The sequence below is a fragment of the Xanthomonas pisi DSM 18956 genome (assembly GCF_001010415.1).
GTDB lineage: Bacteria > Pseudomonadota > Gammaproteobacteria > Xanthomonadales > Xanthomonadaceae > Xanthomonas > Xanthomonas pisi.
In genome coordinates this window covers 1-56,444 of the sequence record NZ_JPLE01000062.1, presented here as the reverse complement: position 1 = coordinate 56,444, position 56,444 = coordinate 1, and the positions used below count along the sequence as shown (strand labels likewise).

Genomic DNA, 56,444 nt, shown 5'->3' with positions numbered 1-56,444 from the left:
CCCCGTTGATCAGACCATCCCTAGTGGGATTTGCTGATCGTGAAGCCGATGCCGAGGTCTACCTTATGATTCAGCGCGCCTTGGAGTTCGATGCGCAGGACGTGGAGCATGGTATGGACACTTACTACGTTGAGTGGTCTGGCCAGCAATGCGCTTGTTACGGTGGCATCTCCAAGTTTTCGCTCCAGTCGAACCATGCGGTTATCACGTTTGCTCCAGATGCAGCACAGGTGCTCGGTGGCATGGAAGCTCTCACCATCTCATTCCAGTTGACAGCGTCCAAGCATTTGGAGTTGCGGAAAGCGCTGGGGCGTGTCTTCGAAGGAAGTGGCTGCCTCGTTGTTGCCGATGCCTGAAATTTCATTCAAGCAGCTGCATTCCGATGCGCGATTCGAGCCTCACGCCTACATGGAACTCATGCCTCCGTGGAAATAGCGAGCACTCGCCGCTGTCTTTCAGGCAGTGCAGCGGGCAATAGCGCTTTACATGTAGGCGTCGCTCACCAAGTAACGACGCCCTGTTGTCGATGGAATCGTTTCTTTGTTGCCTCTACCCAACAAAATACGGATTTCATCCACACCGGTTGTGGATGAAAGTTGCACAAGCATGTGGATAACCCGTTGCAGCCCTTGCAGGACAAGGGCTGTGGTCTGGTAGGTCAAAAATTGACCAGGCAGGGCTCAGGGCGTGGAAAGTTGCAGCTCGCCGCCGTCGGTGATGAAGCGCTGGCCTTGCCGCTGCAGGTGGCGGCCATCGGGGAGCTCGTAACGCGGCGCCGGATGCGCGCCCGGGCCAGTTGACTGTTCGTCGCGGAATTCGATGATGACGTAGGGCTCGCCATCTGCGCCGATCGCGGGAAATTGCCGAAAAGACATATGCACCTCCGAAGGATTCCAAGGTTGCCGTGCGGACCACTGGCCCGCACCGCCAGCAGTCGGCTGGCACGCCGAGGATGCGCACGCAGATGTTATTCAGATGTCGTCGTGGGATGAGGGAGTGAGCGGGAATCGCGCGTTCGCCATGCGGTGTCGATTCGGAGGTGTCTTTGTCCGGTCCCAGCGCAGTAACGTGCAAGGTCGCGGCTGCTTGCAAGCGAGGCAGCATCGACGTCCGCAGCCCGGTGCCAGCCGAGGCGATGCCGGTCTGTACAGATCGCCCTGCGGTATCGTGACGGATGCAGCGTAAAACCTGTCAGGCACTGCATGCGCCGCAGCGCAGGATCCACGCGTGCAGGCGTGGACCAGCACGGACTCGACGCATCAACGACGCAACTGCAATGCATCGCGGTCCGCTGTGGCCGCTGCCAGCTCTGCGCGTGCCGACGCAATCCGCGCCTGGGCGTCGATCAGACGCACGCGTGCGTCGTTGGCGGTTTCTTCGCGCTGATTGACCAGGAAGAAATCGCCGGAGCCCAGCTCGAAGCGTCGCCGTTCGGCGGCGGCCAGGCGGTCGGCGAGGCCGCGTTCTTCATCGGCCATCTTGGCCAGTCGCTCTGCGGCGTTGAGCGAGATGACGATGGACTCCACCTCCACCGAGATCTGGTCGCGCAGGAAGCGGCTGCGCTGATCCAGTGCTTCGATCTCGGCGCGCGCTTCGGCAACGCGGCCTTTGGCGGAGCGGTTTTCCAGCGGCACGCTGAAACGAAATCCGATGATCGCATCGGTCGGCGAGCGGTTCGGCCCGCCCACGCCGGGTGGGCCCAGATCCTTGCTGACCTCGAAACTCACATCCAGCCGTGGCTTCAGATCGTTCTGCGCCAGCATCAGCCGGGCAGTGGCCTGGTCGATGCGGGTCAGCACGGCGCGGTAATCGGGCCGCTCCACCGGCGCGGTGATCTTGTTGGCACCGGCCAGACCTTCCAGCGCGGAGGTGTCGGGCGGCAGGCGCTCGCTGGAGACGATCAGCGGCATGCCGGCGTCGTCGCGCAGATATAGCGACAAGGCATTGGCCGCGTTGGCGAAGTCCTGTTCGGAGCGCACCACCAGTGCGCGCCGGCGCACCAGGTTCTGGTCGTTTTCGGTCAGCAGGATGGTCGGGCGCGCGCCAAGCGTCACCTGCCGCGAAATCGCATTGCGGCGTCGCTCCGCCAACGCCAGCAGGTCGTTGTACGCACGCAGCTTCAGGCCGGCCGCCACCCAGCTCTGGTAGGCGTCCACGGCGCGCCGCTGCACGCCGATCGCCACCATCTCCGCTTCGTACTTGGCCACATCGATATCGGTGCTGGCAATGCTGCGCTTGGTACGGCGCTCGTCCACCACGCGGTCGCGCAGCAGCGCGTACAAGGCACCGACCTTCACTTCGCCGCCGCGGTCGGTATACGACTTGTCTTCGTAGACCGGGAACGCACCACGCGAAGAGCGATAGCCGCCGTAGTAATAGCCGCCGTTGTTCTCGAACGGTCGCTTGACGCCGCTTTCGATGGTGCTGCCGTCGTAGTAGCCGGCCTCGCGCGAGCGGCCTTCGATGTCGAACACGGTATCGAACGCGCCGTCGGCCGATATGCCCTTACCTTCGGCCTGGCGGACTTTCGCCAACGCTTCGACGATCTGCGGCGCAGAGCGGGCCGAGGAGTGCAGCACTTCGTCCAGGGTCAGCGGCGCGGCCTGGGCGAAGGCCGCACCGGGGCAGAGTGCGATCAGCAGGACAAGCACATGCCGCATCATTTCTTGCCCGTCGTGTCGTCTTCGGACTTGTCGGCGGCGGGCTTGGCCTTGCCATCGTCCTGCGTGGCAGCGGAGGGGCGCCGGCCGAATTCCAACGGGAAATTGTTGAGCTGGCGCCACAGTTCGTAGCCCACCCGCACCGTCTCGCCCAGCACCCAGCCGCGCACCTTGCCGCCCTGGCGGGCGAATTCCTGCGCCGGCCATGCCGGTTTGCCCGGTTGCGGCTCGACCAGAATGCGGAACAGCCCATCCGGCGCGGCATTGGGGTCGATCGCGCGCACGCGGCCATCGAACATGCCGTGCGCCACCGACGGCCAGCCGCTGAACTGGATCGCCGGCCAGCCTTCGAACTCCAGCCGCACCGGTCGGCCGGGGCGAATTAACGGGACGTCGCGGCCATCGATGTATAGCTCCACTGCACGTTCCACGCGCTCGGGCGCGATCACCGCCAGCACCGTGCCGGGCGAGACCATGGCGCTGCCGCTGGCGGCGTTGAGCTGCTGCACGCGGCCATCGCGCGGCGCGCGGACCAGCTGCGCGGACTGGCGGTTCAACTGGATATCGATGCGGGTCAGTTTGGCGCGCGATTCGGCCAGCTTGGCGTCGGCCTCGGCCACCTTGATCTGGGTCAGCTCGTAATCGCGACGACCGGCCAGTCCTTCGGCAAGCAATTGCCGGCTGCGCTCGACGTCGATGCTGGCGACTGCGCGCGATTGCTGGATGGCGGCGATTTCCGCCGCGACCTGCGCGCGCTCGCTGGCAAGCCGGGTGAGCAGATCCGGGTCCAGGTCGCCGACGCGCGCGATCGGGTCGCCCTTGGAGACGTGCTGGCCGTCGTGCACATACCAACGTTCGACACGGCCAGGCACGAAGGCGGTGACCTGCTGCTGGCGATCGCCCGGATCGAGCGAAACCACCTGGCCCTTGCCGCTGGCGGTCTGCACCCACGGTGCGAACGCCAGGATCGCGCCTGCGATGGCGACGCCGATCAACAGCATCCACGCCAGCACCTTGGCGATGCTCGGTGGCCGCATCGAGGCCAGCGTGGGGAAGTGCGCGATCCGATCAGGGGCGTGCTGCATTGGTTGCCTCCTGGGTGGATGCGATCAATTCGGCGCGCGTGGCGTAGCGCTGCTGGCGCTCGGGCTCCAGGCGGAACCAGCCATCCAGTTCGATATCTTCCGGCCTGCCGGTGCACAGCAGCACGGTGGTGCCGGCCTCCTTCAGGCGCCCCAGCACGCGGGTCAGGCGTTCTGCCGGGAGCAGGTCGTAGAGCTGCGACAACATCAGCACGCGCGGGCGCACCAGCAAGGCGTTGGCCAGCTTCAATGCCATCACTTCGCCGATCCACAGCGGGAAGCCGGACGCGGCAAGACGCGTGTCCAGGCCCTGCGGCAGCGCGGCGATGCGTGCGCGCAGTCCCACCGTGTCGATGGCTTCCAGCATCGATTCGGAGCTCACGTCCGGCGAGGCCATGGCCAGATACTCGCGAATGGTCACCTCGACGATGGTCGGTCGATCGAGCACGGTGACTTCCGAGCGCAGCAGGTACATGTCGAAGGTGGCAAGGTCCGCGCCGCCCACCATCACCAGGCCACGCTCCGGCACCACATGACGCTTGAGCACCATGGCCAGCAGCCGTTCGGCGCCGCCATCGGCCAGCGTCACCAGGTGCTCGCCGGCTTCCAGGGTGAAATCGAAACGTGCACCCTCGATCACCACGCCATCCAGCCGCACCGCGCTGTTGCCGGGGATCTTGCCGGCCGCCGCCACGGGGCGTTCCTGCGGAATGGCATACAGCAGCGACAATTCTTCCGCGCTGGCGACCAGGTCGTAGAACGTGTCCAGATAGGCACCGAGCTGCGCGATGCCATAGAACACTGCGCTCAGGATCAGCTCGGCCGCCACCAACTGCCCAATCGACAGCTCGCCGCGCAGGATCAGGCTGCCGCCCAGCGCCAACAGCGCCGCGCTGGCGACCGCGTACAGCAGCAGAAACGCGACCGTCTGGGTGAAGCTGTAGCGGAAATGGCGCCGGTGCCGGTCGACGTAGGCCGCAGTGACCGCTTCGGAGCGATCCATCGCAAAGTTGAGATGGCGGCTGGATTTGTAGAAGCCGTTGGAACCGCCGACGCTTTCCAGCCAGTGCGCGGCATTGTGCTTGGCGTGGCTGAGCTCGACCGCCGTGCGGATCGAACCGCGCGACCAGATCATCCAGATTGCGAAGATGATCAGCAGCAGCAAGGCATTGAACCCGAGGAAAAACGGGTGGTAGAAGCTGGTGACGATCAGGCCGACCGCCGACTGCAGCACGATGGTGAAGGCGCCGATCGCCAGGCTGGGTACCGCTTTTTGCACCACTACCAGATCGAAGTAGCGATTGAACACATCGCCGCGGTTCTGGTCGGCGAAGAAGGGGTTCTGCGCATGCACTGCGCGCACCGTGATCTCGGCCACCACGCGCGCAAACAGGCGGCGTTCGAACAGCGCCATCATCCACACCCGCATCGCGCTCAGGCAGGCCACCAGCAGCAGCAGCCCCAGCAGCAGGCCCGACAAGGTCCACAGCGGCGTGGGCAGCGCGGTGTTGGCGACGCTGTTGATCAGCAACTGTACCGAAATGGGCGTGGCCAGCGACAGCAGGCTGATCGCCACGCCGTACACCAGGGCAAGACGCACATACGGCATGTCCGGCCCGACGATTTCCGCCAGCCAGCCCACCGCTTCCCGCCATCCGATCCGCTGTGACGCCATTGAACTTCCATTGATGAGTTCAGTGAAGCATTGACGAGTTGCCGCTATAGGACAAGGCCGGAGCGCTTATCCGTTGTATAGGATTTTCCTATGCGGCTGCCGCACGCAGCAAATCGGCGATCAAACCGAACGCCGGCGCACGCCCTGCGCCTTGCCGCCACAGCAGCCCGATGTCGCGGTAATAGCGGCCGCCCTTGATCGGGCGCACCACCACATCGTCGCCTTCGCGGATTTCCTGGCGCACGTACAGGTCCGGCAACAGCGCCAATCCCATGCCCATGCCGGCCATCTGCCGGATCGCATCCAGACTGGTTCCTTCGTAATCGCGCAGCACATGGGCGCCGACATCCATCGCGATGGCGGCGACCTGTTCGGCCAACCGGTACTCCGGCATCAAGGTGAGCAGGTTGGCACCGCGCAAGTCGGCAGGGGTGATGTAGCGTTTGGCGCGTAGCGGGTGATCGGCGGCCATGGTCACGTGCAGCGGTTCGCGGAACAGCCGCTCGCTATGCAGGCTGCGTCCGGCCACCGGCAATTGCGCCAGGATCAGGTCGTGCACGCCGTTGGCCAGGTCGCTGGCCAGCACGGTCGGCAGCCCCTCGCGCACATGCACGCGCAGTGCCGGGTGTTCGCGGTGCAATCGTGCGACCAGGCTGGGCATCAGGTAGGCGCCCAGCGTGGGCGAGACGCCGAGCCGGATGGTGCCGATCAACGTGTCGGCCGCAGTGGTGCGCACGTCTTCCAGATCGGTCACGTCGAGCAGGATGCTGCGCGCGCGATCGAGCAGGTCGCGCCCGAGCGGGGTCAGGATGGCCGGCACCCCGCGCTCGAACAGCGGCGCGCCGATGATGGTCTCCAGTGCGCGGATCTGCTGCGACAACGAGGGCTGCGATACGCCCATCTGTTCGGCGGCACGGGTGAAACTGCCGGTGTCGGCAAGTGCGACGAAGTAGCTCAGTTGACGAAGGGTGGTCTTGGGCCGGGGCATGGTCGCGTCGATACGTCGGGTCGCTCGGAGTCGCACTGCCGGCCAGGCCGGTGAGGGAGCGCGTGGCCCGCAGTGGGCATCAACCAGCGGTCATTGATCGATGAATTGCAGCCGCGCCAGCTCGGCGTACAGGCCGCCTTCGGCGATCAACTGCGCATGCGTGCCCTGCGCCACGATGCGGCCGGCATCCATCACCACGATGCGGTCGGCCTTGAGTACGGTTGCCAGGCGGTGCGCGATGACCACGGTGGTACGGCCCTGCATCAGCCGGTCCAGTGCCTGCTGCACGGCGCGCTCGCTCTGCGCGTCCAGTGCGCTGGTGGCTTCGTCCAGCAGCAGGATCGGCGCGTCCTTGAGCAGCGCACGCGCGATCGCCACGCGCTGCTGCTGGCCGCCGGACAGGCGCGTGCCGCGCTCGCCCAGTTCGCTGGCGTAGCCCTGGGGCAGGGCGCGAATGAACCCGTCGGCCTCTGCCGCCGCCGCCGCTGCTTCCACCCCGGCATCGCTGGCCTCCAGGCGGCCATAGCGGATGTTGTCGGCGGCGCTGGCGGCGAACAGGGTCGGTTGCTGCGGGACCAGCGCGATGTTCTCGCGCAAGCGCACCGGGTCGGTCTGGCGCAGGTCCACCCCGTCGATGCGGACGCTGCCGCTGGCCGGGTCGTGGAAGCGCAACAGCATCGCCAGCACCGTACTCTTGCCAGCGCCGGACGGGCCGACCAGGGCAACGGTCTCGCCCGGGCTGACATGCAGGTCGAAGCCGTCCAGCGCCGGTGCGTCGGGGCGCTGCGGATAATGGAACACCACCTGGTCGAAATGGATCGCTCCGCGCAGCGGCTGCGGCAACGGTGTCGGCGTGGCCGGTGCAACGATCGCCGAGTGTTCGTCGAGCAGTTCGCCGACCCGGCCCATACCGCCTGCGGCGCGCTGCAACTCGTTCCACACCTCGGCCAGTGCGCCCACCGAACCGCCGCCGATCAGCGCATACAGCACGAACTGGCCCAGCGTGCCGGGTGTCATGCGCCCGGACACCACGTCGTGCGCGCCCAGCCACAACACGCCCACGATGGCACCGAAGATCAGCATGATCGCGATGGCGGTCACGCCGGCCTGGGTGCGGATCCGCAGCCGCGCGGTATCGATCGCCGCAAACAAGGCCTGGCTGAAACGCTGGCTTTCATAACGCTCGCGCGCATGCGCCTGCACGGTGCGTACCGCACCAAGCGTTTCGGCCGCCAGCGTATTGGCATCGGCCACGCGGTCCTGGCTGGCGCGCGAAATCTTTTGCAACCGGCGCGCACCCAGCACGATCGGCAGCACCGCCAGCGGAATGCCGATCATCGTGAATCCGGCCAGACGCGGGCTGGTGACGAACAACATCACCATGCTGCCGATCACCGTCACCGAGCTGCGCAACGCCACCGACATGGTGGTGCCGATCAACCCGCGCAGCAGCTCGCTGTCGGCCGACAGCCGCGACACCAGCTCGCCGCTGCGGCTGCGATCATGAAAGCCGGCGTCCAGCCCGATCAGGTGCGCATACAGGCGGCCGCGCAGATCGGCGACGACCTTTTCGCCCAGCAGTGCCACGAAGTAAAAACGCGCTGCGGTCGCCAGGGCCAGCACCACTGCCACCACAAACAACAGCGCGAAGGCCTGGTTGATCTGCGCGCCGCCGGAGAAGCCATGATCGATCATGCGCTTGACCGCGGCCGGCAGGCTCAACGTGGCTGCCGAAGACACCGCAAGCGCGATCAGCCAGGCGGCGAACAGACCACGCTGACGTTGCACGAACGGCCACAAGGTGCGCAGGCTGCCAAGCTTCCGCAATGGGTTGGGCCTGGCGGCGGCTGGCTGATTCATGCGGCTTCCGGTGTTGAGAGATGGACACGATTGCGAGTGGCGTCGCACAGACGGCTTTTCAAGCCGGCAAGCTGATCTGCAGGCAGTTGCACGCGCAACGCTGCGCCTTGGGCGTTGAAGTGTTCGTCCAGCTTGTCGACATGGAATGCGGCAAGCGCCGCGTGCACCAGGCCCAGATCGTCGAACTGGCATTGCAGGTCGAGCAGGGCCAGCGCGACCAACGGTCGCCGCGTGGCCAGGCGCAGGCATTCGGCAGCGGTACCGCCGTAGGCGCGCACCAGCCCGCCGGCACCGAGCTTGATGCCGCCATACCAGCGCGTCACCACCACCACGACGCGATCGAAGCCTTGGCCATCGATGGCGGCCAGAATCGGCCGGCCGGCAGTGCCACTGGGCTCGCCATCGTCGCTGGAGCGATACTCCTGCCCGAACCGGTAGGCCCAGCAATTGTGCGTGGCATCCGGCACCGACACGCGCTGCACGATCTCCAGCGCCTGCGCGGAAGAATCGAGTGCAGCAGCATGGGCCAGAAAGCGACTGTGCTTGATGTCCAGGCTATGGTGCGCGTCAGCGGCGAGGGTATCGAGCATCGCCGCCATTCTATGCGAGGCAGCGATGCCGGTTGCGGCAGTCAGCGTGACTGCCGTTGCAAGCTGGCAGACCGGGGCAATCGGGACGAGGTGCGTCCTGGCGACGCACCGTTGCCGTGCGTCGGACGGTGGTCACCGACATCGCGCCTGGCGTGTGTTCGGGCGGATGCATCATGCGTCTGCCAGCGGCGTATGCGCGCGCTCGTAGGAAGCGGCGCGCCCGAGCCCGCGCGAGGCCGGGAGATCTTGATTACACCAGCGTGGAGCGGCGCTTCTCGTCGATCCACTTGGACGCCTGGGCCGGCGTGTAGTGCTGCATCCACTCCAGCATCTGCGCCATGTCGTCGCCGTACCACAGGTCGGCGCGTTGATCTGGATGCAGGAACCGCTCTTCCACCATGCGATCGATCATGCCGATCAGCGGTGCATAGAAGCCTGCAATATCCAGGAAGGCGCACGGCTTGTTGCCGATGCCCAGCTGGCGCCAGGTCAGCATCTCGAAGATCTCTTCCATGGTGCCGAAGCCGCCGGGCAGGGCGACGAAGGCATCGGACAGCTCGAACATGCGCATCTTGCGCTCATGCATCGAGCCGACGATTTCCAGCGTGGTCAGCCCGCGATGCGCCACTTCCCAATCGGCCAGCTGCTGCGGAATCACCCCGGTGACTTCGCCACCGGCGGCCAGCACCGCGTTGGCTACCGTCCCCATCAAGCCGACATTGCCGCCGCCATAGACCAGACGCAGGCCCTGCTTGGCGATGCGATCGCCCAGCGCCATCGCGCGCTCGACGTAGACGGGTTTGTTGCCGGCATTGGAGCCGCAGTAGACGCAGATGCTTTTCATGGGATTCGGGAGTTGGGATTGGGGATTGGGAAAGGCGAGGCGGCGCTGCGCTGATTGCACGTAAGGCCGTCGGCCCAGGGCGCGCTGATGCGTTTGAGTTTTTGTCGGGCTTGAAAAACATAACGCCGGGTTTTCACCCGGCGCCATGTCGTTGCCGGAGAGGGCCGGGACCGGAGTCGCAGTTGCGAATCCCCAATCCCGAATCCGCCAATCCCGGTCAGTTAGCCTTGTGAATCGCGCGCTTGCTCACCGCCATCGCGGCGTCGTGGATCGCTTCGGACAGGGTCGGATGCGCGTGGCAGATGCGTGCCAGGTCATCGGCCGAGCCGTTGAATTCCATCGTCAGCACGCCTTCGTGGACCAGCTCGGAGACGCCCACGCCCACCAGGTGCATGCCCAGCACGCGGTCGGTTTCGGCATCGGCGATCACCTTGACGAAGCCGGCCGGCTCGCCCATGGCCACCGCACGGCCGATCGCCGCAAACGGGAAGCTGCCGGCCTTGTATGCCACGCCCTCGGCCTTGAGCTGCTGCTCGGTCTTGCCGACCCAGGCAATTTCCGGCTCGGTATAGATGACCCACGGAATGGTGTCGAAGTTGACGTGACCCGGCAGGCCAGCGATCAGCTCGGCCACCGCGATGCCTTCCTCGAAACCCTTGTGCGCCAGCATCGGGCCGCGCACGCAGTCGCCGATGGCCCACACGCCGTCGACGCCGGTATGGCAATGGCCATCGACCTCGATCTGCCCGCGGTCGGTCACCTTGACGCCGGTGCCGTCGGCCAGCAGGTTCTTGGTCGCGGCCTTGCGGCCCACGGCCACCAGCAGCTTGTCCACGGTCAGGGTCTGCTCGCCGACGCTGTCGGTGTAGCTGAGCACCACCTGCTTGGCATCGCCGCTGCCGGTGATCTCGGTCTTGCTGACCTTGGCGCCCAGCTTGATGTCCAGGCCCTGCTTCTTGAATTCCTTCAGCGCGGTCTTGGCCACTTCGGCATCGGCCAGGGCCAGGAAATCCGGCAGCGCTTCGAGGATGGTGACCTCGGCGCCCAGACGCTTCCACACGCTGCCCAGCTCCAGGCCGATCACGCCGGCACCGATCACGGCCAGGCGCTTGGGCACGGCGGTGAAGTCCAGGCCGCCGACGTTGTCGACGATGGTGTCGCCGTCGAACTTGGCGAACGGCAGCTCGATCGATTCCGAGCCGGCCGCCAGGATCACGTTGGTGCCCTTGAGTTCGATCTCGCCGCCTTCGTGTTGTGCGACCTTGACGATGTTGCCCGGCAGCAGCTGGCCGAAGCCGTAGTACGGCGTGATCTTGTTGGCCTTGAACAGCATCGCGATGCCGCCGGTGAACTGCTTCACGATCTTGTCCTTGCGGCCGATCATGGTGGGCACGTCCATCTTGGCATCGTTGAAGCTGATGCCGTGGTCGCCGAACAGGTGGCCCATGTTCCAGAACTGGCGCGAGGAATCCAGCAGCGCCTTGGACGGGATGCAGCCGACGCGCAGGCAGGTACCACCCAGGGCCGGCTTGCCGTCCTTGCCGAGTGCGGCGTCGATACAGGCGACCTTCATGCCCAGCTGGGCCGCGCGGATGGCGGCGTGATAACCGGCCGGACCGGCACCGATGACGACGACGTCGAATTGTTCTTGTTCGCTCATTCTTCGCTCACGAGATTGGTGATTGGGGATTGGGGATTCGCAAGAGCAGGGCATTCGGGAGCAGGGCGCTTGCGCAAATCCCGACTCCCGAATCCCCAATCCCGGCTTTCATCACAGGCCGAACAACATCCGGCCCGGGTTTTCCAGCTGATTCTTGATGTCGACCAGGAACTGCACCGAGTCCTTGCCGTCGATGATGCGGTGGTCGTAGGACAGCGCCAGATACATCATCGGGGCGATCACGACCTGGCCGTTCTCGGCGATCGGACGCTCCTTGATCGCGTGCATGCCCAGGATCGCGCTCTGCGGCGGGTTGATGATCGGGGTGGACAGCAGCGAGCCGAAGGTGCCGCCGTTGGTGATGGTGAAGGTGCCACCCTGCAGATCGTCCAGGCCCAGCTTGCCGGCGCGCGCCTTGGCGGCGTAGTCGGCAATGCCCTGTTCGACGTCGGCGAACGACTGGCGTTCGACATTACGCAGCACCGGCGTGACCAGGCCCTTGTCGGTGGACACGGCGATCGAGATATCGCTGTAGCCGTGATAGATGATGTCGTCGCCGTCGATCGAGGCATTGACCAGCGGGAAGCGCTGCAGCGCGTTGGCGGCCGCCTTGACGAAGAAGCTCATGAAGCCGAGCTTGATGCCGTGCGCCTTCTGGAACTCGTCCTGCAGTTCCTTGCGCGCGGCCGACACCTTGGCCAGGTTCACTTCGTTGAAGGTGGTCAGCATCGCGGTGGAGTTCTTGGACTCCATCAGGCGCTTGGCGATGGTCTTGCGCACGCGGGTCATCGCCACGCGCTCTTCCGGACGGGCGCCAGACGCCTTGCCCACGCCGCCGGCCTTGGCGAAGTTGACGATGTCTTCCTTGGTCACCGCGCCACGACGGCCGGTGCCTTCGACCTGCGCCGGGTCCACGCCCTGGGTGATCGCGGAGAAACGCGCGCCCGGAGGCAGCGAATCGGCAGCGGACTTGGACGCAGGCGCCGGTGCAGCGGCGGCAGCCGGTGCCGGAGCGGCAGCCGGCGCGGCTGCGGCGGCGGCCGGTGCATCAGCCTTCTTCTCTTCGGCAGGAGCGGCGGCGGCAACGGCGCCTTCTTCGATGATCGCCAGGATCTGGTTGCTGGTGACGGTGCTGCCGGCTTCGAACTTGATTTCCTTCAGCACGCCGTCGACCGGCGAAGGAACTTCCAACACGACCTTGTCGGTTTCCAGGTCGACCAGATTCTCGTCGCGCTTGACCGCTTCACCGGCCTTCTTGTGCCAGCTGGCGATGGTGGCGTCGGAAACGGATTCGGGCAGTACCGGAACTTTGACTTCGGTGGCCATTCGGGGAGCGTCCTAGGGTTTTCGTTCTTTGGGGAAGGTGAGTTATTCAGCGACTTGGTCGTTGAACGGATTCAGTAGCGCATCGGCAACCAGCTTCTGCTGTTCGACGATGTGGTCGGCCATGTGGCCGGCGGCAGGCGAGGGCGAACGGGCACGGCCGGCGTAATGCAGGCTCTGACCGCTGGCCAGGCAGAAATTGAGGTGGTGGCGGATCTGGTACCACGCACCCTGGTTCTGCGGCTCTTCCTGACACCACACCACGTCGGTGGCATTGGCATAGGCCTTGAGCTCGGCGGCCAGCTGCGCACGCGGGAACGGATACAGCTGCTCCACGCGCAGGATGGCGACGTCGTCCTGGCCACGCTTGGTCTGGTCTTCGAGCAGGTCGTAATAGACCTTGCCCGAGCACAGCACCACGCGCTTGACCTTGCCGGCGTCGGCCTTGGCGTCGGGAATCAGGTGCTGGAACTCGCCCTCGGCCAGTTCTTCCAGGCTCGACACTGCCAGCTTGTGGCGCAGCAGCGACTTGGGCGTCATCACCACCAGCGGCTTGCGGGTGGTCATGCGCATCTGCCGGCGGATCATGTGGAAGCACTGCGCCGGCGTGGTCGGCACGCACACCAGCATGTTTTCCAGCGCGCACAGCTGCAGGAAGCGCTCCAGGCGTGCGGAGCTGTGCTCCGGGCCCTGGCCTTCGTAGCCGTGCGGCAGGAACAGCGACAGGCCCGCGATGCGGCCCCACTTGGCTTCGCCGGCGGCGATGAACTGATCGATCACCACCTGCGCGCCGTTGGCGAAGTCGCCGAACTGCGCTTCCCAGATGCACAGCGCGTTCGGGTCGGTGGTGGAGTAGCCGTACTCGAAGCCCATCACCGCTTCTTCGCTGAGCAGCGAATCGATGATGGTGGCGTCTTCCGGGTTTTCGACCAGCTGACGCAGCGGCAGGTAGTAGTTGTCGTTCTTCTGGTCATGCAGGATCGCGTGACGGTGGAAGAACGTGCCGCGACCGGCATCCTGGCCGACCAGCCGCAGCTTGTGGCCCTCGGCCAGCAGCGTGGCGTACGCCAGGTTCTCGGCAAAGCCCCAGTCGCCCAGCTGATCGCCGGCGGCCATCCTGACGCGGTCTTCGTAGATCTTGGCGACGCGGGCATGCAGCTCCACGCCCTCGGGAATGGTGGTGATCAGCTTGGCCAGACGGTCCAGCTGGTCGCGCTTGACGCGCGTGTCCACCGGATCGGCGGCGGTGCCGACCAGATACTTGGACCAATCGATCGCAAATTCATCCGGCTTGCGCTTGGCCAGTTCGGTGGTGTATTCGCCCGAATCCAGCTTGTTGCGGTAGCCGTCCACCAGCGCCTTGGCCTCGTCGGCGCTCAGCACGCCGTCGCTTTCCAGCTTGGCGGCATAGAGCTCGCGGGTGGTCTTGTGCTTGCGGATGGTCTGGTACATCACCGGCTGGGTCGCTGCCGGCTCGTCGGCCTCGTTATGGCCCCAACGGCGGTAGCAGACCAGGTCGATGACCACGTCCTTCTTGAACTGCTGGCGGAATTCATAGGCCAGCTTGGACACGAAGATCACCGCGTCCGGGTCGTCGCCATTCACGTGGAAGACCGGCGCGCCGATCATCTTGGCCACGTCGGTGCAGTACAGCGTGGAACGGGCATCGTCCCGCGTGCTGGTGGTGAAGCCGATCTGGTTGTTGACCACGATGTGCACGGTGCCGCCGACGGCGAAACCGCGCGCCTGCGACATCTGGAACAGCTCCATCACCACGCCCTGGCCGGCGAATGCGGCATCGCCGTGGATCAGGATCGGCAGCACGGTCTTGCGTTCGGCATCGCCGAAGCGTTCCTGGCGCGAGCGCACGCTGCCGACCACAACCGGGTCGACGATTTCCAGGTGCGAGGGGTTGAACGCCAACGCCAGATGCACCTGGTTGCTGTCGCCCACCGCGATATCGGCCGAGAAGCCCATGTGGTACTTGACGTCGCCGGTGTGTGCGCGGTCGTCATGGGCGTGCTCGAACTTGCCTTCGAATTCGTCGAACAGCTTGCGCGGGTTCTTGCCCAGCGTATTGACCAGCACGTTGAGGCGGCCGCGGTGGGCCATGCCGATCACGATGTCCTTGACCTGGTCCTTGCCGGACTGGTGGATGATCGCGTCCATCATCGGAATCAGCGCATCGCCGCCTTCCAGCGAGAAGCGCTTCTGGCCGACGTACTTGGTGTGCAGGTAGCGCTCCAGGCCTTCGGCAGCGGTGAGCCGCTCCAGCGTACGCTTGCGGCTGGCCGCATCGCCTGCGATCTTGCCGCCGGCATCTTCCAGGCGCTTGTAGATCCACTGGCGCTGGTCGAATTCCTGGATATGCATGAACTCTGCGCCGATGGTGCTGGCGTAGGTCGCCTTCAGGCGGGTCAGCAGATCCTTGAGTTTCATCCGCGGCTGGCCACCGACACCGCCGGTGCTGAACTCGCTGTCCATGTCGGCCTGCGACAGGCTGTGGAACGGCAGGTCCAGATCGGGCGGGTTGACCGGCGGGGTGAGCCCCAGTGGGTCGAGCTGCGCGCCGAGGTGGCCGCGTGCGCGGTAGGCGGTGATCAGGCGGCCGACATTGCGCTCGCGCTCGTCGCTGGCGCCTGCGCCGGTCCCTGCGTTGGCGGCCTGCTTGGACGCACTGAGGATGTGGGCGATGGCCGCCGAGTGCGGGACATCACCGGCATCGCGACCTTTGAAGCCGTCGAAGTACGTCTTCCACCTCGGATCGACACTGTCCGGGGCGACGAGGTACTGCTCGTACAGATCCTCGATGTAGGCGGCGTTGCCGCCGGCGAGCTGCGATGACTGCGCGAACTGCTTTAGGAGATTATCCACGATGGTAAGTCGGGTCTGCTGTGGGGATGATTGTGCGGAAGCGGCAGGGCGAGTTGCCCTATCGGTCGGTCTCAAATCTCGAAAAATTATACCCCCTTGCGCTTGTGAGGGGGCGTCTGCGAGCTGACCGGCGGGGTAGACCAATTGGCCGGGCGCCTACGCGCAGGGGGCGCTGCGGCGTCAGATGCCGAGCGCGCGCGGTTCGTTCCAGAGCGTGCTGCGCTCCCATATCTGCGCGAATTCGCGCTCCAGCTGGCGGCTGCGGGCCGCAGCTGACAACCAGGTTTCGCCATCGTCGTAGCGATGACCTGTTGGACGAAAGTAGTAGGCGTCGTCGCCGACGACGTAGGCCGCCGCATAGCTGGTATCGACCGGGTCGCTGACCGCGCGGAACCGGAACACACTGGGCAGGCGCTGGGCCAGGCGCAACATCGCGCTGCTGCTGGCAGCGGCGCTGGCGGTGTCCTGCACCAGCACCTGCACGCGCTTGTCGTGGCGTGCGGTGGCGAAGCGGCGCAGCGCATCGAGCACGGCGGGATTGTCGAACAACGGCGGGTCCAGTGCGCGGGTGTAGATCAGCACCTGCCGGCGCGCGCTGCTGAGCAGGCCGGTGGTGGCGGCCAGGGCCGCGGCGAAATCGTCCACCGCCATCGGGCCATCGAGACGGCGATGCACGGGCTTGCCGGGCGCAGCGCCGCTGTCGTCGCCAGGCTGGCGCAGGGAATGCGGGGGTGGCTCGGGCAAGAAGCCGAGGCGTGCGAACACCGCCTCGGCACTTGCGGTGACGCGGGCGTGCAGGCTGGGCCAGCCCCGCTGGGCCGCGGCATCCACCGCTGCGGCAAGCAGTTGGTCGGACAGGCCGCGACGCCGCCAGTCCGGCACCAGGCCGAGCCGGTCGATGCGGCGATCCGGCGTCACTCGCACCGAGGCGACCAGTTGGCCATCATCTGTGCGCGCGGCCAGTTGCAGGCTGAGCGGATCCAGCGCATCCCAATCGGCAGCGTGTGCGCTGCCCGCGCTGTCGGTCGTGCAGGCCTGCCGCAGCGCACGCAGGGCCGCGGCATCGGATGCCGGGTCCAGCGAGACGATCTGCGGCCTGCCGTGCGGGCTCATGCGCGCTCCGGGGTCTCGGCGTCGTTGCCGTCTTCGGCACTCTCCAAGGCCTCGGTGTCGTCATCCGAGTCCTGGCGGGTGTCGACGAGTTCGGCCGGGGTGTCTGCCTCGTCCGCCACCTCTTCGACATCGGCCTCGGCATCGATGGCCTCGTCCGCGTCCGCACGGTCGGCGTCGTCCTGATCGTCGTGGTCGTCGGCCGACACCGTGAGCGCGTGTGCCTGATCGTCGTCGATGTCTTCGTGCGCGTCGTCATGGGCGCGCTGGTAATGGCCCTGCGCCAGCAGCTCCAGCACCACCTCCCGGCCGCGTGCGCTCAGCTGCGCGTAAAGCCCGCCATCGATCTCTTCGGCCGCCGCCAGGCGCGCCGCGTCCTTGGCCGACAGCGCAAATTCCAGGCCGCTGCAGAACAGGGTGGCGCCGCGCTTGGCGCGCCGCCAGGCCAGACGCGACCAGGGGTGGCGGTACAGCACCACGCCTTCTTCCAGCGCCTGTTCGACCGCCTCGCGCGGGATTGGCTCGGGTGCCGGCACCACGTCGCCGGAGGCCCGGTAGGTGGTCATGAAGCGGCCGAACCAGTCGCCCAGGCGATCCGGGTCGTTCATGCGCAGCGCATTGAGCGCTTCGACCACGCGGTTCATCGCGGTGACGTCGATCTCGTATGGATCGGCCGGCACCTTGAGGTCTTCGTCGTGGTAGCGCACCGACTCGTCGGCATCGGCGATCAGGGTGTCCAGGTAATCGCCGATCAGCTCGGCCGAGGAGGGCGCGCGTGTGCCGATCGAGAAGGTCAGGCAGGCGTCTTCGGCCACGCCGTGGTGCGGTACCAGCGGCGGCAGATACAGCATGTCGCCCGGGCCCAGTACCCAGTCGTGGGTCGGCTTGAACTCGCGCAGCAGCTTGATGTCGACGTCGTCGCGGAACGTCTGCGGCGTGGGCTTGCGGCCTTGCGAGGCGCGTGCATCGACCTGCCAGCGGCGATGGCCCTGGCCCTGCAGCAGGAACACGTCGTAGTGATCGACATGCGCACCGACCGAGCCGCCAGTGGCGGCGAAGCTGATCATGATGTCGTCGATGCGCCAGCGCGGCAGGAAGCGGAACTGGTCCAGCAATGCGCGCACGTCGGCGTCCCATTTGTCCACGTCCTGCACCAGCAAGGTCCAGTCATGGTCGGGCAGGCCGGGGAAATCGGTTTCCTGGAACGGGCCGGTGCGCACGCTCCAGTCGTCGGTGGCACGGTCGTGGCTAATCAGCCGCGCCAGCACGCCGTCCTCGCAGGCCAGGCCAGCCAGATCTTCCGGCTGCAGCGGCGAGGCGAAATCCGGGAACGCGTTGCGGATCAGCAGCGGGTGCTTGTGCCAGTAATTGCGCAAAAAGCGCTCGACCGGCATGCCCAGTGGCTGCCCGGGACGGGCCTGGACTTCGATCGCAAGTGGGGTCGCTTTACGTACGGCCATGGGGATCCTTACAAGGTGAAGAAAAAAGTGTGGGGCGGGGCGTCGGCCGGCGCGGATGGCCTATTGTCGACTGCCTGGGCCGGATGTGCACCTGCGCTGGGCACACCGCGCGCGCTGTCGTTCGCCGCGACAGCACCTGGTCAGGGTGTCCGATGGCACATGAGCTGGCAGCGCATGCAATGAAACACTGCGGTATCGCAGCCGTGGTGTGCTGCTCCCTCGCTTTGGAAATCGCGTGCATGAATCGTCGGACGCTGATGGTGCTGTGGTTGACTGCGACACTGGCGGTACCCGGCGCCGCGCACGCCGCCGATGACAAAGGGTGGTTCGGCCTGGGTTTTGCGGTGGAAAGCGAGGGGTTTTCGTTCAATCCCACGCTGACCTCGGTCAAGATCGACTCGGTGAAGCCGGCCTCGCCCGCAGCGACAGCGGGGCTGCAGGTGGGCGATGCGATCGTGTCCGCACAAGGCATCCCGGTGGCGGGAAGCAAGGCCGACGTGCTCAAGCAGGCCGTCAACCGCAAGGTCGGAGAAATCCTGCGTTTGGTGATCGTGCGCGGTGCAGCCAAGCCGCGCGAGGTGACGCTGGTGGCTGCGCGGCGTCCCTGATGCTTGCGCCAGGCGCGGCCAACAGCGCGTAACGAACAGTCGTTTGTGCGAGTGAGGCCGGCGCAGGGGAAACAGGGCGTACGCGTGCTGCATGCGGATTCCGGGCCGCAGCCGCGCCCATCTGTCGATGAGCGCAGTCGCGTGCTTAGCCGCTCCAAATCAGTGCGGTCTGCAGATGCATCGCCTAGATGACCTTGCTGGCGCGCTGCGACGTGCATACGGCTGAGCGCGCGTGCGCACGCATGCCTCGGCAGGGAACACATTCGCACCGCTCACATCAGCTTGTTGCCGCTGCCACGGTCGTCCAGCGTCGGTTTGCTGGAGGGGTTGACGGTGTTGTCGTTGCCTGAGAAACGCACCTGTTTCACTTCGCGCGCAAGCACCAGGTTCTGGTTGCCCTGAATGTCCACGCTGTCGAGGTTGGTGAGGTTGAGCGTGTTGTTGTTGCCGATCACGCTCAGTGTGCCGACCTGCCGGTTGAGCACGGTGAAACTGCTGCCTTCCACGCGGATCGAGCGTGCTTTTTCCACATTCAGCGCGCCATGCGAGGCGGTGATGGTCACTGCGCCGCATTCGCCATTGATGATCATGTCGGCGTTGTCCTTGGTGATGCGCAGGTCCTTGCCGGCGCAATCGGCACCACTGGCCGGGTCGGTCAAGGTCGACGACACTGCCGACAGCGCCTGTGCGGCAGGGCCATCGCCGCCGCAGCCGCTCAGTGCAAAGACGCTTGCCAGCGTCAACAGGGACAGTGCTGTGTGAGTTGCGCGCATCGCCGACCTCCTGAAGGGTGAGGGCGGCACGATACCAGTCCGGCTCGGTCGCCGATGTGCAGGCCTTTGGCCGCTGGTCAGGCTGGGATCAACGCATGACGCGCGCTGCGACACGCCTGTCCTGGCATCGTCATCAACGATAGCGGCGGCAGTTCATCGGCATTGCAGTACTGCCGATGAACTGCCGGTGGCGGTCGTGGCTAAAGAGACCCGCTACGCAGACGCGCAAGGTCTCGTGGGCCTATCCGCTCAGATCGCGCGCGCCAGTTGCTCTGCCAGGCCGGTGTAGCCGCCCGGGGTGAGCGTACGCAGGCGCTGCTTGTCGTCTTCGGGCAGCTGCAGGCTTTCCACGAAGGCCTGCATCGAGGCGGCAGTGATGCCGTGGCCGCGCGTCAATGCCTTCAATTGTTCATACGGGTTGGGCAGGCCGTGGCGGCGCATCACCGTCTGCACGGCTTCGGCCAGCACTTCCCAGGCCGCGTCCAGGTCGGCATCCAGGCGCTGCGGATTGACGGTCAGCTTGCCCAGGCCCTTGGCCAGCGAATCCAGCGCCACCTGGGTGTGGCCGAAGGCGGTTCCCAGCGCCCGCAGCACGGTGGAATCGGTGAGGTCGCGCTGCCAGCGGCTGATCGGCAACTTGGCCGAAAAGTGCTCGAACAGCGCGTTGGCGATGCCGAAATTGCCTTCGGCATTTTCGAAGTCGATCGGGTTGACCTTGTGCGGCATCGTCGACGAGCCGACTTCGCCTTCCTTGAGCTTCTGCTTGAAGTAGCCCAGCGAGATGTAGCCCCAGATGTCGCGCGACAGGTCGATCAGGATGGTGTTGGCGCGGCGGCTGGCGTCGCCGATTTCGGCAACGTTGTCGTGCGGCTCGATCTGGGTGGTGTACGGGTTGAACACCAGGCCCAGGCTTTCGACGAAGCGCTGCGCGAATGCGGCCCAGTCCAGTTGCGGATACGACACCAGGTGCGCGTTGTAGTTGCCGACCGCGCCGTTGATCTTGCCGGTCAGTTCCACCGCCGCGATCTGCTTGCGCTGGCGCTCCAGGCGCGCGACCACGTTGGCGATTTCCTTGCCCAGCGTGGTGGGCGAGGCGGTCTGGCCATGCGTGCGCGACAGCATCGGTTGCGCCGCCTGCGCATGCGCCAGGCTGCGCAACGAGGCAACGATGCCGTCCAGCGTGGGCAGCAGCACTTCGCGGCGCGCCTGTTCCAGCATCAGTCCGTAGCTGAGGTTGTTGATGTCCTCGCTGGTGCACGCAAAGTGCACAAATTCCAGCGTCGGGCCCAGCTCGGCATCGTCCTTGAGCTGTTCCTTGATGAAGTACTCCACCGCCTTGACGTCATGGTTGGTGGTGCGCTCGATCTCCTTGACCCGTGCGGCGTGGGTCACGCTGAAGTCGTCGGCCAGCGCGCGCAGGCGCTGGCTGGCGGCGGGCGAAAACGGCGCCAGCTCGGCGATGCCCGGTTCGGCGGCCAGGGCCAGCAGCCATTCGATCTCGACCTTGACCCGCGCCTTGATCAGGCCGTATTCGGAAAAGATCGGGCGCAGCGCGTCCACCTTGGAGGCGTAGCGGCCGTCGAGCGGGGACAGGGCGAGCAGGGCGGAATCCGACATGGGGCAGGGCACTGAGAAGCTGGCGGGGCCAGTATTCTACGCCGCCCCGGCCCCGGCTTCGCCCACCGGCCGCACGGTCACCGCCTGGATGCGGTGGCCGGCCATGCGCCGTACCGTCAGTGCATGGCCGTCCAGCTCCAGGGTTTCGCCTTCCTCGGGCAGCCGCTGCAGTTGATGCACGATCAGCCCACCGACCGAATTGACATGGTCCGGGGCGCTCAGGTCCTGGCCCAGCAAGCGTTCCAGGCGAAAGATCGAGGTGCTGCCGGCTACCAGCAGCGAGCCGTCCTGGCTGCGCACCGGGGCGTCGCGCACCACATGGCGATGTTCGTCCTCGATCTCGCCAACCACGACTTCCAGCAGGTCTTCCAGGGTGAAGAAGCCCAGGATGCGGCCCTCGTCCTCCACGCACAGCGCCAGATGGGTGGCGCCGGTGCGGAACTGCTCCAGCGCGCTGGGGATCGGGGTCTCCAGGGTCAGCAGGGTGGCCGGGCGCAGCAGCGGGCGCAGGTCGTCCAGGTCCTGGCCGCGCGCCATCGCCACCAGCAGATCCTTGGTGTGCAGGATGCCCAGCACCTGTTCGCCATCGGCCTCGAACCAGGGGTAGCGGCTGTAGCGCGATTCGCTGAACTCGGCCAGCACCGCCTCCAGGTTCACGCCTTCGCGCAGGCTGCGCAGGTGCTCGCGGGGCCGCATCAGGTCGCCGGCAACCAGATCCGGCAGTTCCAGCGCATGGCTCATCAGCGCCAGCCCGTGATCGGCGGTCGGTGCGTTCGGGTCCTGGCGGCCGACGATCAGCTTGAGCTCCTCGCGCGAATAGCGGTGCGACTGGTGCTCCACATCGCCCCAGCCCAGCATGCGCAGCAGCCGGTTGGCGCTGGTATTGAGCACCCAGATTGCCGGATACATCAGCCAGTAGAAGACATACAAGGGCGCGGCAGTCCACAACGACATGCGCTCCGGGCGACGGATCGCCATGGTCTTGGGCGCCAGTTCGCCGAGCACGATGTGCAGGAACGAAATCAGGCTGAAGGCGATCGCCAGGGCGGTGAACTGCGCCGCGTCCTCGGACATGCCGAGCACGTCGAACAACGGCTGCAGCAGATGCGCGAAGGCAGGCTCGCCGACCCAACCCAACCCGAGCGACGCCAGGGTGATGCCAAGCTGGCATGCCGACAGGTACGCATCCAGATGCGCGTGTACCCCCAGCAGCAAGCGCCCGCGCCAGCCATGGGTCTGCGCCAGCCCCACCGCCTGCGTGTGCCGCAGTTTGACTAGAGCGAATTCGGCCGCAACGAAGAAGCCGTTCAACAGCACCAGCACCAGCGCGACGATCAACAGCAGCACATTACCGAGCATTGTCGCCTCCGCGCGGTGCAGCGGCGGCGGGCGAACGCATCAACGCAGGGGTGTGCGTGGTAGTGCGGTGTGCAGCGAAACAGAACGCAGGCAGTGCGTTTCTACAGTCAGGGTCGTCGCCCATGGCGGCGTGGTACCTCGTATGGATCAGCGCTGAGTCTAGTCCACGCGCCGCGATGACATCGTTGCAACGCTGCCAGCGAGTATCGTAATGGCCCTCGCCAGCGTGGGTGCGCCCGCTGCCAGCCATTGCGTCACCACAATCCAATAATGTGCGGAGAATGCAGATGAGCGAACGTTTCAGGACCGAACACGACAGCATGGGCCAGTTGCAGGTGCCTGCAGACGCCTTATGGGGCGCGCAGACCCAGCGCGCCGTGCAGAATTTCCCGGTGTCCGGCCAGCCGATGCCGCGCGGTTTCATTCGCGCGCTGGGCTTGATCAAGGCCGCCGCCGCCGGTGTCAATGCCGAGCTCGGGCTGCTGCCCAAGTCGATCGGCAAGGCCGTGCAGGAGGCGGCACTGCAGGTGGCCGACGGCACGCACGATGCGCACTTTCCGATCGACGTGTACCAGACCGGTTCGGGCACCTCGTCCAACATGAATGCCAACGAGGTGATCGCCACCCTGGCCACACGCGCCGGCAAGGACGCGGTGCATCCCAACGATCACGTCAATCTGGGGCAGAGTTCCAACGATGTGGTGCCCACCGCGATTCGCGTGTCGGCATTGCTCGCGGTGCAGGAACACCTGCAGCCGGCGCTCAAGCACCTGCGCAAGACCATCGACAAGCGCGCCAAGTCGCTGGACAAGGTCGTCAAGACCGGCCGCACGCATCTGATGGATGCGATGCCGTTGACGTTCGGGCAGGAATTCGGGACCTGGTCTGCGCAATTGCATTCGGCGCAGGACCGGCTCGACGATGCGCTCAAGCGGCTGCGCCGCCTGCCGCTGGGCGGTACCGCGATCGGTACCGGCATCAATGCCGATCCGCGTTTCGGCGGCAAGGTGGCCAAGGCCTTGTCGGGCTTGAGCAAGTTCAAGTTCGAAAGTGCGGACAACAAGTTCGAAGGCCTCGCCGCGCAGGACGATGCGGTGGAGTTGTCCGGCCAGCTCAACGCGCTGGCCGTGGCGTTGATCAAGATCGCCAACGACCTGCGCTGGATGAACGCCGGCCCGTTGGCGGGCCTGGGCGAGATCGAATTGCCGGCGCTGCAGCCGGGCAGTTCGATCATGCCGGGCAAGGTCAACCCGGTGATTCCCGAAGCCACCGTGATGGCGTGCGCGCAGGTCATCGGCCACCACACTGCGATCACCGTGGCGGGGCAGACCGGTAACTTCCAGTTGAACGTGACGCTGCCATTGATCGCCTACAACCTGCTGGATTCGATCACCCTGCTGGGCAACGTTTCGCGCCTGCTGGCCGACACCGCCATCGCCGGCCTGAAGGTGCGGCAGGACCGCGTGCGCGAGGCATTGGACCGCAATCCGATCCTGGTCACCGCACTCAACCCGATCATCGGCTACGAGAAAGCCGCCGCGATCGCCAAGCGTGCCTACAAGGAACAACGCCCCGTGCTGGAGGTGGCGCTGGAAGACAGCGGGCTCAGCGAAGCGGACCTGCGCCGTTTGCTGGATCCGGCTGCACTGACGCGTGGTGGCATCCAGGCCGGCAGCACAGGCGGCGGTGGCTGACCACCGCGGCGTGCGTGCGTAGGAGCGCACCTGGGCGCGATGGGCGTTGTCGATACAACCCCGTCGCGCCCAGGTGCGCTCCTAGACGGCTTTGCGCGCATCCGCGGCGTCGCCAGGACTCAGTGCCGCTCGGCCTGCACGTTGCCGAAGCTCTCGCGATACGGCTGCAGCGACGGGATTTCATCCAGCAATTCGCCGCTGAGCTTCTGGATCTCGGGCGTGGCGGTCAGCTTGATCGATTTGTAGTCCGGATCCGGGCCAGCATCGTTGACGGCCTGCTGGCGCAGCATCTGCAGATGTCCGAACAGCAACTGCAGCTTGGCGCGGGTCGCTTCCTTCTGCGGCAGCGCGATGTCGTCGATCTTGAGCGTACCGTCGGGCGTGATTTCCGCATTGGCAGCCGGCGGGCGGCGGATCATCACCGATTGCGTGGTGACGGCAACGCGCGGCTTGCCGCGCTCGGCGCGGCGGGACGACTGGTCGCCACAGGCGGCAAGGGTGCACAGCAGCAACGCCATGCAGAGCATCACGAACTTGTTCATGGGGGCGATGATCTGGGAGAGCGCGTTAGTGTAATCCCGCGCGGGTCTGCGAATCGTCGCAGACGCGATGCTTAGGGGGCTGACAAAATGTCGCAGGGCAGTGTATGAGGTGTGCTGGCGGCGGATCAGGTCCTGCCGCGATATGCGCGCCTGTTCCCACGCCATCGCACGCCGGTCATGCCTGGCGAAGGTCAATCCAGGCAGTCGCAGTCGCAGGTAACGCGGCGCATGAGGCATCTCCCCCCCCCTTACCCGTCGATCACTGCCATTTGCAATTGACGCAAGGCCCAAGCCTCACCGCCGATAGGCATGGACCCGGCGCGACTATCCTTGATGGAGACGGCAGGGTGGCAAACGCGGCGGCACCGATCTCGCTCCTGGGTGTGCATCCGCCAGGCGCACGCCCGACGAAGGTCCGCTGCAGTGGCGCAACGCGTGATGCGCAAGCCGCCACCGCAATCAGTGACGGCAGTCGTCGATATCTTTCTGCGTCAGGTTGGCGTAGGGCCCGAATTCCGGCACCACGCGCGTGGCGGCGTCCTGCGCAGTGCGCAGCTTGTCCAGCTGGTCGCAGATCAGCATGGCTTTTTGTTTGAAGGTCTCCGCCTCGGCCTCGATCTTGTCGCCGATCTGGTCGGGGTTGCCACTGAGCACCCCTTTGAGCGCTTCACCGGCCGCATGAGCGCCGAATGCAGCGCCTTGGGTGCCGATATCGATGCCCTTCGCAGCAACGCCCTGGATCTGCGTGTAGAAACTGCGCATCGCCTGTCGCTGCGCATCGTTCAAGGCGACCGGCTTGCCATCGATGCTGAGCGCGCCATCCGCGCCAACGGTGGCCGCAGGCAGGCCGTCACGCTTGAGCGTGACGCTTTTGCCATTGAAGCTCACGCCACCGCCGTTGGCCTGGGCCGATACGTCGACGGTGGGCTCGGACTTGCCGCAACCGACCAGCAGAACGCTTGCCAACACCGCGGAAATCAACAATTTCATCAGGAGTTCCCCCTTCAATGGTCAATGACGCAATTAGTGTTCGGTCGGCACGCGGGTGGTGCCGGAAACATCGCTCACGTCGATATCGCCGCTGCCCTTGCGCGCAACGCTCACGTCGCCGCGCACCCTGTGCACACGCAGTGCGCCGGAGTTGACCGCTTCCACGCCGACATCGCCTTGCACATCGTCGATGTCCACATCGCCGGAGCCGATCGTGCCGAGCTTGACGTTGCCTGCAACGCCGCGCAGCTTGACGTCACCCGAACCGACCTTGCCGATCTCGGCCGCGCCATGCACCTGCCTGGCCTTGAGATCGCCTGAGCCGACCGCCAGCACGCGCAGCGACCCCATGTCTTCCAGCTCGATATCGCCGGAACCGACCTTGGCGGTGACCCGGCCCTTGGTGCGGCGGATGACCATGTCGCCGGAACCGACATCGGCACTCACCGCGGCAGCGCCACTGATCTCGACGTCACCGGAGCCGACGTCGAATTGCACCAGCAGCGAGTCCGGCACGCTGCCGCGCAGGTCCAGGTAGGAGTAGCTGTCGCCGATGGAGATGCGCAGCGGGCGATCATCAGCCAGCGTCACCACCAGCTTGTCGCCGACGCGCTTCTGGGTGACGGTCAGGCCCTTGAGCAGATCGGCCCTGGCGGCACAGGCGCGCCCGCCAAGACGCCCGCTGTTGCCCGGCGCAGCGTCCAGATGCAGGTCGTTGGAAGCGACCTCGAACAGCACCGACTTCACTCCGCTCAGCTTCAGCTCCAGGCTGCGCGGTTCGGAAAATTTGCATTGCTCCTCGGCAAACGCAGCACCAGGCAAGGCGAACAGGATGGCCAGGGTCAAAGGCAGGCGCATGGGATGTCCTTCAGGCTTCGGAGCGCCGACGGCGCAGGTAGATGGAGGCGGCGATCAGGGCAACGCCGATTGCAGCGCCGATCCAGATGTCCGGATTGCCGTAGACCCGTGCGCTGTCGGTGTGCTGCAGCGCCCACTGCACCAGATCGCTGGGGTTCTGCATCGCGCTGCTGTCGAGGTTGCCGCTGACCGCGCGCGGCGACCAGGTGCCGGGCAGGGCGCTGAGCAGGCCGCGGTAGCCGACGATGTACCAGATCCAGCCGATCGGCAGCGAGACACCGGGCATTGCCGACAGGATGCTCAACATCACGCAGGCCAGCAGCGGAAACAGCACCGCCCACAGGAACGGCTTGCTGCTGGCCCAGGCCGAGCAGAACATCAGCCAGCCCACGGTCGGCAGCGACCACAGCAGACCCATCGGCACGGTCCGCAGCATCAGCCACAACAACGAGAACGGATGCGAGTGCGTGGCCAGCCCCCATGGATTGGGCACGCCGGCGATCAACGCACCGCCGATGGCGATCAGCCATAAGGCCAAGCCGACCAGCACGCCGATGGCGATTGCGACAAGCGGTGCCAGCAGCAACGCCCAGGCGGCCTTGGACAGCACCGTCTGCACATCGGACACCGGCAGCGATTTCCAGAACAGCACGCTGCGGTCGCGGCGGTCGTCGTACAGGCTGCCCAGCGAATAGAAGAACACCACAAACGCCAGGACCACCGAGGCGATACCGATGCCGCCGAGCAGCAGGCCGTCTCCAACTTGTCCCAGGGTGCGCGTGTATTCGGCCAGATCGTCCATCGTGATGCTGTCGCCGATCATGTTGCGACGCGCGCTGATCGCGCCGATCACCGCGCCCAGCAGCGCGAAGAACACCGCGATGCCGCCGGTGATGATCTGTGCCCAGACGAAGCCGCCGCGGTGTTCCCAGTACTCGCGTTTGAGTAGCCAGCCGAACGTGCGGGCGGGAGATGCTTGGTGGGTGAGTGCATTCATGCGTAGGTCCCCTTCATGACCGCGACGAACAGGTCGGCAAGGCCGGGATTGCGGGTTTCGCCAAAACGGGCGAGCTGCGCTTTCGGCGTGCCATCGAACAGCATGACGGTCTTGCCGAACGGCAGGGCGCGCTCGTCGATCGGCTTCATGGCTCTGGCAGCGTCCAGGTGCTCGGCATTGACCAGCACCTCGGTGTAGCGCTCGGCGACGTTTTCCATGTCGGCGGTCAGCACGATGCGACCATCGCGGATGAACATCACATCGGTGAGGATGTGTTCGATCTCTTCCACCTGGTGGGTGGTGACGATGATGGTCTTCTGCTCGTCGAAGTAGTCTTCCAGCAGGCGCTGGTAGAACTGCTTGCGATACAGGATGTCCAGGCCCAGGGTGGGTTCGTCCAGCACCAGGATGCGCGCGTCGATGGCCATCACCAGCGCCAGATGCAGCTGCACGATCATGCCCTTGGACAGTTCGCGCACCCGCGACTTGCGGTTGAGCTGGGTGTTGGCCAGAAAGCGTTCGCACTTGGCGCGATCGAAGCGCGGGTGCACGCCGGCCACGAAATCGATCGCTTCGCCCACCCGCAGCCAGCGCGGCAGCACCGCCACGTCGGCGATGAAGCACACCTCGTTCATCAGCGCGTTGCGCTGGGTGCGCGGGTCCATGCCCAGCACCTTCAACTCGCCGTCGAAGTCGGTCAGCCCCAGCACGGCCTTCAGCGCGGTGGTCTTGCCGGCGCCGTTGGGGCCGATCAGTCCGACGATGCGGCCCGGGGCGATGGTGAAGCTGGTGTTGTCCAGCGCCAGCCGATGCTTGTAGGCCTTGCGCAGGCCACGCGCGTCGACGACATGGTCGGTGGAGACGGCGGTCATGGTGTTTTCCCCTGTGGCAACAGATCGTCGATGGACAGGCCCAGGCGCTGGATGCGTTCCAGTACCGCCGGCCATTCTTCATTCAAGAAACGGTCACGCTCGCTTCCGCGCAGCTTCTGTGCAGCTTCCGGGGTCATGAACATGCCCAGGCCGCGGCGTTTTTCCACCAGATTCTCGTCGGCCAACTCCTGGTAGGCACGCGAGACGGTGATGGGGTTGAGTTGGTAGTCCGCCGCCACCTGGCGCACCGAAGGCAGGGCGTCGCCAGGTTTGAGGATTCCATCGAGCATCATGGCTATGACCCGTTCCTTGAGTTGGCGATAGATTGGAGCGCCGTCGCTCCATTGGATGTCGTTCATGATCAGCTCCGTGGGCGCAGAACCTGCGCGAAGGAGAAATAGGGCATCGACAGCGAGGCGCGCAGGTGCCGGCTGGGCCGGGTGCGCTCCTCGGGGGGAGTTGTCGCGTTTTCCGTAACCGCCTCCGACACGCCATAATCGGCGCCGGACTCCGTGACCTGACTGGAAGCGGCTCCCAGCCAACCAATGGCAAACAGGGTGCTGCCGAGCAGCAACAGCGGAACTGGTCGCGTGACACGTGTGCTGTTCATGCTTTCCCCCTGCGTTGGATGACTGGTGTTGTATTCAACTATAACACCGACACGCAGGCAGTCAACTGTCTGTCACACCCAACTGATGGCACCCCGGGCAAAACCGGGTGCCGCACCATCTTCGAGGGCCTGCCAATGTTGCTCAATCGTCTGTTGGTCGTTGTATTTGCTGGTTTTTTTGCCAGCTCGGCGCTGGCTGCAGGAGCGCCACTGCTGGATCTGGACTACCGCCCGCTGGCGGGCAAGGCGCCAATCAACCTGAATCGTAGCTACGGCGGCAAGGTGGTGATGGTGGTCAACACCGCCAGCAAGTGCGGCTTCACCCCGCAGTACGAAGGCCTGGAAGCGCTCAATCAGCGCTTCGCCAGCCGGGGGTTTGCAGTGCTGGGCTTTCCGTCCAACGATTTCCAGGGGCAGGAACCGGGATCTGAGAAGCAGATCCAGGAATTCTGCACGCTGACCTATGGCGTCAAGTTCCCGATGTTTGAGAAGGTGCATGTGCTGGGCAAGGATGCGACGCCGCTGTATCAGCGGTTGACGCAGGCCACCGGCGTGGCGCCGGGCTGGAACTTCCACAAGTATTTGATTGGGCGCGATGGACGCGTGGTGGCGCAGTTCCCCAGCAAGATCAAACCGGACGATCCGAGCGTGGTGGCGGCGATCGAACGCGAGCTCAATGCGCCGTCGCGCTGAGCGCGGCTCTCGCAACGCCGCGTGCGCATGCGACAATGCGCGTTCAGCGCCGTCGGTGGCGTGTCTTTTCACTTTCGGGAAGTGCATCGAATGAAGATGGGAAAGCGCGGCGCGGCGGCGTCGCTACTGATGGTGGCAGTGACGGCTTCGATGCCGGCGATGTCGCAGCAACCGGCCGCAGCGGCCACCAAGGAGAAGCCAGTTTTGAATGCATCGTCTGAGAAGAGCACGCGCGAGAACGTCAGTTACGCCATCGGTATGGACGTGGCGCGCTCGTTCGAGCCGATTGCCCAGGACATCGATCTGAGCGCGATGCAACGCGCCATCGAAAATGCCTTCAAGGGCGGCAAGCCGCTGTTGTCCGACGAGCAGACTCAGGCGACCGATACCGCATTGCGCACCGCGCTCGCTGCCCGTAACGGCCAGCAGGTGCCGGGCATGGCGCCGGGCTCCACGCCGGCCGCGCCGTCCAAGGAAAATGTCGGCTTGATGCTCGGCGACCGTGCGGTCGGCCCGTCGCTGGCCGGCATCAAGGACGAGATCGATCTGTCGATCCTGATGGAAGCGGTGCGGACGGTGTTCGCCAAGGGCACCACCCGTCTGACCCAGCAGGAAGCCGCTGCCACCATGCAGGCTTTCGCCGCTGCCAAGCAGGGCGCTGCCGGTGCCAAGAATCGCGAAGAGGGCAATGCCTTCCTTGCCAAGAACAAGACCGAGAAAGGCGTGATCACCACCGCGTCCGGCCTGCAGTACATGGTGCTGCGCCAGGGCAGCGGCGAGCGCCCGATGCGGACCAACAAGGTGCGTGTGAACTACGAAGGCAAGCTGCTCAGCGGGCAGGTCTTCGACAGTTCGTACCAGCGCGGCCAGCCGGCCGAGTTCGGTCTGGATCAAGTCATTCCCGGCTGGACCGAGGGCGTCGCCTTGATGCCGGTCGGTTCGAAATATCGTTTCTGGATTCCATCCAACTTGGCCTATGGCCCGAACGGCACGCAAGGGGGGCCGATCGGACCAGACGCAACGTTGACGTTCGATGTCGAACTGATGGGTATCCTTCCCTGATCCCCCACAGGAGTACCCCCACCCATGCGAGTTGCGATCTTTGGTACCGGCTATGTTGGTCTTGTCACCGGTACCTGTCTGGCGGAAGTAGGTCATCACGTTATCTGCGTGGATATCGACCAGGCGAAAGTTGATGGTCTCAATCGTGGGGTGATTCCCATCTATGAACCCGGCCTGGAGCCGATGGTGAAAGCCAACCACGCCTCTGGCCGGTTGCGCTTCACCACCGACGCCGCCGAGGCGATTGCGCACGGCGAAATCACCTTCATCGCCGTGGGCACGCCGCCGGATGAGGATGGCAGTGCCGACCTGCAGTACGTGCTTGCGGTTGCGCGTACTGTCGGTCGCCATATCGATGGGCCGTCGGTCGTGGTCAACAAGTCCACCGTGCCGGTCGGTACCGCCGACAAGGTGCGCGCTGCGATCCAGGAAGAACTGGACGCACGTGGCGTGGACCATGAATTCGATGTCGTGTCCAACCCCGAGTTCCTCAAGGAAGGCGATGCGGTGGCCGACTGCATGCGTCCCGACCGGATCGTGATCGGCGCCAAGAAGCCGGCGGCGATCGCACGCATGCGCCGTCTGTACGCCCCGTTCAATCGCAACCGCGATCGCATCGTGGAAATGGACGTGCGCTCGGCCGAGCTCACCAAGTACGCGGCCAACGCGATGCTGGCGACCAAGATCAGTTTCATGAACGAGATCGCCAATATCGCCGAGCGTGTCGGTGCGGACGTCGAGCACGTGCGTAACGGTATCGGCTCGGACCCGCGTATCGGCTGGCACTTCATCTACCCCGGTGCCGGTTACGGCGGCTCGTGCTTCCCGAAGGACGTGCAGGCGCTTGCCAAGACTGCCGAGCAGTACGGCATGGAGCCGACCCTGCTCAACGCGGTGGAAAGCGTCAACAACGCGCAGAAGGGTCACCTGTTCGAGCTGGTGCAGCGTCATTACGGTGGCGAAGGCGGCAGCATCGCCGGCAAGACCTTTGCGGTGTGGGGCCTGGCGTTCAAGCCCAATACCGACGACATGCGTGCGGCATCCAGCCGTCGTCTGATGGCGCAGTTGTGGGAGGCCGGTGCCACCGTGCGCGCCTACGATCCGGAAGCCACCCATGAGGCCAAGCGCATCTTCGGCGAGCGCGACGACCTGACCTTCTGCGACGAAGCCTTTGCTGCACTGGAAGGCGCCGATGCACTGGTCGTGGTCACCGAGTGGAAGCAATTCCGCAGCCCGGATTTCAGCAAGATCAAGCAGGCATTGAAGGACGACGTCGTGTTCGACGGCCGCAACCTCTACGACCCGCAGGAGATCGAGGCTGCAGGCCTGGCTTACTACGCCATCGGACGAGGCCGTTCGTTGCATGCATGAGCAACTCTCGCCGCGCGACCAGGAACTGGACGCGCGGTTGGTGGAACTGGAAACGCGCCTCTCCTTTCAGGAGCAGGCGCTCAATGAACTGAGTGAAGCACTTGCAGACGCCCGTTTGACGGGCGCCCGCAATGCCGAACTGATCCGCCACCTGCTCGAGGACCTGGGCAAGGTGCGCTCCACGTTGTTTGCCGATGCAGCGGACGAACCGCCGCCTCCGCACTATTGATTGCAGATTGCCACCGCCATGAGCGATACCTTACGTGACCAGTTGCTTGGCCTGGGCTTCAAGTCCGCGCCCAAGCCCGAACGCAAACCCGACGCACGGCCTGCCGCGCGTCAGCATGGCAATGGTGGCAAGCCCGCGCCCGGCGGTAACAGGCCGGGTGGCCAGGGCAGGGGACCGCAGCGGCCGCACGCCGCTGCGGCGACCGATGCAGCCGGCGCACGTAAAAACGATGGCCGGCCCGACCGACGCCACGATGGCAAGCCGGCGGCGGCGTCGCGCCCGCAACATCCCAATGCAGACCGACGCGGCCCCAGGCCGGCACGCACGCGCGAGGACATCGACCTGGCCAAGGCCTATGCGATCCGTGCGCAGCGCGAAAAGGACGAGCGCATCGAAGCCGAGCGGCTGAAGCAGGAAGAAGCACGCCTGCGTCGTGAAGCCAAGGCCAAGCTCGAAGAACTGCTCAAGGACAAGGGCCTGAACCATGCCGATGCCGATATCGCGCGGCATTTCCCCTACGGCGGCAAGATCAAGCGCATCTATGTCACCGCCGATCAGCTCAAGGCGCTCAACGCCGGCGGGCTGGGCGTGCTGCAACTCAACGGCCGCTACCTGCTGGTGACCGCCGAGGTGCTCGCCGAGGCCGAATCCGTATTCGCGCCATCGGTCGCCCTGAAGGTGGACCCGAATGCACCGGCAGGCGACGACCCGTACGCCGATCCCAAATACCAGGTGCCCGACGATCTGGTCTGGTAACACCGTCATCCACCGATGATGCGGCACGTGGGCACCTGTTGGGTGCCCTTGTTGTTTGCGCTGCTTTCCCAGGACAGGCGATGTTGGATGCGCTTGCGTCGTGCTGGCGCAGCCCGTTTTACATCGCGCCATGGACCGCTACATGCTGCGTCTGGGCTCGGTCGAACAATCGATTGCCACCCGGGCCTGCCATTGACGCACTCTTGTCGAGCGACAGGCAGCGTGAACAATCGCAGTGACTTATCGATTCCGGGCATCGCCGTGGATCTGACCGGATTTGCTTTGCGGCCGCCGGTTGCGGACCAGTGCCGGGAGTACATTCGCTATACAGGCCGGTCACGGCCGGGGCCGTACTATGCGCGCCTCTACAGAGTGGCGCAGACAGGCTTGGTGCCTGTTGCGTTGTGGCTCACTTCCCGATTGGTGCTGCATATGTCCACGTCCTCCAAATGCATGAAGCCCTGCGCTGGCGAATCGATTTCATCGGCCACAGGTCATGCACTGCGTTCGCATACCGGTTGCCTGCTCGCGTCGGTCTGCGTCGTGGTTGCGCTGTGTGGTGCGAGTCCGCACGCAGCTGCGCAGTCTGAAGATGCGCCGGCGTTCGATCGCCCTGGCATCCCGTTCGCTGCCGAGGTGTTGCAGCCCGGCGCGTTCGCCTGGGAGCAGGGATTGCCCGATGCCAGTACCGACCGTGCAGATGGTCAGCGCACGACGCTGTATACCGCTGACACCGTGCTGCGTCTGGGGCTGTCACAGCATGTGGAGCTGCAACTGGGCAGCGACAGTTACAACTGGCAGCACGGCGGCGGCGCGCGCGTCCGGGGCGGCGGCGACAGCCATGTCGGTTTGAAGGTCGCCTTGCCGTCGCGATCGGAGAGTTTTCACTGGGCGGCACTTGGCACCTATAGCGTGCCGACCGGCAGCCCCGCTTTCAGCGATGGCTATTCGCGCGAGCTCGGGGTGACTGCATCCTGGGATCTGTCGCAGCAGCGCGCGCTGGCCTTGTATGTCAACTACGCACGCGACAACGACGGGCACACCTGGACGTTCTCGCCCAACTACACGTTCTTCTCGGGCGAGCATTTCAGCAGCTACGTGGAAGCGGGCCTGGATACCGGCAGCGAGCATTCGAAGGTGGCGGGTGCTGGCGGCGCCTGGCAGCTGCCGCATGCGATGCAGCTCGATGTCTCGGTGCTGCGCGGGCTGACGTCGGAAAGCCCCGATTGGCAGGGCGGGATCGGGTTGTCGATCGCGTTTCAGTAATCGAGCAACAGCATCGCGCAAACGCATGCGACGCAGAGGCGCGACATCGGGTGTTGCTTGATGATTAGCGTGCCCCGGTAGTAGTGCCGCCTCTGGCCAACGGTGCTTGCGTGACCACGATGCATTGAGCTGGAAGCCTTACTGGGTGTCGATGGACAGGTGGGCGAAGCGTCTGGGGTTCGCTTTGCCAACGGCAAGCACCGCATACCGGCGACTTCCGCCGCGTCTGCTGGAAGTAGGAGCAAGCGATTGTTGCCGACTGATGCTGTGATGCGATGGGGGCGACAGTGGGGAATCTCCCTGTGGCGGCGCGGCAAGGGCGGCGGTCAAGACTACGCCGAGAGCACGATGTCCATGCTGCACTGCCGCATGCATTGAATGGCGGGAAAAGGCTTAATTGGATCGATCCAATTCCAGTCCACTACATGCGCGTTTTTCACTCATGGGGATTCGGCGCTTGACGCGTCCCAAGCAGACCTCAGCCGCAGCGGAGGCTGGCGACGGGCGCCTGGCGCGGCGCGGCGCGGTGACGCTGCGCGACATCGCAGGCGCGATCGGTGTCTCGCGCGCGACCGTGTCGCTGGTGCTGCGCGGCAGCCCGCTGGTACATGCCAGCACGCGCGCCCGCGTGGAGGCCGAACTGGACCGGCAAAATTACGTCTACAATCGGGCTGCCGCCAATCTGCGCCAGCGGACCTCATCCAGCATTGCGCTGGTCATCAACGATCTGTCCAACCCGTTCTTCGCAGAGTTTGCAGCTGGCGTTGACGAAGCGTTGGGCGCAGCCGGCTATGTCACGCTGCTGGGCAGTACTGGCGAGTCCACGCAGCGTCAGCAGGCGGTGCTGACCTCGCTGATGGAACACACACCGGCCGGGATCATCCTGTCGCCCGCCGAGGGCAGCCAGGCGCAGGCCCTGGCGCAGGTGCTCGGCCGTCAGCGCAACGTGGTGTTGTTCAACCGTGAGGTGGAGGGCGCCGGTTGGGACCTGTTGGCACTGGACAACGAGCAGGGCGCGTATCTGGCCTGCTCGCATCTGATTGCACAAGGCCATCGGCAGGTCGTGTTCTTCGGCGGGCATGCCGAATCCAGCTCGTGCCGGCAGCGTCGAGCCGGCTATGCGCGCGCGATGTCCGCTGCGGGCCTGGCGGTGCAGTACGTCCAGTCGGCACCCAATCGGCAGGATGCCGCACTGTGCGGTACGCGCATGCTCGACAACCCCGACCACGCTGCGACTGCGGCGGTTTGCTACAACGACAGCGTTGCGCTCGGCCTGATGGCCGCACTGGCGATGCACGGCAGCGTGCCGGGCCGCGATTTCGCAGTGACCGGCTTCGACGACATTGCCGAAGCGGCCTTGTTTACTCCGGCACTGACCACGCTGGCTGCCGATCCGCGCGCGCGCGGCCAGCAAGCTGCGCAGCTGGTGCTGCAGCGCATCGGCAGCCCGGACCTGGCCTCGCAACGGCTGACCGCGGCAGTTGCGCTCCAGGTCCGCGCGAGCAGTGCATGCGCACCCCCGCGCCTGTCTTCTTCGCACCATCCCGCAAGCGATTCCCCCGTCCATTCCCCCACCAAGGCCTCAGGCCGCTGACCAGGCAACTCCTATGGTTTCCCTTTCCACGCAATCCACTGTGCCAAGCGGCAACAAGGCGCCCGTCAACAACGGCGTCGCGTTGTCGGTGGTGACCACGATCTTTTTCATGTGGGGCTTTCTCACCTGCCTCAACGACATCCTGATTCCGCATCTGAAGGCGGTGTTCGAGCTCAACTTCGCGCAGGCGATGCTGGTGCAGTTCACCTTCTTCGGTGCGTACTTCCTGATGTCGCTACCGGCGGGCTGGCTGGTCAATCGCCTGGGTTACAAGCAGGGCATCGTGGCCGGGCTTGCAGTGGCGGCAGTCGGTGCGCTGGGCTTCTGGCCGGCGGCGGAACTGCGCGTGTATGGCGCATTCCTGGGCGCGCTGTTCGTGCTCGCCACCGGCATCACCATCCTGCAGGTGGCGGCAAATCCCTATGTGGCGTTGCTGGGCCCGGAGCGCAGTGCCTCCAGCCGCCTGACCCTGGCGCAGGCGCTCAACTCTCTGGGTACTGCGATCGCGCCGTTGCTGGGTGGCTGGTTGATCCTGTCCAACACGGTGATGAGTGGCGACCAGCTCAAGGCCTTGCCGGAAGCCGAGCAGCTGGCCTATCGCGTGCAGGAAGCCCAGGCCGTGCAAGGCCCCTACATCGGGCTGGGCGTGGTGCTGTTCCTGTTGGCGATCTTCGTGTTCCTGTTCCGTCTACCGGCATTGACCGATGCCGGTGCGCAAAAGGAGGAGAGCAAGCATTCGCTGCTGGATGCGCTGCGCCACCCGCATGTGCGCTTCGGTGTGCTGGCGATCTTCTTCTATGTCGGCGCGGAAGTCGCGATCGGCAGCCTGATGGTCAATTACTTCTCCTTGCCGGAGATCGGCGGGTTCACCGAGCGTGAGGCGACCAAGTACGTATCGGCGTACTGGACGCTGGCGATGATCGGCCGCTTCATCGGTTCGGCGCTGCTGGCCAAGCTGTCGCCACGCGTGCTGTTGTCGGTGTTCGCGGGTATCAACGCCGTGCTGCTGGGCCTGACCATGGCCAGCGGCGGCATGCTGGCGGTGTATGCGCTGGTGGCGATCGGCCTGTTCAACTCGATCATGTTCCCAACCATTTTTACCCTGGGCATCGAGCGTCTTGGCCCGTTGACCGGGCGCGCGTCCAGCCTGTTGATCATGGCGATTGTGGGCGGCGCGATCGTGCCGTATCTGCAGGGCTTGCTGGCAGATCACATGGGCCTGCATGAGTCGTTCGTGCTGCCGTTGGTGTGCTACCTGTACATCGTGTTCTACGGCATCTGGGGTTCGCGCCTGCGTGGCGTACTGGCGGAGGCGCGCGCATGAATGCTGCCAAGAACCAGGTGGTCTGTTTCGGTGAAGCCTTGATCGACATGCTGGCCTTGCCGCAGGCCAGCACCGATGACGCGCGCACCTTTGCGCAATATGCCGGTGGTGCGCCGGCCAATGTTGCGGTTGCGGTGGCAAAGCTCGGCGGCGCCGCGCATTTTGTCGGCATGCTCGGGCGCGACATGTTCGGCGACTTCCTGCTGCAGAGCCTGCAGCAGGCCGGGGTGATCACCGATGGCATCGTGCGGACCGATCAGGCCAAGACCGCGCTTGCCTTCGTCGCATTGGACGAGGCGGGCGAGCGCAGTTTCAGCTTCTACCGCCCGCCGGCAGCGGACCTGTTGTTCCGTCCAGAACATTTCGCCGCAGACGGATTCACGCAAGCTGCCGTGCTGCATGTGTGTTCCAACAGCATGACCGAGCCTGCCATCGCGCAGTGCACGCTGGACGGCATGCGCCGTGCGCGTGCCGACGGCGCCATCGTCAGCCTCGATCTGAACCTGCGCCCGATGCTGTGGCCGCAGGAGGTGGACCCGGCTCCGTTGCTGTGGGAAGCGCTGGCGCTGGCCGACGTGGTCAAGCTCTCGCGCGAGGAGCTGGAGTATCTGGCCGGTACCTTGCACAGCGACGCCAGCGCGGTGACGCAGAAGCTGTGGCAGGGCAACGCGCGCTGGCTGCTGGTCACCGATGGCGGCGGCCCGGTGCATTGGCAGACCCGCATCGACACGGGGCAGGTGACGGCCTTCACGGTGCAGGTGCGCGACAGCACCGCCGCTGGCGATGCCTTCGTTGGCGGTCTGCTGTATCAGCTGGCCGCACGTGCGAATACGCTTGAACAGCTGTGCGGCGATGCTGCGGCGATGACGCAGGTGATTCGTTTTGCCGCCGCAGTCGGTGCGCTGGCAGTGACACGCAAGGGCGCGTTCGCCGCGATGCCCAGCCTCGATGAAGTCCATTCTCTGATCCAGGAACAAGCATGAGCCCGTTGCCCGCATCTCCCGCCCCCGATTTCCGCTCGGCCGATGTGTTGCGCCAGCATATTGCCGACACGATGGCGTTCTACCACCCGCGCGCGATCGACCCGGCGGGTGGCTTCTTCCAGTATTTCAAGGATGACGGCAACATCTACGATGCCGGCCACCGGCATCTGGTGAGCAGCACGCGCTTCGTCTTCAACTATGCGATGGCGTACCGCGAATTCGGCAACGCCGAGTATCTGCAGGCGGTGCGCCACGGCCTGGAATATCTGCGCAACATGCATCGCAATGCCGCCACCGGTGGCTATGCGTGGACGCTGCGCGATGGCGTGGTCGAAGACGACATGAACCACTGCTATGGCGTGGCGTTCGTACTGCTGGCGTATTCGTGCGGCCTGAAAGCCGGCATTACCGAAGCGCGTGCGTGGATGGATGAAACCTGGCAGTTACTGGAAAAGTACTTCTGGGAAGCGGAATTCGGCCTGTATCGCGATGAGGCCGATGCGCAGTTCAACTTCACCCGCTATCGTGGCCAGAACGCCAACATGCATATGTGCGAGGCGATGATCGCGGCCTACGAGGCCAGCGGCGAGCAGCGCTATCTTGATCGTGCGCTGCAGCTGGCCGACACCATGACCCGACGCCAGGCGGCCAAGGCAGATGGTCTGGTGTGGGAGCACTACGACCCGCAGTGGAACATCGACTGGGACTACAACCGCGATAATCCCAAGCACCTGTTCCGCCCCTGGGGCTTCCAGCCGGGTCATCAGACCGAGTGGGCCAAGCTGCTGATGCTGCTGGATCGTTATGCACCCACGGACTGGCTGTTGCCGACTGCGCAGCATCTGTTCGATGTTGCGGTGGAGCGCTCCTGGGATGCGCAGCGCGGCGGGCTGTATTACGGCTTCGCGCCCGATGGCCAGGTGTGCGACGACGACAAGTATTTCTGGGTGCAGGCCGAATCGTTGGCTGCAGCGGCCTTGTTGGCACAGCGCAGTGGCGATGCGCGCTATTGGCAGTGGTACGACAAGCTGTGGGATTACTCCTGGAAGCACATGGTCGACCACCGCTACGGTGCGTGGTACCGCATTCTGGATGCGGATAACCGCAAGTACAGCGATGAGAAGAGCCCGGCCGGCAAGACCGATTACCACACCATGGGCGCGTGTTACGAAGTGTTGAACGTGTTGCGACCGGCGGCGTGATGCTGGAGGTGACACGGCGTGGCCGTCTATGTGCGGCCGCGCCGTGACGTAGGAGCGCACCCGGGCGCGACAGGGCGTTATCGGTAAAGCCTCGTCGCGCCCAGGTGCGCTCCTACGTTGGTTGGCGGGCGCATGCGCAGAGGCTGGCCCTGTGTTATTCCGGGTCGTAATCCAGGTTCGATGCCAGCCAACGCTCGGCCAGTGCCAGCGTGATGCCCTTGCGCTTTGCGTAGTCGGCGACCTGTTCCTTGCCTAGCCGCCCCACCACGAAGTACTGGCTCTTGGGATGGCTGAAGTAGTAGCCGGATACCGCCGCGGTGGGCAGCATCGCAAAGCTTTCGGTAAGCGACATGTCGGCATTGCGTTCGGCATCGAGTAGGTCGAACAGCGTGCGTTTTTCGCTGTGTTCCGGGCATGCCGGGTAGCCCGGTGCCGGGCGAATGCCGCGATAGCGTTCGGCAATCAATGCGTCGTTGTCGAGGTCTTCGTTGTCGATGTAGCCCCAGAATTCGGTGCGCACACGCTGGTGCAGGCGCTCGGCCAGGGCTTCGGCCAGGCGATCGGCCAACGCCTTGAGCAGGATCGCGTTGTAGTCGTCGTGCGCGGCCTCGAAGCGCGCCACATGCGGGTCGATCCCGATGCCGGCCGTGACCGCAAACGCGCCGATCCAGTCCTGCTTGCCGCTGCTCTTGGGCGCGATGAAATCGGCCAGGCAGAAGTCGGGGCGGTCGACGGGTTTGTCGACCTGCTGACGCAGGAAGTGCAGGGAATGGGGAATGGAGAATCGGGAATGGTCGGGCGCCGGTGCATCGCCTTGGGATTCCCGATTCCCGATTCCCGATTCCGCAGACTCGGTCAGCAAAACAACATCATCGCCTACTGCATTGGCCGGCCATAGCCCAAATACCGCCTTGGCCGTGAGCCATTTTTCGTCGACGATCTGCTTCAGCATGCGTCGCGCGTCGCGATACAGCTCGCTGGCCTGGGTGCCGACGATCTCGTCGCTGAGGATGGCGGGAAACTTGCCGGCCAGCTCCCACGCCTGGAAGAACGGCGTCCAGTCGATCAGCGCGGTCAACTCCTGCAGCGGGTAATCGTCGAACACATGCAGGCCCGGCTGCTGCGGGGTGGGCGGTGTGTAGTTCGCCCAATCGCCATCGAAACGCTGTGCGCGCGCCTTTTCCAGCGATACCAGCCGTTTGGCATCGCCACGGTTGCGATGGCGTGCGCGGATTTCGGCGTAGTCCGCATCGTTGGCGGCGACGAATGCCTGACGCAGGTCGCGCGAGATCAGCGATTGCGCAACGCCCACCGCCCGCGAGGCATCCTTCACCCAGACCGTGGGCGCGGTGTAGTGCGGGTCGATCTTCAGCGCAGTGTGCGCGCGCGAGGTGGTGGCGCCGCCGATCAACAACGGGATCTCGAAACCCTGTCGCTGCATTTCGCGCGCCACATGCGACATCTCTTCCAGCGAGGGCGTGATCAAGCCGGACAAGCCGATCAGGTCTGCATTCTCTTCGCGCGCACGGTCAAGGATCACCTGCGCAGACACCATCACGCCCAGGTCCACCACATCGAAGTTGTTGCACGCCAACACCACGCCGACGATGTTCTTGCCGATGTCGTGCACATCGCCCTTGACGGTGGCCATGATGATCTTGCCGTTGGATTTGCCGACATCGCCGGTGCGCAGTTTTTCCGCTTCGATAAACGGGAGCAGATAGGCCACGGCCTTTTTCATCACGCGCGCGGACTTGACCACCTGCGGCAGGAACATCTTGCCGGCGCCGAACAGGTCGCCGACCACGTTCATCCCGTCCATCAGCGGGCCTTCGATCACATCCAGCGGACGCGTGGACTGCTGGCGCGCCTCTTCGGTATCGGTTTCCACGTAGGCATCGATGCCATGCACCAGCGCATGCGCCAGGCGTGCGCGCACCGGCCTGTCGCGCCATGCCAGGTCTTCGACCTTGGCCGCGCCCTTGCTGCCCTTGTAGCGTTCGGCGATTTCCAGCAGTCGCTCGGTGCCATCCTTGCGCCGGTTGAGGATGACGTCTTCCACACGCTCGCGCAGATCCGGGTCCAGTTCGTCGTAGATTGGCATGCCACCGGCATTGACGATGCCCATGTCCATGCCGGCCTCGATCGCGTGGAACAGAAACACCGAATGAATCGCCTGGCGCACCATCTCGTTGCCGCGGAAGGAGAACGACACGTTCGACACGCCACCGGAGATATGGCAATGCGGCAGCGTGCGCTTGATCTGGCGTGTCGCCTCGATGAAGTCCACCGCGTAGTTGTCGTGCTCCTCGATGCCGGTGGCCACGGCAAAGATGTTCGGGTCGAAGATGATGTCTTCCGGCGGAAAACCCACCTGCTCGGTCAGCACCTTGTAGGCGCGTGTGCAGATTTCAACCTTGCGTGCGCAGGTATCGGCCTGGCCCACTTCATCGAAGGCCATGACCACGGCGGCGGCGCCGTAACGCAGCACCTTGCGTGCCTGTTCGATGAAGACCGCTTCGCCCTCTTTGAGCGAGATCGAGTTGACCACGCTCTTGCCTTGCAGGCACTTCAGGCCGGCCTCGATCACCGTCCATTTCGACGAATCCACCATCACCGGGATGCGTGCGATATCCGGCTCGGACATGATCAGGTTGAGAAAGCGTGTCATCGCTTTTTCGGAATCGATCAGCCCCTCGTCCATGTTGACGTCGAGAATCTGCGCGCCATTGGCGACCTGCTGGCGCGCCACCTCTACCGCTTCTTCGTAGCGCTCTTCCTTGATGAGCTTGCGGAACTGCGCGCTGCCGGTGACGTTGGTGCGCTCGCCGACGTTGACGAACAGCAGGTCCGGTGTGATGACCAACGGCTCCAGGCCGGACAGGCGGGTGTAGCGGGGAGTGCTCATGCGATGCTCTTGTGGGCGTCGGACGTGGCGAATGTCCAGGCGAGGCGCTGACGGGTGGCGGTCGGCCGGGTGCGGATCGAGATGGCCCTCATCCGCCCTTCGGGCACCTTCTCCCGCGCGCGGGAGAAGGGAGTTTTTGTCCACGCGCCGCGCAACGTGTCGTCTTTCTCCCGTGCGCGGGAGAAGGGAGTTTTTGTCCACGCGCCGCGCAACGTGCTGTCCTTCTCCCGCGTGCGGGAGAAGGCGGCTTTCGTCCACGTGCCGAGCAACGTGCTGTCCTTCTCCCGCGTGCGGGAGAAGGTGGCGCGCAGCGCCGGATGAGGGCCCACGTGCTGCATCACGCCGCCAGCTCTTGCGCACCCGGCAACTGTCGCGGCGGTAGGCCCGCTACCGCCTCTGCAATTGCGCGGATGTGGTCCGGCGATGTGCCGCAGCAGCCGCCAACCAGATTCAGCAAGCCGGACTGGGCAAATTCGCGCAAGGTCTCGGCCATTTCCTCCGGCGTTTCGTCGTACTCGCCAAACGCATTCGGCAGGCCGGCATTCGGATGCGCGCTGACGTAAGCGTCGGCAATCTGTGCCAGCGTTTCCACATGCGGGCGTAGATCCTTGGCGCCCAGTGCGCAATTCAAACCCACCGAGAGGGGGCGACCATGTGCGACCGAGGCGTAGAAGGCTTCGGCAGTCTGCCCGGACAGCGTGCGACCGGACGCATCGGTAATGGTGCCGGAGACCATCACCGGCAAGCGCCCGCCGCGCGCTTCGAAGACCTCTTCGATCGCGTACAGCGCGGCCTTGGCATTGAGCGTGTCGAAGATGGTCTCCACCATCAGCGTGTCGGCACCGCCGTCGATCAAGCCTTCGACGGCCTCGCGGTAGGTCTCGCGCAGCGCATCGAAACTGGTGTTGCGGTAGCCGGGGTCGTTGACGTCCGGACTGATCGACGCGGTGCGGCTGGTGGGGCCGAGCACGCCGATCACGAAGCGCGGTTTGTGCGGCGTCAGCGCTTCGACGGCATCGCAGCATTCGCGCGCGACCTGCGCGCCGGCCTTGTTCAATTCGTACACCACGTGCTCGAGGTGATAGTCGGCCTGGCTCACCGAGGTGGCGTTGAACGTATTGGTTTCCAGCAGGTCGGCACCGGCATCCAGGTAGGCGCGGTGGATACCGGCAATGATCTCCGGGCGGGTTAGCAACAGCAGATCGTTATTGCCCTTCAGGTCGTGGCCTTCTGGCGTGTGTGCGTGATCGCAGCCCGGGCCATGCACATGCGCGCTGTCGTAGCCTTCGGCGAACCGCGTGCCGCGGTAGTCGGTTTCCTGCAGATCGTGGCGCTGGATCATGGTGCCCATCGCACCATCGATGATGAGGATGCGTTCGCGCAGCGCCGCGCTGAGTTTGTCGGCGCGCTCCGGGTGCAGCCAGGGCAGCGAGAAGGAACGTGGGGAGTGGGGCTGTGCAGGCGTCATGGTGCGAGTCTCCGTGGTGCAGTGCTCTTGCCTTCAATCGATCCCGAATCCCGATTCCCCATTCCCGGCTTCATCGCAATCAGCGAGATCACCTCGAAATGGGGTGGGCGTTTCTCACGCGTCACCGTCTCCAGGCTGGAGACATCCAGCCCGGCTTTCTCGACGAACTTGCGCAATTCCTTGGCGGCAAATCCCAGATTGACGTGGCCATAGGCATGCACGGCCGCGCGGTGTTCGTGCTTGGCCAGGCTGCACAGCAGCAGGCGGCCGCCCGGGCGCAACACACGTGCAGATTCGGCCACCGCTTGCGCCGGTCTTGCGGCATAGGTGAGCGCGTGCATCAGCACCACCAGGTCGAAGCTGCCATCGGGAAAGGGCAGTGCATGCATGTCGCCTTCGCGGACTTCCACGTTGCGCAGCTTGCGCAGGCGCTCGCTGGCAGCGGCAACCACGCGCGCGCTGGTGTCGATGCAGATGTAGCGGGTGGCGTGCGGGGCGACCAGTTCGGCCAGTACGCCGTCGCCGGAGGCGATGTCGAGCACGTCGCCGGTTTCCAGCAGGGGCAGGGCGGTGCGTGCCAGCGCCTCCCAGGTGCGCCCCGGGGAGTAATGCCGCTCCATGTCGCCGGCCACCGAATCGGCCCAGTTCTGGTCGGCGGCGCGGTTGGCCAGCACGGCGGCCACACGCTCGGCATCCTGGCGCAACAACGGGTCGTCGCTGCCGGTGCTCAGCGCCAGCCACAGGGCACGCTGTGCCGGGTCCAGCGACACTTCGTCGAAGCGGTAGTAGGCCGACACGCCGGCGCGGCGATCGCGTACCAGCCCGGCTTCCTTGAGTTTGGCCAGGTGGGTGGACACGCGCGGCTGGGCCAGGCGGGTGATGGCCGACAGCTCGGCCACGGTGAGTTCTTCCTGTTCCAGCAGCGCCAGCAGGCGTACCCGGGTGGCATCGGCGAACACTTTCAGTCGCGCCGACCAGTCTTCCAGATCCATGAATATCTCTATATCGCGATATGGAGATATTTTCGGCCCGGAGGGGTGGCGGGTCAACTACATACGCATGCGAATGGTTGGGGCTACAATGGCCGCTCAGTCAATACCCGGGAGGGGTCGAACGTGGATTTCAGCTTTACCGAAGAACAACTGATGATCCAGGACGTGGCCCGCCGGATCGCCCAGGAAAAGATCGCCCCCAGCGCCGAGCAATTCGACCGCAGCGGCGAGTTCCCGTTGGAAAACATCCAGTTGCTGGGCGAAAACGGCCTGATGGGCATCGAGGTGCCGTCCGAGTACGGCGGTGCCGGCATGGATCCGATCAGCTACGCGCTGGCGATGATCGAGATTGCGGCCGGCGATGGCGCGCACTCCACCATCATGTCCGTCAACAACTCGCTGTTCTGCACCGGCATCCTGAAGAACGGCACCGAGGCGCAGAAGCAGCTGTACGTGCGCGCGATCGCCGAAGGCACGCACATCGGCGCATTTGCGCTGACCGAGCCGCAGTCCGGCTCGGATGCATCGGCGATGCGCTGCCGCGCGGTCAAGCAGGCCGACGGCAGCTTCGTCATCAACGGCAAGAAGAGCTGGATCACCTCCGGCCCGGTGGCCAGGTACATCGTGCTGTTTGCGGTGACCGAGCCGGACAAGGGCTCGCGTGGCATCACCGCCTTCATGGTCGACACCGACAAGCCGGGTTTTCATCGCGGCAAGACCGAGCCCAAGCTGGGCATTCGCGCCTCGGCCACCTGCGAGATCGAGTTCGCCGATTACGTTGCACAGGCCGACGACGTGTTGGGCGTGGAAGGCGAAGGTTTCAAGACCGCGATGAGCGTGCTCGATGCCGGGCGGATCGGCATTGCCTCGCAGGCAGTGGGCATCGCGCGCGCCGCGTATGAAGCCACGCTTGCCTACGTCAAGGAGCGCAAGGCCTTCGGCGCTGCCATCGGCACGTTCCAGATGACCCAGGCCAAGATCGCCGACATGAAATGCAAGCTGGATGCGGCGTTGTTGTTGACGCTGCGCGCGGCCTGGCTCAAGGGGCAGGGCAAGAAGTTTGGTACCGAAGCGGCGGTCGCCAAGCTCACCGCATCGGAAGCGGCGATGTGGATCACCCACCAGGCGGTACAGATCCACGGCGGCATGGGCTATTCGAAGGAAATGCCGCTGGAGCGTTACTTTCGCGATGCCAAGATCACCGAGATCTACGAGGGCACCTCGGAAATCCAGCGCCTGGTGATCGCGCGTGGCGAGACCGGTCTGCGCTGAGGTCGGTCCGCGCTCCAGCGCTGCCGCGAGCGCGGCAACGCTGGAGCGCTCTCCGCGATGCCAAAATCACCGAGATCTACAAGGGCGACTCGGAAATCCAGCGCCTGGTGATCGCGCGTGGCGAAACCGGCCTGCGCTGAGGTCGATCCGCACTCCAGTGCTGCCACGAGTGCGATGCAGTGCTTGGTAGGAGCGTGCTTGCACGCGAGGCGGCGTGGGCGATAACGCTACCGCGCGCGGGCATGCCTTGGCTCTGGTGGATCTGCGCTGGGTGAGCCGTCAGTGCATAGACGGACGCAGCGCCCGACGGCAGACGCACCGCAGTCACGCTTGTCGTTCACGGCACGCGCGGACCACAATCGCCGCTTCTCCCGTCTGCTGGTGCGCGCATGCTCCGGTTTCTGCACGCCGTGTTTTCCCGCCCTTCGCGGTCTGTCATTGCACCCGCACTGCTGTGCTGGGGGCTGCTGCTGGCCTGCGCCACCGTCGGCGCGCAAACACCACCGCCCTCGATCGTGCCCACCGATCGCCTGCAGGAGTCCTGGTGGGCCCAGCGCCACGCGCAGGTGCTGGAACAGGTCAAGCAGCATCCGGAGGCGAAGCTGCTGTTGATCGGCGATTCGATCACCCAGAACTACGAAAAATCCAAGGCGCCCGACGAAGATTTTCAGCCTACCTGGCAGACCTTCTATGGCAGCCGCGGTGCGCTCAATCTGGGCTTCAGCGGCGACGGCACCGAAAACGTGCTGTGGCGGCTGGCCAATGGCGAAGTGGATGGCCTTCAGCCCAAGGTTGCGCTGGTGCTGATCGGCACCAACAACACCGGCCATCTCGGCCAGACCGCGGAGCAGACCCAACTTGGCATCGATGCGGTGGTCGCGGCGATCGAGCAAAAGTTGCCGCGTACGCACATCCTGTTGCTGAGCGTGCTGCCGAGCGCGATTTCGACGGAGAAATCCGCTCGCGATGCGCAGATCAACCAGGGGCTGGCGGTGCGCTATGGCGACAACCCGCGCGTGACGTATCTGGATGTGAGTTCGGTCTTCCAGCGCGACGGCAAGCTGCGCACCGAGTTGTTCTACGACACGCGCTTTCGCCCGGCCGCTGCTGCATTGCATCCGGATACACGGGCCCAGCGCATGCTGGCCGAAGCGATCGAGCCGACCCTGGCGCGGCTGCTGGGTGAGCCGCCGGTCAAGCCGGTGGCCGAACTCGGCCGCGACGCCGCCACCTCGTTGATGCCGGTCGATTGGCTGGAGCAGGATTCCTACGACTGGTATGCCCGCCACCATGCTGCGCTCGCCGCTGCGCGCAGCGTGAAGCCGGAGGTGGTGATGATTGGCGATTCGATCACCCACTTCTGGGCCGGCCCGCCACAGGCCACGCGCGTCAGCGGGCCGGAGTCCTGGCAGTGGCTGTACGGCAAGCGGCCGGTATTGAATCTGGGGTTTGGCTGGGACCGCACCCAGAACGTGTTGTGGCGTATCCGCCAGGGCGAGCTCGACGGCCTGGATCCGCGCTGGGTGGTGCTGCATATCGGCACCAACAACCTCACCGGCACCGCGCAGTCGCGTGCGAGCACACCTGCCGAAACCGCGCAGGGCATCGATGCCATCGTGCGCGAAGTACGCACGCGCATGCCCAGCAGCAAGCTCATCCTGATGGCGATCATGCCGCGCGGCCGCACTGCCGGCGATCCGCAACGCGGCCCGATTGCCGAAACCAACCGCCTGCTGCGCGCACGGTATGCGGCCAACCCATCGGTGCGCCTGGTCGATATCGGCAAACAACTGCTGCAGCCCGATGGCAGCCTGCCGGAAGCGCTGATGCCCGACGGCACCCATCCCAGCGAAGCCGGCTACCGACTCTGGGCACAGGCACTGCGCGATGCTGGAATCACCGCCGCTCCGTAGGGCGGCCCATCGCGGCGGCGCCTGCCGCGCAGGTGGGCGCTGTCGTTTCGACGTAGTGAGATTGGATCGTGGCGCAGCGTGCGCCAGAGGTCCGGGCCGCGAAGCGTTGGTCGTAGCGTTGATCGGCCGTCGTTAATGGACTGGAGCGCAAGGCGGCGTAGGCGTGGCGATCATTCGATCGCTTCGATGGATTAGTCGACTGGAAGCGGCTAACAAGACGACAGCGCTCATCGGGCTGCGTTCACCGCCAAGCGGGCGATGGTAACTGGCATGCAGCGATCGTCCACCGCGTTTGGGACGTCGGCCGCACCCGGCTGACGGCCGCTGCTGCGTTCTATTGCCTGTTCTGATTCGCAGCATCGGTCGCCAACGCCGATCGGCGTCTGTACCTGAGCGCAGCGGAGATGTCTCGAACCCCAGAAACCAGAAGACCCCCGATTGCTCGGAGGTCTTTTTAAACTGGTGCCCAGAAGAGGACTCGAACCTCCACGAAGTTGCCCCCGCTAGCACCTGAAGCTAGTGCGTCTACCAATTCCGCCACCTGGGCAGGTGAGCCGCGAATTTTGCAGACTCCTGGCAGGCTTGTCAACGGGTTGTATGCGGTAATCGCCAATGGCCCGGCCGGCCTTGCCGCCCACGTCAGGACCGCAAGGGGTACCATTAGGGCAATGACAAAGAAAAACACCCCAGATTCCGACCGGCCCAGCCGCCGCAAATCCGCCAGCCCGGGCGAGTCCACCACTGCCGAGCAACAGAAACTGCCGGGCTGGATGCCGGACTTCCTGGTCCGCGCTGCGGCCGGTGCGTCCACCAAATCCGCCAACAAGCGCGCTGCGGCGAAGGCGTCGCCCGACCAGCTGCCACCTCCCGTCGAGCCTGCTGCACCCCGCGCACCGCATCCACGCAAGAGTGGGCCGCCCGCGCCGCCGCCGGAACGGCTCCAGCAAGAGACCGTCCAGGCCGATGCCGTCGGATTCAAGGATCCGCACGCCGATCGTGAGGCGCTGCGCTATGCAGAGCCGATTGCCAGCCGCGAAGCGATCCTGCAGCTGCTGGACGCCTGCGACGGCCCGCAGACCGCCGAAGAGATCGCCGAGCAGCTCGGCCTGAGCGACCGCATCGATGCGCTGGGCAAGCGCCTGGCTGCGATGGTGCGCGAGGCGCAACTGGTGCAGAACCGCCGTGGCGGCTACGCGCCGGTACAGCAGACCAGCTTGATCGCCGGTGTGGTGATCGCCAACCCGGAAGGCTTCGGCTTCCTCAAGCCGGACGAAGGCGGCGACGACCTGTTTCTGCCGCCGTTCGAGATGCGCAAGGTCATGCATGGAGACCGCGCGCTGGCCAACGTCACCGGCATCGACCGCCGCGGCCGTCGCGAAGGCGCGATCGCGCGTGTGCTGGAACGCCGCATGTCGCGCATGCTCGGGCGCTTCTTTTACGAACATGGCGTGGCCTACGTCGACCCCGACGACAAGCGCGTGCAACGCAACGTGCAGATCGCGCCGGACGGTATCGGCGAAGCGCGCGAAGGGCAGTTGGTGGTGTGCGAGCTGATCGCGCCGCCGGATGCGCGCCGCCCGGCGATCGGCAAGATCATCGCGGTGCTGGGCGACAAGTTGACCCCGTCGCTGGTAGTGGAAATGGCCATCCACGGCCATGAGCTGCCGCACGAATTCCCGCAGCAAGTGCTGGACGAAGCCGCCGCGGTGCCGTTGGTGGTCGAGCCGCAGATGATCGGCGGGCGTGTGGACCTGCGGCAGATGCCGTTGGTCACCATCGATGGCGAAGACGCCAAGGATTTCGACGACGCGGTGTACTGCGAACCCAACGCCGACGGTTTCCGTCTGGTGGTCGCGATCGCCGACGTGTCCAACTATGTCCGTCCCGGCACGCCGCTGGACGACGAAGCGCAAAAGCGCGCTACCTCGGTGTATTTCCCCGGGTTCGTGGTACCGATGCTGCCGGAGACCTTGTCCAACGGCATCTGCTCGCTGATGCCCAAGGTCGACCGCATGTGTTTCGTCTGTGACATGCAGGTGGGACGCGATGGCGAAGTGACCGGTTCGCGTTTTTACGAAGCGGTGATGAACTCGCACGCGCGCCTGACCTACAACCAGGTCTGGAAGGCGGTTGGCGAAGACGATCCTGATACCAAGGCTTTCATCGGCCCGTTGCTGCCGCAGGTGCAGCGTCTGCATCAGCTGTACAACGTGTTGTCGAAGGCGCGCACGCACCGCGGTGCGATCGAATTCGAAACCTCCGAAGTGCGTTTCGTGCTCGACAACACCGGCGAGGTCACCCAGGCCGGCATGCTGGTGCGCAACGATGCGCACAAGCTGATCGAAGAATGCATGATTGCCGCCAATGTGGAAGCCGCGCGCTATCTGCTGGGCGTGCACGTGCCTGCGCCGTATCGCGTGCACGAGCGGCCGCCGGAGAGCAAGTACGAAGACCTGCTGGAGTTCCTGAAGGAATTCCAGCTCAGCCTGCCGGCATGGAGCAAGGTGCGCCCGGGCGATTACACCAAGTTGCTGAAAAAGGTGCGTGCGCGTCCGGACGCGGCATTGCTGAAATCGGTGCTGCTGCGCAGCCAGAGCCTGGCGGTGTATTCGCCGGACAACAACGGCCACTTCGGTCTGGCGTTGGAGGCGTATGCGCACTTCACCTCGCCGATCCGCCGGTATCCGGATCTGCTGGTGCATCGCGCGATCAAGCACGCGCTGACCGGTGCCAGCCCGGAGAAATTCATCTATACGCCGCGGCAGATGGCGGCGCTGTCGCTGCAATGCTCCGAGCGTGGGCGACGTGCCGATGAGGCCGAGCGCGAAGTGGACGAGCGGTATCGCGCTGCCTGGATGGAAAAGCATGTCGGCGGCCAGTTCGATGGCGTGATCAGCGGCGTGACCGGCTTCGGCCTGTTCGTGGAATTGACCCAGTCCAAGGTCAACGGTCTGGTGCATGTCACCCAGTTGCCGCAGGACTACTACCAGTTCGATCCGATCCGCAAGACGCTCAGCGGCGAGCGCCGTGGCCGTGAGTTCCGCCTGGGCGACCCGGTGCGCGTGCTGGTGCTCAAGGCCAGCATGGAAGAACGCAAGATCGACTTCCGTCTGGCAGAGGATGGTGCGCCTGCCGAAGCGCCATTGCCGCCGCGCGAGAAGCCGGCCAAGCGCAAGAAAAAGTCGTATTGATGCTTGGTGCATGCTAGTGCGGGCGGCCGAAATGGCTGCCCGCGATGCATCGAGTCGGCAAGTGCGTAGTGGGTGCCGCCGCGCGCCATGGTGACGCAGCGGCTTGCATGACACGCTGATCTGCGAGGCAAACGATGAGCACATCCCCCGAGTACAGCGGTGGCTGCCAATGCGGCGCTGTGCGCTTTCATGTGCGCGGCGTGCTGGACGACGCATCGATCTGTCACTGCCGCATGTGTCAGAAAGCGTTTGGAGCGTATTACGCCCCGCTGGTGTCGGTGCGTGGTACCGAGTTCCGCTGGACCCGCGGCGAGCCCAGGCGCTTTGCATCGTCGACGCTGGTGCAGCGCGGGTTTTGCGCCGACTGCGGTACGCCGTTGACCTATGAGGCACCCGATGGCGTGGCGATTGCCGCCGGTGCATTCGATACGCCGGAGCGGTTGCCTCCGCATATCCAGTACGGGCTGGAGCGCAAGTTGCCGTTCGTCGATCGCCTGGCGCAGCTGCCGACACGTCGCAGCGAGGACGATGCTGCGGCATTGGCGTTTCAGGCCGCGCTGGTATCGCATCAACATCCGGACCACGACACCGAGCGCTGGCCGGCATAGCGGCGAGGTGGCTTCGCAATGCAGGTCGTCGCTGTTTCCATCAGGCTGATGTCGGTGCGTTGCGGGGTGCGGGCGACGTCAGCGTCATAGGCGTTCAAGTACCGGCTCCGGCGGTCCACGCTGTGCGAAGACCGCCGATGCGTTGATTGCGGTTGCAGCGTGCGCGGCGCAGTCAGTGGCGCGTGATTCCCGCAGGTGCCAGCGGCATCGCGGCGCCGCCTTTACCCGATTTTCCCAGGCCAATCCGTGCCCCGGCCGTGACGTGGCAGGCCGCAGGCCCTACCATTCCCACTCATTTCTTCGTATGCCCGCGCAATGAGCAAGCAGAACCAGTGGATCGTCGGCGTCAACGCTGTCGCCTCGTCCGTCGAGAACGACGCCGACAACGTGCGCGAGGTCTTGATCGAGGCCGGTAGCAAGAACCCGCGTCTGACCGAGATCGAAGAACAGGCGCGCCGCAAGGGAATCGACGTGCGCCGGGTCAATACCCAGGCGCTGGACGGCGTCGGCGGGCAGGTGCGCCACCAGGGCGTGGCAGCGCGCTATGCCGCCGCGCGCCTGTGGGCCGAAAACGAACTGGAAGGCCTGGTCGAGGCTGCGCAAGGCCGCGCGCTGGTGCTGGTGCTCGATGGCGTGCAGGACCCGCACAACCTCGGCGCCTGTCTGCGTAGCGCTGCGGCGGCGGGCGTCACGGCGGTGGTGATTCCCAAGGACAAGTCGGCCACGGTGAACGCCACTGTGCGCAAGACCTCGGCCGGTGCCGCGGACCGCATTCCGGTGGTCGCGGTGACCAATCTGGCGCGCTGCCTGCGCGATCTGCAGAAGCAGGGCGTGTGGCTGTATGGCCTGGCCGGCGAGGCCGAAGCGTCGTTGTACAGCGTGGACCTGCGCGGTAACGTCGGGCTGGTGCTCGGTGGCGAGGCCGATGGCCTGCGTCGCCTGACCCGCGAACACTGCGATGGTCTGGTCAAGATTCCGATGCCCGGCGATATCGAAAGCCTCAACGTGTCGGTCGCCACCGGCGTGACCCTGTTCGAGGCCGTGCGCCAGCGCCTGGGTGTCTGAGGACGGGGATTCAGACGCGCGCCCGGGCGCCGCCTCCGGCACGCGCCCGGTCTGCTGCGCGCAGGCGTGTTGCCTGCAATCCGCGCAGATTGTGCCGCTGTGACTTGCGGGCAGGCGCGATCGCTGGCGCCCACAACGCCGCCACGACAGGGATTTTGACCTTCAGTGGCGCACACGCGCAGCGCCGCTGCAACTTTTTGCCTACCATATCGCCAGCAAACGGCGTGTCGTGTCTGATGAAACTTGGGGTGGGCGCCTGCGGTTGGGGCGAGAACGGGGACGCCGGCATGGCGTCGGCACGATGGCATGGGCAGTGGCGGCGCTGGCTGAGCGCTGCCGTCTGCATGTGGCTGGCCTTGTGCTCGCTGGCGGCGGTCGCCGCCCCCGCCGGGACCGCCCGTTTACGCGATTACGCCATCGACAGCTGGAGTTCGCGCAGCGGCCTGCCGCACAACTCGCTGCGCGATATCGCCCAGACCCGTGACGGCTACCTGTGGTTCGCCACCTGGGAAGGGCTGGTGCGCTACAACGGCCTGGAATTCAACGTCATCGATCGCAGCACGCGCCCGGGCCTGCCCGATAACGGTGTCGGCGCCTTGTACGTGGATCGCGATGGCGCGCTGTGGCTGAGCGATGCGCGCGGCAATCTGGTGCGTCACGGCGCCGATGGGCAGTGGCGGCAATGGCAACGCAAGGGCCAGTGGCCGCAGGCATTGATCCACGCGATGACCATGGATGCGGACGGCCGGATGTGGCTGTTGTTCGAAGGGCACGGGCTGGGCTGCCTGTGGCCGGATGGCCGTTTCGACTATTTTCCGCCGCGCGATGGGGTGCCGCTGCAGAGCAGCTTTCCGCGCATGCTGTTCGATGGCCAGGGCCGGCTGCTGATCGGTACGCTGGACGGGCTGATTTACCGCGAGCCCGATGGGCGCATGCATCGCGCACCTGCCGCGTTCGGTTTGCCGCCCGGCCTGGCATGGCCGTATCGCGCTCCGGATGGCACGGTGTGGGTGGTCGCGGGCGAGCAGCTGTATCGCCTGCACGACGAGCGCGCCGAGCTGGTGCATCGGTTGCCGGGGCAGGGCCACTTCACCGCGATGCTGCAGGATCGCAATGGCGATCTGTGGCTGGGCAGCGAAAACCAGGGCCTGCTACGGATCGGCAGTCATGGGGTGGAGCATTTGCCGGCGGGCCGCAGCCTGCCTACCGGGCGCATCGTCAGCCTGCGCGAAGATGCCGAGGGCAGCATCTGGGTCGGCGCCAATGGCGGCCTGTTCCGCTTGCGCGAGACCCTGTTCAGCAGCTACAGCCAGCGCGATGGGCTGAGTGGCGACTACGCGCGGGCCGTGCTCGAAGATCGCGATGGCAGTCTGTGGATCGCCAGCACCGCCGGTCTGGACCGCATGCTGCCGGACGGCCGGATCGTGCCGGTTCCGGTCGCCACGCCGTCGGGACGCCGGCTGTCGGTGCTCAGCCTGGCGCTCGACCGGCAGGGCAACCTCTGGGTGGGCACCTATGCCGACGGCGTCTTCGTGCTGCGCGACGGCCGGGTGCTGCAGCATTACGGTGAGGCCGACGGCATCCCCAGCGGCCATATCCGCGCCATTGTGATCGATGCGCACGATGCGGTGTGGCTGGCCACTCAGCGCGGCGTGGTGCAACTGCTGGATGGCAAGCGCGTGCCGGCGACGATCCAGGGCCTGCCCGATGGCGTGGTGACCGCGTTGGCCAGCATCGATGGCGCGCTGTGGATCGGCTCGGTCGATGGCGCGGCGGTATTGCGCGACGGCAAGTTGCAACAGCTGGATCTGGAACGCCTGGGTGGCGCGCGCAGCGTGTTCGGCTTCCAGTCGATCGGCGATGCGGTGTGGATCTCCACCGATCGCGGCCTGTATCGCGTGCGCGGCGGCGCGCTTGCACGGGTTGGCCTGGAGCAGGGCATGCCGGTGGATACGGTGTTCCAGCTGGTTAACGACCGGCTGGGCAATGCGTGGATCAGCAGCAATCGCGGCGTGCTGCGCACCGAGCTTGCCGCGCTCGATGCGGTCGCCGATGGGCGCGGCCAGCTTGCCATCGAGCGCTATGGCGAGATCGACGGCATGGGCAACGCACAGGCCAACGGCAGCTCCGGCCCCAGCATGATCGAACGTGCCGATGGCACGCTGTGGGTGGTCACCGCCGGCGGTGTGAGCACGGTAGATCCGACGCGCCTGCAGCGGTTTCGCGAGCGACGCCCACCGCCGCCGCTGATCGAAAGCGTGCAGCAGGACGGTCGGCCGCTGGCCTGGCGCCAACAGGCGCAGTTACCCGGTGGCTATCGGATCAATGTCTCCTATGTGGGCATGAGTTTCCTGATGTCCGAGCGTATCGAATACCGAACGCGTCTGGACGGCCTGGACAATGTGTGGATCGCGCGTGGCCGGCAGCGCAGCGTGGAATTCATCGGCTTGCCGCCCGGGCACTACACCCTGCGCGTGGCCGCACGCCATCCGGGCGGTGCGTGGAGCCCGCAGGAAGCGCGCTGGACGTTCGATGTGCTGCCGCTGTGGTGGCAACGCCACGATGTGCGGTTTGCTGCGGTGCTTGGCGCGATTCTGGCGCTGGCCCTGCTGTATCGGGCACTGCTGCATCGCTACAGGAGCCATAACGCGCGCCTGGCCGAACTGGTGCGCAAGCGCACGCAGGATCTGCAACTGCAGGCGCAGCGGCTGCTGCAGGCCAATCAGGAAAAGAGCGAGTTGTTGACGCGCCTGCGCATCAAGTCCGACGTGTTCGAGCGCCAGGCGCACGAAGACGCACTGACCGGCTTGCCCAACCGTCGCCACTTCGACGAAGCGCTGGCGCGTGACATCAGTCGCGCACGTCGCAGCGGCCGGCCGTTGGTGCTGGCGATCCTGGACATCGATCATTTCAAGCGCATCAACGACCGCTACTCCCACGCCAGTGGCGATGCGGTGCTGCATGACGTCGGCGAGCTGCTCACCGAAGCCGCGCGCACCTCGGATCTGCCTGCGCGCCTGGGCGGCGAAGAATTCGCGCTGCTGCTGGCCGAGACCACCCTGAGCGATGCACAGGTGCTGTGCGAGCGCATTCGCATGTTGTTCCATGCGCGTGCCGACTGGGGCGACGTGGAAGGGCTGCAGGTGACCTTCAGCGCCGGCCTGGCCGAGTTGCGCGACGACGATACCGGCTCGTCGCTGATGCAGCGCGCCGATCAAGCGCTGTACGAAGCCAAGAGCGCAGGCCGCGACCGGATCTGTGTGGGTTAGAGGCTGGGATTGGGGAGTCGGGATTGGGGAATCGTAAAAGCACGGTCGCTGGTGCTTTCTTCTCCTGCGGGGCGGTGGGGAAAATATGAAGTCCCGCACCGCACGCAGGGGCACTGCTGCAACCGGCCATGCAGTGCGCATCGGCTGCTTCCGTTGCAGCTTCAGCCGAGCGATCTTTCAGCCGCGCACAAACTTGGCTCTTGCCAATCCCGAATCCCGAATCCCCAATCCC

General features: G+C 65.3%; 46 protein-coding genes, 1 tRNA gene and 1 pseudogene. 20 read left to right on the top strand and 28 right to left on the bottom strand.

Annotation, left to right across the window (positions count from 1 at the left end):
- Nucleotides 1-356: Imm10 family immunity protein (locus tag Y887_RS14445; protein ID WP_211256996.1), on the top strand; the 356-nt coding region annotated here is incomplete at its 5' end.
- A 324-nt stretch (nt 357-680) separates the two neighbouring features.
- On the opposite strand, the gene Y887_RS14440 is transcribed toward Y887_RS14445, so the two are convergent.
- The 13 genes from Y887_RS14440 to Y887_RS14380 all read right to left on the bottom strand — a co-directional run bounded on the left by Y887_RS14440 (nt 681) and on the right by Y887_RS14380 (nt 18,126).
- Nucleotides 681-875 carry a hypothetical protein gene (locus Y887_RS14440; protein WP_046965000.1) on the bottom strand — a complete coding sequence of 65 codons (195 nt, stop codon included), beginning with the start codon at nt 873-875 and terminating at the stop codon, nt 681-683.
- A gap of 384 nt (nt 876-1,259) precedes the next feature.
- Entirely contained in the window at nt 1,260-2,663 is a 1,404-nt protein-coding gene (locus Y887_RS14435) for a TolC family protein (RefSeq protein ID WP_046964999.1), read from the bottom strand.
- Complete coding sequence (locus Y887_RS14430; RefSeq protein ID WP_046964998.1) at nt 2,660-3,745, bottom strand: HlyD family secretion protein; 1,086 nt, start codon at nt 3,743-3,745, stop codon at nt 2,660-2,662. Before Y887_RS14430 ends, Y887_RS14435 begins: the two co-directional genes overlap by 4 nt.
- Complete coding sequence (locus Y887_RS14425; protein WP_046964997.1) at nt 3,729-5,417, bottom strand: ABC transporter transmembrane domain-containing protein; 1,689 nt, start codon at nt 5,415-5,417, stop codon at nt 3,729-3,731. The genes Y887_RS14430 and Y887_RS14425 overlap by 17 nt, the downstream gene beginning before the upstream one ends.
- A gap of 88 nt (nt 5,418-5,505) precedes the next feature.
- Nucleotides 5,506-6,405 carry a hydrogen peroxide-inducible genes activator gene (locus Y887_RS14420; protein ID WP_046964996.1) on the bottom strand — a complete coding sequence of 300 codons (900 nt, stop codon included), beginning with the start codon at nt 6,403-6,405 and terminating at the stop codon, nt 5,506-5,508.
- A 90-nt stretch (nt 6,406-6,495) separates the two neighbouring features.
- Complete coding sequence (locus Y887_RS14415) at nt 6,496-8,265, bottom strand: ABC transporter transmembrane domain-containing protein (RefSeq protein WP_046964995.1); 1,770 nt, start codon at nt 8,263-8,265, stop codon at nt 6,496-6,498.
- Nucleotides 8,262-8,864: an IMPACT family protein gene (locus Y887_RS14410; RefSeq protein ID WP_046964994.1), complete on the bottom strand. Its 603-nt coding sequence runs from the start codon at nt 8,862-8,864 to the stop codon at nt 8,262-8,264. The genes Y887_RS14415 and Y887_RS14410 overlap by 4 nt, the downstream gene beginning before the upstream one ends.
- Before the next feature lie 241 nt (nt 8,865-9,105).
- Nucleotides 9,106-9,699 (bottom strand): LOG family protein, encoded by a 594-nt coding sequence (locus Y887_RS14405; protein WP_046964993.1) that lies wholly within the window; start codon nt 9,697-9,699, stop codon nt 9,106-9,108.
- 217 nt (nt 9,700-9,916) lie between these two features.
- Nucleotides 9,917-11,359, bottom strand: coding sequence for a dihydrolipoyl dehydrogenase (lpdA, locus tag Y887_RS14400; RefSeq protein ID WP_046964992.1), 1,443 nt, complete (start codon nt 11,357-11,359; stop codon nt 9,917-9,919).
- Nucleotides 11,360-11,470: 111 nt separating this feature from the next.
- On the bottom strand, nt 11,471-12,685 hold the full coding sequence (gene sucB / locus Y887_RS14395; protein ID WP_046964991.1) for a dihydrolipoyllysine-residue succinyltransferase: 1,215 nt from the start codon (nt 12,683-12,685) through the stop codon (nt 11,471-11,473).
- Between the two features lie 42 nt (nt 12,686-12,727).
- Nucleotides 12,728-15,556 carry a 2-oxoglutarate dehydrogenase E1 component gene (locus tag Y887_RS14390; RefSeq protein WP_046964990.1) on the bottom strand — a complete coding sequence of 943 codons (2,829 nt, stop codon included), beginning with the start codon at nt 15,554-15,556 and terminating at the stop codon, nt 12,728-12,730.
- Between the two features lie 180 nt (nt 15,557-15,736).
- A complete protein-coding gene (locus Y887_RS14385; protein WP_046964989.1) occupies nt 15,737-16,669 on the bottom strand; it encodes a GNAT family N-acetyltransferase in 933 nt (310 codons plus the stop codon).
- On the bottom strand, nt 16,666-18,126 hold the full coding sequence (locus tag Y887_RS14380) for a ribosomal protein uL16 3-hydroxylase (protein WP_046964988.1): 1,461 nt from the start codon (nt 18,124-18,126) through the stop codon (nt 16,666-16,668). Before Y887_RS14380 ends, Y887_RS14385 begins: the two co-directional genes overlap by 4 nt.
- A 344-nt stretch (nt 18,127-18,470) precedes the next feature.
- Between Y887_RS14380 and Y887_RS14375 the strand changes: the two genes are divergently transcribed.
- On the top strand, nt 18,471-18,734 hold the full coding sequence (locus Y887_RS14375) for a PDZ domain-containing protein (RefSeq protein WP_046965005.1): 264 nt from the start codon (nt 18,471-18,473) through the stop codon (nt 18,732-18,734).
- Nucleotides 18,735-19,006: 272 nt separating this feature from the next.
- Here Y887_RS14375 and Y887_RS14370 read toward each other — a convergent pair whose 3' ends face one another.
- From Y887_RS14370 to Y887_RS14360, 3 genes are all read right to left on the bottom strand, one after another.
- Nucleotides 19,007-19,507, bottom strand: coding sequence for a DUF3060 domain-containing protein (locus Y887_RS14370; protein ID WP_046964987.1), 501 nt, complete (start codon nt 19,505-19,507; stop codon nt 19,007-19,009).
- Between the two features lie 249 nt (nt 19,508-19,756).
- Entirely contained in the window at nt 19,757-21,124 is a 1,368-nt protein-coding gene (purB, locus tag Y887_RS14365) for an adenylosuccinate lyase (protein ID WP_046964986.1), read from the bottom strand.
- A gap of 36 nt (nt 21,125-21,160) precedes the next feature.
- Nucleotides 21,161-22,483 (bottom strand): hemolysin family protein, encoded by a 1,323-nt coding sequence (locus tag Y887_RS14360; protein ID WP_046964985.1) that lies wholly within the window; start codon nt 22,481-22,483, stop codon nt 21,161-21,163.
- A 287-nt stretch (nt 22,484-22,770) separates the two neighbouring features.
- Here Y887_RS14360 and Y887_RS14355 point away from each other — a divergent pair, with 287 nt between their 5' ends.
- Nucleotides 22,771-24,177, top strand: a complete 1,407-nt coding sequence (locus Y887_RS14355; protein ID WP_046965004.1) for a class II fumarate hydratase — start codon at nt 22,771-22,773, stop codon at nt 24,175-24,177.
- Between the two features lie 119 nt (nt 24,178-24,296).
- On the opposite strand, the gene Y887_RS14350 is transcribed toward Y887_RS14355, so the two are convergent.
- The 7 genes from Y887_RS14350 to Y887_RS14320 form a co-directional block, all read right to left on the bottom strand.
- Nucleotides 24,297-24,719: a hypothetical protein gene (locus Y887_RS14350; RefSeq protein ID WP_046964984.1), complete on the bottom strand. Its 423-nt coding sequence runs from the start codon at nt 24,717-24,719 to the stop codon at nt 24,297-24,299.
- Between the two features lie 459 nt (nt 24,720-25,178).
- A complete protein-coding gene (locus tag Y887_RS14345) occupies nt 25,179-25,709 on the bottom strand; it encodes a DUF2884 family protein (RefSeq protein WP_046964983.1) in 531 nt (176 codons plus the stop codon).
- A gap of 33 nt (nt 25,710-25,742) precedes the next feature.
- The gene (locus tag Y887_RS14340) at nt 25,743-26,567 is read right to left on the bottom strand and encodes a GIN domain-containing protein (RefSeq protein WP_046964982.1); all 825 of its coding nucleotides are present in this window, start codon (nt 26,565-26,567) and stop codon (nt 25,743-25,745) included.
- A 10-nt stretch (nt 26,568-26,577) separates the two neighbouring features.
- Complete coding sequence (locus Y887_RS14335) at nt 26,578-27,564, bottom strand: hypothetical protein (protein ID WP_046964981.1); 987 nt, start codon at nt 27,562-27,564, stop codon at nt 26,578-26,580.
- Nucleotides 27,561-28,436: an ABC transporter ATP-binding protein gene (locus tag Y887_RS14330; RefSeq protein ID WP_046964980.1), complete on the bottom strand. Its 876-nt coding sequence runs from the start codon at nt 28,434-28,436 to the stop codon at nt 27,561-27,563. The genes Y887_RS14335 and Y887_RS14330 overlap by 4 nt, the downstream gene beginning before the upstream one ends.
- Nucleotides 28,433-28,795: a GntR family transcriptional regulator gene (locus tag Y887_RS14325; protein WP_005988451.1), complete on the bottom strand. Its 363-nt coding sequence runs from the start codon at nt 28,793-28,795 to the stop codon at nt 28,433-28,435. The genes Y887_RS14330 and Y887_RS14325 overlap by 4 nt, the downstream gene beginning before the upstream one ends.
- 2 nt (nt 28,796-28,797) lie before the next feature.
- Nucleotides 28,798-29,046 (bottom strand): hypothetical protein, encoded by a 249-nt coding sequence (locus tag Y887_RS14320; RefSeq protein ID WP_046964979.1) that lies wholly within the window; start codon nt 29,044-29,046, stop codon nt 28,798-28,800.
- 135 nt (nt 29,047-29,181) lie between these two features.
- Between Y887_RS14320 and Y887_RS14315 the strand changes: the two genes are divergently transcribed.
- The 10 genes from Y887_RS14315 (at nt 29,182) to Y887_RS14270 (ending at nt 39,526) form a co-directional block, all read left to right on the top strand.
- A complete protein-coding gene (locus Y887_RS14315) occupies nt 29,182-29,739 on the top strand; it encodes a glutathione peroxidase (protein WP_046964978.1) in 558 nt (185 codons plus the stop codon).
- A 90-nt stretch (nt 29,740-29,829) separates the two neighbouring features.
- On the top strand, nt 29,830-30,801 hold the full coding sequence (locus tag Y887_RS14310) for an FKBP-type peptidyl-prolyl cis-trans isomerase (RefSeq protein WP_046964977.1): 972 nt from the start codon (nt 29,830-29,832) through the stop codon (nt 30,799-30,801).
- 24 nt (nt 30,802-30,825) lie between these two features.
- Nucleotides 30,826-32,172: a UDP-glucose dehydrogenase family protein gene (locus Y887_RS14305; RefSeq protein WP_046964976.1), complete on the top strand. Its 1,347-nt coding sequence runs from the start codon at nt 30,826-30,828 to the stop codon at nt 32,170-32,172.
- Nucleotides 32,165-32,401 (top strand): SlyX family protein, encoded by a 237-nt coding sequence (locus Y887_RS14300; protein ID WP_024939344.1) that lies wholly within the window; start codon nt 32,165-32,167, stop codon nt 32,399-32,401. Before Y887_RS14305 ends, Y887_RS14300 begins: the two co-directional genes overlap by 8 nt.
- Nucleotides 32,402-32,419: 18 nt before the next feature.
- On the top strand, nt 32,420-33,157 hold the full coding sequence (locus tag Y887_RS14295; RefSeq protein WP_342749400.1) for a DUF2058 domain-containing protein: 738 nt from the start codon (nt 32,420-32,422) through the stop codon (nt 33,155-33,157).
- Nucleotides 33,158-33,589: 432 nt separating this feature from the next.
- Nucleotides 33,590-34,423, top strand: a complete 834-nt coding sequence (locus Y887_RS14290; RefSeq protein ID WP_245879359.1) for a transporter — start codon at nt 33,590-33,592, stop codon at nt 34,421-34,423.
- A gap of 442 nt (nt 34,424-34,865) precedes the next feature.
- Nucleotides 34,866-36,017 carry a LacI family DNA-binding transcriptional regulator gene (locus Y887_RS14285; RefSeq protein ID WP_046964974.1) on the top strand — a complete coding sequence of 384 codons (1,152 nt, stop codon included), beginning with the start codon at nt 34,866-34,868 and terminating at the stop codon, nt 36,015-36,017.
- A 13-nt stretch (nt 36,018-36,030) separates the two neighbouring features.
- A complete protein-coding gene (gene fucP, locus Y887_RS14280) occupies nt 36,031-37,341 on the top strand; it encodes an L-fucose:H+ symporter permease (protein WP_046964973.1) in 1,311 nt (436 codons plus the stop codon).
- Entirely contained in the window at nt 37,338-38,324 is a 987-nt protein-coding gene (locus Y887_RS14275) for a carbohydrate kinase family protein (protein WP_046964972.1), read from the top strand. Before fucP ends, Y887_RS14275 begins: the two co-directional genes overlap by 4 nt.
- Nucleotides 38,321-39,526 carry an AGE family epimerase/isomerase gene (locus Y887_RS14270; protein ID WP_046964971.1) on the top strand — a complete coding sequence of 402 codons (1,206 nt, stop codon included), beginning with the start codon at nt 38,321-38,323 and terminating at the stop codon, nt 39,524-39,526. Before Y887_RS14275 ends, Y887_RS14270 begins: the two co-directional genes overlap by 4 nt.
- Nucleotides 39,527-39,680: 154 nt before the next feature.
- Here the strand turns inward: Y887_RS14270 and metH are convergent, their stop codons facing one another.
- The 4 genes from metH to Y887_RS14250 are packed head-to-tail and all read right to left on the bottom strand — an operon-like array spanning nt 39,681 to nt 44,894.
- Nucleotides 39,681-42,434 carry a methionine synthase gene (gene metH, locus Y887_RS14265; protein ID WP_046964970.1) on the bottom strand — a complete coding sequence of 918 codons (2,754 nt, stop codon included), beginning with the start codon at nt 42,432-42,434 and terminating at the stop codon, nt 39,681-39,683.
- Nucleotides 42,431-42,775, bottom strand: a complete 345-nt coding sequence (locus Y887_RS14260; RefSeq protein WP_146093332.1) for a hypothetical protein — start codon at nt 42,773-42,775, stop codon at nt 42,431-42,433. Before Y887_RS14260 ends, metH begins: the two co-directional genes overlap by 4 nt.
- Nucleotides 42,772-43,902, bottom strand: coding sequence for a homocysteine S-methyltransferase family protein (locus Y887_RS14255; protein WP_046964968.1), 1,131 nt, complete (start codon nt 43,900-43,902; stop codon nt 42,772-42,774). The genes Y887_RS14260 and Y887_RS14255 overlap by 4 nt, the downstream gene beginning before the upstream one ends.
- Nucleotides 43,899-44,894 carry an ArsR/SmtB family transcription factor gene (locus Y887_RS14250; RefSeq protein WP_046964967.1) on the bottom strand — a complete coding sequence of 332 codons (996 nt, stop codon included), beginning with the start codon at nt 44,892-44,894 and terminating at the stop codon, nt 43,899-43,901. The genes Y887_RS14255 and Y887_RS14250 overlap by 4 nt, the downstream gene beginning before the upstream one ends.
- 123 nt (nt 44,895-45,017) lie before the next feature.
- Between Y887_RS14250 and Y887_RS14245 the strand changes: the two genes are divergently transcribed.
- The 3 genes and pseudogenes from Y887_RS14245 (at nt 45,018) to Y887_RS14240 (ending at nt 48,079) form a co-directional block, all read left to right on the top strand.
- The gene (locus tag Y887_RS14245) at nt 45,018-46,166 is read left to right on the top strand and encodes an acyl-CoA dehydrogenase family protein (protein ID WP_046964966.1); all 1,149 of its coding nucleotides are present in this window, start codon (nt 45,018-45,020) and stop codon (nt 46,164-46,166) included.
- Between the two features lie 53 nt (nt 46,167-46,219).
- A pseudogene (locus Y887_RS21560) lies at nt 46,220-46,306 on the top strand (acyl-CoA dehydrogenase family protein); the annotation flags it as partial.
- A gap of 249 nt (nt 46,307-46,555) precedes the next feature.
- On the top strand, nt 46,556-48,079 hold the full coding sequence (locus Y887_RS14240; RefSeq protein ID WP_084726048.1) for a platelet-activating factor acetylhydrolase IB subunit: 1,524 nt from the start codon (nt 46,556-46,558) through the stop codon (nt 48,077-48,079).
- Nucleotides 48,080-48,539: 460 nt separating this feature from the next.
- Here Y887_RS14240 and Y887_RS14235 read toward each other — a convergent pair.
- Nucleotides 48,540-48,626 (bottom strand) — tRNA-Leu (locus Y887_RS14235).
- 121 nt (nt 48,627-48,747) lie between these two features.
- Between Y887_RS14235 and rnr the strand changes: the two genes are divergently transcribed.
- The 4 genes from rnr (at nt 48,748) to Y887_RS14215 (ending at nt 56,212) form a co-directional block, all read left to right on the top strand.
- Nucleotides 48,748-51,270 (top strand): ribonuclease R, encoded by a 2,523-nt coding sequence (rnr, locus tag Y887_RS14230; protein WP_046964965.1) that lies wholly within the window; start codon nt 48,748-48,750, stop codon nt 51,268-51,270.
- A 134-nt stretch (nt 51,271-51,404) separates the two neighbouring features.
- On the top strand, nt 51,405-51,878 hold the full coding sequence (locus Y887_RS14225; protein WP_046964964.1) for a GFA family protein: 474 nt from the start codon (nt 51,405-51,407) through the stop codon (nt 51,876-51,878).
- A 315-nt stretch (nt 51,879-52,193) separates the two neighbouring features.
- Nucleotides 52,194-52,943, top strand: coding sequence for a 23S rRNA (guanosine(2251)-2'-O)-methyltransferase RlmB (gene rlmB, locus Y887_RS14220; protein WP_046964963.1), 750 nt, complete (start codon nt 52,194-52,196; stop codon nt 52,941-52,943).
- 236 nt (nt 52,944-53,179) lie between these two features.
- The gene (locus tag Y887_RS14215) at nt 53,180-56,212 is read left to right on the top strand and encodes a ligand-binding sensor domain-containing diguanylate cyclase (protein WP_046964962.1); all 3,033 of its coding nucleotides are present in this window, start codon (nt 53,180-53,182) and stop codon (nt 56,210-56,212) included.
- Nucleotides 56,213-56,444: the final 232 nt, after the last annotated feature.

Excerpts from the sequence above, each read along its gene's own strand:
- Y887_RS14420 (WP_046964996.1), bottom strand. The coding sequence starts at position 6,405 with ATGCCCCGGCCCAAGACCACCCTTCGTCAACTGAGCTACTTCGTCGCA.
- Y887_RS14355 (WP_046965004.1), top strand. The coding sequence starts at position 22,771 with ATGAGCGAACGTTTCAGGACCGAACACGACAGCATGGGCCAGTTGCAG.
- rlmB (WP_046964963.1), top strand. The coding sequence starts at position 52,194 with ATGAGCAAGCAGAACCAGTGGATCGTCGGCGTCAACGCTGTCGCCTCG.
- Y887_RS14330 (WP_046964980.1), bottom strand. The coding sequence starts at position 28,436 with ATGACCGCCGTCTCCACCGACCATGTCGTCGACGCGCGTGGCCTGCGC.
- rnr (WP_046964965.1), top strand. The coding sequence starts at position 48,748 with ATGACAAAGAAAAACACCCCAGATTCCGACCGGCCCAGCCGCCGCAAA.
- Y887_RS14315 (WP_046964978.1), top strand. The coding sequence starts at position 29,182 with ATGTTGCTCAATCGTCTGTTGGTCGTTGTATTTGCTGGTTTTTTTGCC.
- Y887_RS14415 (WP_046964995.1), bottom strand. The coding sequence starts at position 8,265 with ATGAATCAGCCAGCCGCCGCCAGGCCCAACCCATTGCGGAAGCTTGGC.
- Y887_RS14410 (WP_046964994.1), bottom strand. The coding sequence starts at position 8,864 with ATGGCGGCGATGCTCGATACCCTCGCCGCTGACGCGCACCATAGCCTG.
- Y887_RS14270 (WP_046964971.1), top strand. The coding sequence starts at position 38,321 with ATGAGCCCGTTGCCCGCATCTCCCGCCCCCGATTTCCGCTCGGCCGAT.
- Y887_RS14435 (WP_046964999.1), bottom strand. The coding sequence starts at position 2,663 with ATGATGCGGCATGTGCTTGTCCTGCTGATCGCACTCTGCCCCGGTGCG.
- Y887_RS14305 (WP_046964976.1), top strand. The coding sequence starts at position 30,826 with ATGCGAGTTGCGATCTTTGGTACCGGCTATGTTGGTCTTGTCACCGGT.
- Y887_RS14215 (WP_046964962.1), top strand. The coding sequence starts at position 53,180 with ATGAAACTTGGGGTGGGCGCCTGCGGTTGGGGCGAGAACGGGGACGCC.
- lpdA (WP_046964992.1), bottom strand. The coding sequence starts at position 11,359 with ATGAGCGAACAAGAACAATTCGACGTCGTCGTCATCGGTGCCGGTCCG.
- metH (WP_046964970.1), bottom strand. The coding sequence starts at position 42,434 with ATGAGCACTCCCCGCTACACCCGCCTGTCCGGCCTGGAGCCGTTGGTC.
- Y887_RS14335 (WP_046964981.1), bottom strand. The coding sequence starts at position 27,564 with ATGAATGCACTCACCCACCAAGCATCTCCCGCCCGCACGTTCGGCTGG.
- Y887_RS14290 (WP_245879359.1), top strand. The coding sequence starts at position 33,590 with ATGTCCACGTCCTCCAAATGCATGAAGCCCTGCGCTGGCGAATCGATT.
- Y887_RS14275 (WP_046964972.1), top strand. The coding sequence starts at position 37,338 with ATGAATGCTGCCAAGAACCAGGTGGTCTGTTTCGGTGAAGCCTTGATC.
- Y887_RS14285 (WP_046964974.1), top strand. The coding sequence starts at position 34,866 with ATGGGGATTCGGCGCTTGACGCGTCCCAAGCAGACCTCAGCCGCAGCG.
- Y887_RS14350 (WP_046964984.1), bottom strand. The coding sequence starts at position 24,719 with ATGAACAAGTTCGTGATGCTCTGCATGGCGTTGCTGCTGTGCACCCTT.
- Y887_RS14325 (WP_005988451.1), bottom strand. The coding sequence starts at position 28,795 with ATGAACGACATCCAATGGAGCGACGGCGCTCCAATCTATCGCCAACTC.
- purB (WP_046964986.1), bottom strand. The coding sequence starts at position 21,124 with ATGTCGGATTCCGCCCTGCTCGCCCTGTCCCCGCTCGACGGCCGCTAC.
- Y887_RS14225 (WP_046964964.1), top strand. The coding sequence starts at position 51,405 with ATGAGCACATCCCCCGAGTACAGCGGTGGCTGCCAATGCGGCGCTGTG.
- Y887_RS14440 (WP_046965000.1), bottom strand. The coding sequence starts at position 875 with ATGTCTTTTCGGCAATTTCCCGCGATCGGCGCAGATGGCGAGCCCTAC.
- Y887_RS14405 (WP_046964993.1), bottom strand. The coding sequence starts at position 9,699 with ATGAAAAGCATCTGCGTCTACTGCGGCTCCAATGCCGGCAACAAACCC.
- fucP (WP_046964973.1), top strand. The coding sequence starts at position 36,031 with ATGGTTTCCCTTTCCACGCAATCCACTGTGCCAAGCGGCAACAAGGCG.
- Y887_RS14385 (WP_046964989.1), bottom strand. The coding sequence starts at position 16,669 with ATGAGCCCGCACGGCAGGCCGCAGATCGTCTCGCTGGACCCGGCATCC.
- Y887_RS14320 (WP_046964979.1), bottom strand. The coding sequence starts at position 29,046 with ATGAACAGCACACGTGTCACGCGACCAGTTCCGCTGTTGCTGCTCGGC.
- Y887_RS14370 (WP_046964987.1), bottom strand. The coding sequence starts at position 19,507 with ATGCGCGCAACTCACACAGCACTGTCCCTGTTGACGCTGGCAAGCGTC.
- Y887_RS14310 (WP_046964977.1), top strand. The coding sequence starts at position 29,830 with ATGAAGATGGGAAAGCGCGGCGCGGCGGCGTCGCTACTGATGGTGGCA.
- Y887_RS14250 (WP_046964967.1), bottom strand. The coding sequence starts at position 44,894 with ATGGATCTGGAAGACTGGTCGGCGCGACTGAAAGTGTTCGCCGATGCC.
- Y887_RS14295 (WP_342749400.1), top strand. The coding sequence starts at position 32,420 with ATGAGCGATACCTTACGTGACCAGTTGCTTGGCCTGGGCTTCAAGTCC.
- sucB (WP_046964991.1), bottom strand. The coding sequence starts at position 12,685 with ATGGCCACCGAAGTCAAAGTTCCGGTACTGCCCGAATCCGTTTCCGAC.
- Y887_RS14360 (WP_046964985.1), bottom strand. The coding sequence starts at position 22,483 with ATGCTCGGTAATGTGCTGCTGTTGATCGTCGCGCTGGTGCTGGTGCTG.
- Y887_RS14380 (WP_046964988.1), bottom strand. The coding sequence starts at position 18,126 with ATGGCCGTACGTAAAGCGACCCCACTTGCGATCGAAGTCCAGGCCCGT.
- Y887_RS14300 (WP_024939344.1), top strand. The coding sequence starts at position 32,165 with ATGCATGAGCAACTCTCGCCGCGCGACCAGGAACTGGACGCGCGGTTG.
- Y887_RS14425 (WP_046964997.1), bottom strand. The coding sequence starts at position 5,417 with ATGGCGTCACAGCGGATCGGATGGCGGGAAGCGGTGGGCTGGCTGGCG.
- Y887_RS14345 (WP_046964983.1), bottom strand. The coding sequence starts at position 25,709 with ATGAAATTGTTGATTTCCGCGGTGTTGGCAAGCGTTCTGCTGGTCGGT.
- Y887_RS14430 (WP_046964998.1), bottom strand. The coding sequence starts at position 3,745 with ATGCAGCACGCCCCTGATCGGATCGCGCACTTCCCCACGCTGGCCTCG.
- Y887_RS14255 (WP_046964968.1), bottom strand. The coding sequence starts at position 43,902 with ATGACGCCTGCACAGCCCCACTCCCCACGTTCCTTCTCGCTGCCCTGG.
- Y887_RS14340 (WP_046964982.1), bottom strand. The coding sequence starts at position 26,567 with ATGCGCCTGCCTTTGACCCTGGCCATCCTGTTCGCCTTGCCTGGTGCT.
- Y887_RS14240 (WP_084726048.1), top strand. The coding sequence starts at position 46,556 with ATGCTCCGGTTTCTGCACGCCGTGTTTTCCCGCCCTTCGCGGTCTGTC.